57 protein-coding genes (1 of these 57 running past the window's edge) are annotated in these 57,671 nt (G+C 30.8%); 17 read left to right on the top strand and 40 right to left on the bottom strand.

The window, feature by feature from the left end:
• The 4 genes from putP to Q0O83_RS02200 all read right to left on the bottom strand — a co-directional run.
• Nucleotides 1–86: the 5' portion of a sodium/proline symporter PutP gene (gene putP, locus Q0O83_RS02215; protein ID WP_294093751.1), read on the bottom strand. 1,348 nt of this gene lie to the left of the window's left edge; the window shows 86 of its 1,434 coding nt (coding positions 1–86); it begins with the start codon at nucleotides 84–86; its stop codon lies beyond the left edge, outside the window.
• Nucleotides 87–401: 315 nt separating this feature from the next.
• The gene (locus tag Q0O83_RS02210) at nucleotides 402–701 is read right to left on the bottom strand and encodes a rhodanese-like domain-containing protein (protein ID WP_294093749.1); all 300 of its coding nucleotides are present in this window, start codon (nucleotides 699–701) and stop codon (nucleotides 402–404) included.
• Nucleotides 702–710: 9 nt separating this feature from the next.
• Nucleotides 711–1,214, bottom strand: coding sequence for a flavodoxin (locus Q0O83_RS02205; RefSeq protein WP_294093747.1), 504 nt, complete (start codon nucleotides 1,212–1,214; stop codon nucleotides 711–713).
• A 1-nt stretch (nucleotide 1,215) separates the two neighbouring features.
• Nucleotides 1,216–1,941, bottom strand: coding sequence for a tRNA threonylcarbamoyladenosine dehydratase (locus tag Q0O83_RS02200; RefSeq protein WP_294093745.1), 726 nt, complete (start codon nucleotides 1,939–1,941; stop codon nucleotides 1,216–1,218).
• A gap of 165 nt (nucleotides 1,942–2,106) precedes the next feature.
• On the opposite strand from Q0O83_RS02200, the gene htpG reads away from it, so the two are divergent.
• Nucleotides 2,107–3,924: a molecular chaperone HtpG gene (gene htpG, locus Q0O83_RS02195; protein ID WP_294093743.1), complete on the top strand. Its 1,818-nt coding sequence runs from the start codon at nucleotides 2,107–2,109 to the stop codon at nucleotides 3,922–3,924.
• A gap of 47 nt (nucleotides 3,925–3,971) precedes the next feature.
• Here the strand turns inward: htpG and Q0O83_RS02190 are convergent, their stop codons facing one another.
• The 3 genes from Q0O83_RS02190 to Q0O83_RS02180 are packed head-to-tail and all read right to left on the bottom strand — an operon-like array spanning nucleotide 3,972 to nucleotide 9,100.
• A complete protein-coding gene (locus Q0O83_RS02190; protein ID WP_294093741.1) occupies nucleotides 3,972–5,855 on the bottom strand; it encodes a fructose-1,6-bisphosphatase in 1,884 nt (627 codons plus the stop codon).
• 1 nt (nucleotide 5,856) lies between these two features.
• Complete coding sequence (gene ppdK / locus Q0O83_RS02185; protein ID WP_294093739.1) at nucleotides 5,857–8,427, bottom strand: pyruvate, phosphate dikinase; 2,571 nt, start codon at nucleotides 8,425–8,427, stop codon at nucleotides 5,857–5,859.
• Nucleotides 8,428–8,464: 37 nt separating this feature from the next.
• Nucleotides 8,465–9,100, bottom strand: a complete 636-nt coding sequence (locus Q0O83_RS02180; RefSeq protein WP_294093737.1) for a helix-turn-helix transcriptional regulator — start codon at nucleotides 9,098–9,100, stop codon at nucleotides 8,465–8,467.
• A gap of 229 nt (nucleotides 9,101–9,329) precedes the next feature.
• Between Q0O83_RS02180 and Q0O83_RS02175 the strand changes: the two genes are divergently transcribed.
• Nucleotides 9,330–10,439, top strand: coding sequence for an alanine--glyoxylate aminotransferase family protein (locus Q0O83_RS02175; RefSeq protein ID WP_294093735.1), 1,110 nt, complete (start codon nucleotides 9,330–9,332; stop codon nucleotides 10,437–10,439).
• 31 nt (nucleotides 10,440–10,470) lie between these two features.
• On the opposite strand, the gene recR is transcribed toward Q0O83_RS02175, so the two are convergent.
• From recR to accD, 5 genes are read right to left on the bottom strand one after another with little or no spacing between them, the layout of a single operon-like run.
• Nucleotides 10,471–11,064, bottom strand: coding sequence for a recombination mediator RecR (gene recR, locus Q0O83_RS02170; protein WP_294093733.1), 594 nt, complete (start codon nucleotides 11,062–11,064; stop codon nucleotides 10,471–10,473).
• Between the two features lie 12 nt (nucleotides 11,065–11,076).
• Entirely contained in the window at nucleotides 11,077–11,397 is a 321-nt protein-coding gene (locus Q0O83_RS02165) for a DUF496 family protein (protein WP_294093731.1), read from the bottom strand.
• Between the two features lie 16 nt (nucleotides 11,398–11,413).
• Entirely contained in the window at nucleotides 11,414–12,379 is a 966-nt protein-coding gene (gene pfkA, locus Q0O83_RS02160; RefSeq protein ID WP_294093729.1) for a 6-phosphofructokinase, read from the bottom strand.
• A gap of 34 nt (nucleotides 12,380–12,413) precedes the next feature.
• On the bottom strand, nucleotides 12,414–13,364 hold the full coding sequence (locus Q0O83_RS02155; protein ID WP_294093727.1) for an acetyl-CoA carboxylase carboxyltransferase subunit alpha: 951 nt from the start codon (nucleotides 13,362–13,364) through the stop codon (nucleotides 12,414–12,416).
• A gap of 26 nt (nucleotides 13,365–13,390) precedes the next feature.
• Nucleotides 13,391–14,296, bottom strand: a complete 906-nt coding sequence (accD, locus tag Q0O83_RS02150) for an acetyl-CoA carboxylase, carboxyltransferase subunit beta (protein WP_294093725.1) — start codon at nucleotides 14,294–14,296, stop codon at nucleotides 13,391–13,393.
• A gap of 107 nt (nucleotides 14,297–14,403) precedes the next feature.
• On the opposite strand from accD, the gene Q0O83_RS02145 reads away from it, so the two are divergent.
• The 4 genes from Q0O83_RS02145 to citG are packed head-to-tail and all read left to right on the top strand — an operon-like array spanning nucleotide 14,404 to nucleotide 18,015.
• Complete coding sequence (locus Q0O83_RS02145) at nucleotides 14,404–15,078, top strand: chorismate mutase (RefSeq protein ID WP_294093724.1); 675 nt, start codon at nucleotides 14,404–14,406, stop codon at nucleotides 15,076–15,078.
• 31 nt (nucleotides 15,079–15,109) lie between these two features.
• Nucleotides 15,110–15,628: a hypothetical protein gene (locus Q0O83_RS02140; protein ID WP_294093722.1), complete on the top strand. Its 519-nt coding sequence runs from the start codon at nucleotides 15,110–15,112 to the stop codon at nucleotides 15,626–15,628.
• Nucleotides 15,625–16,659 carry a [citrate (pro-3S)-lyase] ligase gene (citC, locus tag Q0O83_RS02135; protein WP_294093720.1) on the top strand — a complete coding sequence of 345 codons (1,035 nt, stop codon included), beginning with the start codon at nucleotides 15,625–15,627 and terminating at the stop codon, nucleotides 16,657–16,659. The genes Q0O83_RS02140 and citC overlap by 4 nt, the downstream gene beginning before the upstream one ends.
• Nucleotides 16,660–16,665: 6 nt before the next feature.
• Nucleotides 16,666–18,015, top strand: coding sequence for a triphosphoribosyl-dephospho-CoA synthase CitG (gene citG, locus Q0O83_RS02130; RefSeq protein WP_294093718.1), 1,350 nt, complete (start codon nucleotides 16,666–16,668; stop codon nucleotides 18,013–18,015).
• 37 nt (nucleotides 18,016–18,052) lie between these two features.
• Here citG and Q0O83_RS02125 read toward each other — a convergent pair whose 3' ends face one another.
• Nucleotides 18,053–18,667 (bottom strand): CoA pyrophosphatase, encoded by a 615-nt coding sequence (locus tag Q0O83_RS02125; RefSeq protein WP_294093716.1) that lies wholly within the window; start codon nucleotides 18,665–18,667, stop codon nucleotides 18,053–18,055.
• Nucleotides 18,668–18,816: 149 nt separating this feature from the next.
• Between Q0O83_RS02125 and Q0O83_RS02120 the strand changes: the two genes are divergently transcribed.
• The 10 genes from Q0O83_RS02120 to Q0O83_RS02075 all read left to right on the top strand — a co-directional run bounded on the left by Q0O83_RS02120 (nucleotide 18,817) and on the right by Q0O83_RS02075 (nucleotide 29,381).
• Nucleotides 18,817–19,560, top strand: a complete 744-nt coding sequence (locus Q0O83_RS02120; protein WP_294093714.1) for a DeoR/GlpR family DNA-binding transcription regulator — start codon at nucleotides 18,817–18,819, stop codon at nucleotides 19,558–19,560.
• Nucleotides 19,557–20,471 carry a 1-phosphofructokinase gene (gene pfkB, locus Q0O83_RS02115; RefSeq protein ID WP_294093712.1) on the top strand — a complete coding sequence of 305 codons (915 nt, stop codon included), beginning with the start codon at nucleotides 19,557–19,559 and terminating at the stop codon, nucleotides 20,469–20,471. The genes Q0O83_RS02120 and pfkB overlap by 4 nt, the downstream gene beginning before the upstream one ends.
• Before the next feature lie 14 nt (nucleotides 20,472–20,485).
• On the top strand, nucleotides 20,486–22,330 hold the full coding sequence (locus Q0O83_RS02110) for a PTS fructose transporter subunit IIABC (protein ID WP_294093711.1): 1,845 nt from the start codon (nucleotides 20,486–20,488) through the stop codon (nucleotides 22,328–22,330).
• Nucleotides 22,331–22,468: 138 nt separating this feature from the next.
• A complete protein-coding gene (locus Q0O83_RS02105; protein ID WP_294093710.1) occupies nucleotides 22,469–23,035 on the top strand; it encodes a glycerol-3-phosphate responsive antiterminator in 567 nt (188 codons plus the stop codon).
• A 104-nt stretch (nucleotides 23,036–23,139) separates the two neighbouring features.
• Complete coding sequence (locus Q0O83_RS02100) at nucleotides 23,140–23,895, top strand: MIP/aquaporin family protein (RefSeq protein ID WP_294093708.1); 756 nt, start codon at nucleotides 23,140–23,142, stop codon at nucleotides 23,893–23,895.
• Between the two features lie 33 nt (nucleotides 23,896–23,928).
• The gene (gene glpK / locus Q0O83_RS02095) at nucleotides 23,929–25,422 is read left to right on the top strand and encodes a glycerol kinase GlpK (protein WP_294093706.1); all 1,494 of its coding nucleotides are present in this window, start codon (nucleotides 23,929–23,931) and stop codon (nucleotides 25,420–25,422) included.
• Nucleotides 25,423–25,560: 138 nt separating this feature from the next.
• Nucleotides 25,561–26,988, top strand: coding sequence for an NAD(P)/FAD-dependent oxidoreductase (locus Q0O83_RS02090; RefSeq protein ID WP_294093704.1), 1,428 nt, complete (start codon nucleotides 25,561–25,563; stop codon nucleotides 26,986–26,988).
• Complete coding sequence (locus tag Q0O83_RS02085; RefSeq protein ID WP_294093702.1) at nucleotides 26,988–28,241, top strand: FAD-dependent oxidoreductase; 1,254 nt, start codon at nucleotides 26,988–26,990, stop codon at nucleotides 28,239–28,241. The genes Q0O83_RS02090 and Q0O83_RS02085 overlap by 1 nt, the downstream gene beginning before the upstream one ends.
• 1 nt (nucleotide 28,242) lies before the next feature.
• The gene (locus tag Q0O83_RS02080; protein ID WP_294093700.1) at nucleotides 28,243–28,587 is read left to right on the top strand and encodes a DUF1667 domain-containing protein; all 345 of its coding nucleotides are present in this window, start codon (nucleotides 28,243–28,245) and stop codon (nucleotides 28,585–28,587) included.
• Between the two features lie 53 nt (nucleotides 28,588–28,640).
• Nucleotides 28,641–29,381, top strand: coding sequence for a tRNA1(Val) (adenine(37)-N6)-methyltransferase (locus Q0O83_RS02075; protein WP_294093864.1), 741 nt, complete (start codon nucleotides 28,641–28,643; stop codon nucleotides 29,379–29,381).
• 20 nt (nucleotides 29,382–29,401) lie between these two features.
• On the opposite strand, the gene Q0O83_RS02070 is transcribed toward Q0O83_RS02075, so the two are convergent.
• From Q0O83_RS02070 to Q0O83_RS02005, 14 genes are all read right to left on the bottom strand, one after another.
• The gene (locus Q0O83_RS02070) at nucleotides 29,402–29,866 is read right to left on the bottom strand and encodes a bifunctional precorrin-2 dehydrogenase/sirohydrochlorin ferrochelatase (RefSeq protein WP_294093698.1); all 465 of its coding nucleotides are present in this window, start codon (nucleotides 29,864–29,866) and stop codon (nucleotides 29,402–29,404) included.
• Complete coding sequence (hemL, locus tag Q0O83_RS02065) at nucleotides 29,856–31,163, bottom strand: glutamate-1-semialdehyde 2,1-aminomutase (protein ID WP_294093696.1); 1,308 nt, start codon at nucleotides 31,161–31,163, stop codon at nucleotides 29,856–29,858. The genes Q0O83_RS02070 and hemL overlap by 11 nt, the downstream gene beginning before the upstream one ends.
• Before the next feature lies 1 nt (nucleotide 31,164).
• Nucleotides 31,165–32,136 (bottom strand): porphobilinogen synthase, encoded by a 972-nt coding sequence (gene hemB, locus Q0O83_RS02060; protein WP_294093694.1) that lies wholly within the window; start codon nucleotides 32,134–32,136, stop codon nucleotides 31,165–31,167.
• Between the two features lies 1 nt (nucleotide 32,137).
• Nucleotides 32,138–33,616, bottom strand: coding sequence for a uroporphyrinogen-III C-methyltransferase (gene cobA, locus Q0O83_RS02055; protein ID WP_294093692.1), 1,479 nt, complete (start codon nucleotides 33,614–33,616; stop codon nucleotides 32,138–32,140).
• Nucleotides 33,609–34,508 carry a hydroxymethylbilane synthase gene (hemC, locus tag Q0O83_RS02050; protein WP_294093689.1) on the bottom strand — a complete coding sequence of 300 codons (900 nt, stop codon included), beginning with the start codon at nucleotides 34,506–34,508 and terminating at the stop codon, nucleotides 33,609–33,611. Before hemC ends, cobA begins: the two co-directional genes overlap by 8 nt.
• Nucleotides 34,508–35,503 carry a glutamyl-tRNA reductase gene (gene hemA / locus Q0O83_RS02045; RefSeq protein WP_294093686.1) on the bottom strand — a complete coding sequence of 332 codons (996 nt, stop codon included), beginning with the start codon at nucleotides 35,501–35,503 and terminating at the stop codon, nucleotides 34,508–34,510. The genes hemC and hemA overlap by 1 nt, the downstream gene beginning before the upstream one ends.
• 193 nt (nucleotides 35,504–35,696) lie before the next feature.
• Nucleotides 35,697–36,614 carry an ATPase gene (locus Q0O83_RS02040; protein ID WP_294093684.1) on the bottom strand — a complete coding sequence of 306 codons (918 nt, stop codon included), beginning with the start codon at nucleotides 36,612–36,614 and terminating at the stop codon, nucleotides 35,697–35,699.
• Entirely contained in the window at nucleotides 36,614–37,636 is a 1,023-nt protein-coding gene (locus Q0O83_RS02035; protein WP_294093860.1) for a rod shape-determining protein, read from the bottom strand. The genes Q0O83_RS02040 and Q0O83_RS02035 overlap by 1 nt, the downstream gene beginning before the upstream one ends.
• A 28-nt stretch (nucleotides 37,637–37,664) precedes the next feature.
• Nucleotides 37,665–38,036, bottom strand: a complete 372-nt coding sequence (locus Q0O83_RS02030) for a ribonuclease III domain-containing protein (RefSeq protein ID WP_294093682.1) — start codon at nucleotides 38,034–38,036, stop codon at nucleotides 37,665–37,667.
• Nucleotides 38,024–39,448, bottom strand: coding sequence for a cysteine--tRNA ligase (gene cysS, locus Q0O83_RS02025; protein ID WP_294093681.1), 1,425 nt, complete (start codon nucleotides 39,446–39,448; stop codon nucleotides 38,024–38,026). The genes Q0O83_RS02030 and cysS overlap by 13 nt, the downstream gene beginning before the upstream one ends.
• Nucleotides 39,449–39,459: 11 nt before the next feature.
• A complete protein-coding gene (locus tag Q0O83_RS02020; protein WP_294093679.1) occupies nucleotides 39,460–40,530 on the bottom strand; it encodes a hypothetical protein in 1,071 nt (356 codons plus the stop codon).
• 23 nt (nucleotides 40,531–40,553) lie between these two features.
• A complete protein-coding gene (locus tag Q0O83_RS02015) occupies nucleotides 40,554–41,378 on the bottom strand; it encodes a nitrilase-related carbon-nitrogen hydrolase (RefSeq protein ID WP_294093677.1) in 825 nt (274 codons plus the stop codon).
• A 17-nt stretch (nucleotides 41,379–41,395) separates the two neighbouring features.
• The gene (gene ispD / locus Q0O83_RS02010) at nucleotides 41,396–42,079 is read right to left on the bottom strand and encodes a 2-C-methyl-D-erythritol 4-phosphate cytidylyltransferase (RefSeq protein ID WP_294093675.1); all 684 of its coding nucleotides are present in this window, start codon (nucleotides 42,077–42,079) and stop codon (nucleotides 41,396–41,398) included.
• Nucleotides 42,055–44,394 carry an endonuclease MutS2 gene (locus Q0O83_RS02005; protein WP_294093673.1) on the bottom strand — a complete coding sequence of 780 codons (2,340 nt, stop codon included), beginning with the start codon at nucleotides 44,392–44,394 and terminating at the stop codon, nucleotides 42,055–42,057. The genes ispD and Q0O83_RS02005 overlap by 25 nt, the downstream gene beginning before the upstream one ends.
• 158 nt (nucleotides 44,395–44,552) lie before the next feature.
• Here Q0O83_RS02005 and rpmB point away from each other — a divergent pair, with 158 nt between their 5' ends.
• Nucleotides 44,553–44,810: a 50S ribosomal protein L28 gene (rpmB, locus tag Q0O83_RS02000; protein WP_294093671.1), complete on the top strand. Its 258-nt coding sequence runs from the start codon at nucleotides 44,553–44,555 to the stop codon at nucleotides 44,808–44,810.
• Nucleotides 44,811–44,948: 138 nt separating this feature from the next.
• On the opposite strand, the gene rpsR is transcribed toward rpmB, so the two are convergent.
• From rpsR to Q0O83_RS01935, 13 genes are all read right to left on the bottom strand, one after another.
• Nucleotides 44,949–45,167 carry a 30S ribosomal protein S18 gene (gene rpsR / locus Q0O83_RS01995; protein ID WP_023051045.1) on the bottom strand — a complete coding sequence of 73 codons (219 nt, stop codon included), beginning with the start codon at nucleotides 45,165–45,167 and terminating at the stop codon, nucleotides 44,949–44,951.
• A gap of 45 nt (nucleotides 45,168–45,212) precedes the next feature.
• Nucleotides 45,213–45,497 (bottom strand): 30S ribosomal protein S6, encoded by a 285-nt coding sequence (gene rpsF / locus Q0O83_RS01990; protein ID WP_294093669.1) that lies wholly within the window; start codon nucleotides 45,495–45,497, stop codon nucleotides 45,213–45,215.
• Nucleotides 45,498–45,612: 115 nt separating this feature from the next.
• On the bottom strand, nucleotides 45,613–46,677 hold the full coding sequence (ftsZ, locus tag Q0O83_RS01985; RefSeq protein ID WP_294093666.1) for a cell division protein FtsZ: 1,065 nt from the start codon (nucleotides 46,675–46,677) through the stop codon (nucleotides 45,613–45,615).
• A gap of 17 nt (nucleotides 46,678–46,694) precedes the next feature.
• Nucleotides 46,695–48,002 carry a cell division protein FtsA gene (gene ftsA / locus Q0O83_RS01980; protein ID WP_294093664.1) on the bottom strand — a complete coding sequence of 436 codons (1,308 nt, stop codon included), beginning with the start codon at nucleotides 48,000–48,002 and terminating at the stop codon, nucleotides 46,695–46,697.
• Nucleotides 47,992–48,690, bottom strand: a complete 699-nt coding sequence (locus Q0O83_RS01975; protein WP_294093662.1) for a cell division protein FtsQ/DivIB — start codon at nucleotides 48,688–48,690, stop codon at nucleotides 47,992–47,994. The genes ftsA and Q0O83_RS01975 overlap by 11 nt, the downstream gene beginning before the upstream one ends.
• A 33-nt stretch (nucleotides 48,691–48,723) precedes the next feature.
• Nucleotides 48,724–49,584 carry a D-alanine--D-alanine ligase gene (locus Q0O83_RS01970; protein WP_294093660.1) on the bottom strand — a complete coding sequence of 287 codons (861 nt, stop codon included), beginning with the start codon at nucleotides 49,582–49,584 and terminating at the stop codon, nucleotides 48,724–48,726.
• 10 nt (nucleotides 49,585–49,594) lie between these two features.
• Nucleotides 49,595–50,437, bottom strand: a complete 843-nt coding sequence (murB, locus tag Q0O83_RS01965) for a UDP-N-acetylmuramate dehydrogenase (RefSeq protein ID WP_294093658.1) — start codon at nucleotides 50,435–50,437, stop codon at nucleotides 49,595–49,597.
• A complete protein-coding gene (murC, locus tag Q0O83_RS01960) occupies nucleotides 50,437–51,774 on the bottom strand; it encodes a UDP-N-acetylmuramate--L-alanine ligase (RefSeq protein WP_294093656.1) in 1,338 nt (445 codons plus the stop codon). The genes murB and murC overlap by 1 nt, the downstream gene beginning before the upstream one ends.
• Nucleotides 51,775–52,851, bottom strand: coding sequence for an undecaprenyldiphospho-muramoylpentapeptide beta-N-acetylglucosaminyltransferase (gene murG, locus Q0O83_RS01955; RefSeq protein ID WP_294093654.1), 1,077 nt, complete (start codon nucleotides 52,849–52,851; stop codon nucleotides 51,775–51,777).
• Nucleotides 52,852–52,860: 9 nt separating this feature from the next.
• Nucleotides 52,861–54,174 (bottom strand): UDP-N-acetylmuramoyl-L-alanine--D-glutamate ligase, encoded by a 1,314-nt coding sequence (gene murD / locus Q0O83_RS01950; RefSeq protein WP_294093652.1) that lies wholly within the window; start codon nucleotides 54,172–54,174, stop codon nucleotides 52,861–52,863.
• A gap of 58 nt (nucleotides 54,175–54,232) precedes the next feature.
• The gene (mraY, locus tag Q0O83_RS01945) at nucleotides 54,233–55,321 is read right to left on the bottom strand and encodes a phospho-N-acetylmuramoyl-pentapeptide-transferase (RefSeq protein WP_294093650.1); all 1,089 of its coding nucleotides are present in this window, start codon (nucleotides 55,319–55,321) and stop codon (nucleotides 54,233–54,235) included.
• A gap of 17 nt (nucleotides 55,322–55,338) precedes the next feature.
• Nucleotides 55,339–56,655, bottom strand: a complete 1,317-nt coding sequence (gene murF, locus Q0O83_RS01940) for a UDP-N-acetylmuramoyl-tripeptide--D-alanyl-D-alanine ligase (RefSeq protein ID WP_294093648.1) — start codon at nucleotides 56,653–56,655, stop codon at nucleotides 55,339–55,341.
• 43 nt (nucleotides 56,656–56,698) lie between these two features.
• A complete protein-coding gene (locus tag Q0O83_RS01935; protein ID WP_294093647.1) occupies nucleotides 56,699–57,589 on the bottom strand; it encodes a YegS/Rv2252/BmrU family lipid kinase in 891 nt (296 codons plus the stop codon).
• Nucleotides 57,590–57,671 lie beyond the last annotated feature (82 nt).

Raw genomic sequence — 57,671 nt, 5'->3', positions numbered from 1 at the left:
GAGGTTTTTCCATAAAAATAAACTCCCACTCCTATTAAAAATATTAAATACGCTCCAAATGTTATAAATGTTTCTACTCCTATCATTTTTTCTCCTCCGAAATTTTTTTAAATAAAAAGAGGGCCACTTAAGTACAACTGTACCTAAGTGACCCTCATTAAAAGAATCCTATTAAAATAATCTTTTTTAAAAGTTATTTCCCCTTAGATACAGACCCAAATTTGTAACACAAAATGGATCTGTATCTAAACATAAACTAATGCTTAAAACACAAATCCCTATCTAGGGGGGATGGGTTTTCTATTTACATTATTAGAAATAACTTGATTTTTTCTCATTAGAACTCTCCTGCAATTTTTATTTTATTTATACTACCATATGAAAATAAATTTGTCAATTTTTTATTTCCAAGTTAAAATACCCTCTTCTGAATTATAAATACTTTGAAATCCCTCTTCTAATAGAATTAAAGCCGCTGTTTTTGAACGAACTCCACTTCTACAAAAAGTGATATATGTTTTATTTTTATCCAATTCAAAAGCTCTATCTTGAAGTTCATGAAGTGGAATATTAATTGTTTCCTCTAAAGAATTTTCCCAATACTCCTCCTCTGTTCTAACATCTAAAAGTATTGAGTTTTCATTTTTTAAAAGCGTTTTAACCTCTTCTTTTGACAATGTTTTATAAGTTTCTCTTTGCATATCTTCCTCTTAATTAAATAACGGTTTGATCTCTTCTATCCAAGCTTTTATTCTATCTGGAGTCTCATTATCTTGATTACTCTCATCTAAAGCTAATCCTATAAACTTATCTCCTATGATAGATTCTGTCTCTTCATAAGAATATCCTACTGTTGAAGTAAATCCTACAACTTTTGCTCCATTTTTTTCTACAGCATCATAAAGTTTTCTCATAGCACCAACGTATGATTCTCCAAATGCAAATTGATTTCCTACTCCTACAATACCTACAACTTTACCTGTAAAATCAAGATTTTTAAAAGTATCATAAACAGCTTCCCAATCTCTTTGTAACTCTCCTACACCATAAGTTGGAGAAACTAAAATAAGGTTATCTAATCCAGCCATTTCATCTATTCCATTAGCTACATCAAATACCTCGTATTCCTCACCTCTTAAATAAAACTCTATCTCATCAACTATTCCAGCTGTTATTCCTGAAGTTGTTCCATAAAAAATTCCTATTTTTTTCATATTAATTTCCTCCACCATTCTTTAAACCAGTTATATCTTTTATTACCTCACTTGCAATAATAAGCCCTGCAACCGAAGGTACAAACGATATACTTCCTACATTATTTTGTTTTGCTCTATCACCTTCTGAACTTTTTGGTTTCATCGGTAACTCTCTTGAGAATAATACCTTAAGTTTCCCTATTCTCCTTTTTTTCAACTCTGCTCTCATAACTTTTGCTAAAGGACAAACTGATGTTTTACTGATATCTGCAACTTCAAACATCGTTGGATTTATTTTATTTCCAGTTCCCATAGAGGAAATTATTGGAATTTTTAATTCTTTAGCTATTGTTATTAAGTCTAATTTTGCTGTAACTAAATCTATAGCATCAACTATATAATCATACTTTTTATCTTCTGAGAAAAATAAATCTCTTTTTTCTTTAAAAAACTTTTCTTTATAGGCATTAACCTTTATATCTGGATTAATTGAAAGAGCTCTTCTTTTTATTACTTCAACCTTATCTTGACCAACAGTATCTATAGTTGCAATAACTTGTCTATTTAAATTTGTTATATCAACAGTGTCAAAATCAACAACTGTAAGTTCTCCTACTCCAGCTCTCACTAAAGACTCAACCACAAATCCACCTACTCCACCTACTCCAAATACAAGTATATGAGAGTGGCTTAGTTTATTTAGATTTTCTGTACCTATTAATAATTCTGTTCTTTGAAAAATCATCTATATACCAACCTTTTTATAATTCTTTACTAATTCCATAAAGATTATATACCAAAGAACTATAAAATACAAGTTTTTCTTTTAGGACTTGACATTTTTTTAGAGTTTATGATATATATTTTATTAGCCACAATAAGTTTAGAGTGCTATTTTAAGGAGGACAAGATGAAAAAAGAAACTAAAGTATTTCAAGCAGAAACTAAAGAACTTCTGAACCTTATGGTTCATTCAATCTATACTCATAAGGAGATATTTTTAAGAGAGTTAATCTCTAATGCAAGCGATGCAATTGATAAGCTAAAATTTAAAGCTCTTACAGATACCCATATTTTAGATTCTTCTAAAGAACTTAGTATATCTATCTTACCAGATACAAATTCTAGAACACTGACTATCAAAGATACTGGTATTGGAATGACTTTTGATGAAGTAGTTGAAAATATCGGTACAATCGCAAAATCTGGATCAAAAGCTTTTTTAAACTCTCTAGAAGAAGCTAAAAAAAATGGTGATTTAAATATAATCGGTCAATTTGGCGTTGGTTTTTACTCTGCATTTATGGTTGCAGATAAAATTATTTTAGAAACAAAATCACCTTATTCTGATAAAGGAGTTAGATGGATTTCAGCTGGTGAGGGAAGCTATGATATTGAAGAGATCGATAAAGCTGAAATAGGAACTTCTATTATTCTACATATAAAAGATAATGACGAAGACAAAGAGTTTTTAAATGAACATAAATTTAGAGCTCTTATTAAAAAATATTCAGATTATGTTAAGTATCCTATTCTTTTTAAAGAGGAAAGACTTAACTCTACTAAACCTATTTGGAAAACACCTAAAAATGAATTAAAAGACGAGGATTACAATGAGTTTTATAAGTCAAATTTCCATGACTGGCAAGACCCATTATTACACTTTAACTTTAATATTCAAGGTAGCTTAGAGTATAATGCTATTTTATTTGTACCTGCTACTCCACCATATGATCTATACACTCGTGAGTACAAAAGAGGGTTACAACTTTATACAAAAAATGTTTTTATTATGGATAAATGTGAAGAACTTATTCCACAATATTTTAACTTTATAAAAGGACTTGTTGATACCGATGACCTTTCTCTAAATATTTCTAGAGAAATTCTACAAAAAACTCAACAATTAAAAAATATATCTAAGAATTTAGAAAAGAAAATAATCTCTGAGTTTGAAAAACTTATGAGCAATGATAGAGATAAATATATAAAATTCTGGGAAACTTTTGGAAAACATATAAAATTCGGGATTCATGAAAACTTTGGATTGAATAAAGAAAAACTACAAAACCTACTTATGTTTAAGAGCTCTAAAAATAAAGAATTTGTATCTCTTAAAGAGTATGTAGAAAGAATGAAGTCTAATCAAAATGAAATCTATTATGCTGTCGGTGAAAATATTGGTATTTTAGAAAAAATGCCTAAAGTTTCTAATGTTTTAAATAAAGATTTTGAAATTTTATATTTAACTGAAGCTGCCGATGAGTTCGCTTTAAAAACTATGCAGAGTTTCTCTGATAAAGAGTTTAAATCTGTTTATGATGTTTCTTTTGAAAGCGAAGAAGAGAAAGAGGAATTAAAAAAACTTTCAGAAATTAATAAATCACTATTAGATAAAATTAAGTCTACTTTAAATGAGAAAATTGTTGAAGTTAAACTTAATCCAGAGCTTGGAGATAGTTCAATCTCTCTTTCTTCTAAAGGTGAGGTATCTTTAGAGATGGAAAAACTTTTATCTCAAATACCTGGAAACGAAGGAGTTAAAGCTCAAAAAGTTTTAGAACTTAATCCAAATCATCCTCTGTTTAACAAACTACAAAATGCCAATGACGATGAACTTGGTGAGCTTTCTAACATACTTTATAATCAAGGGCTCTTACTTGAAGGATTCGCTTTAGAAAATCCTTTAGAATTTGTAACAAATTTAAATAAAATTTTAAGTAAATAAACTAAAAAATGGAAGAGTATTAAACTCTTCCATTTTTCATTTGATAATCAGAGACTTTTTATTATCCCTTTCTTATAACAATACAATAATTTTTTTAACTCTTTAACTTGGCTTTCTAAATCTTTTCCTACATCAGTATCTCTAACCTTCAATCTTTCATAACGGCTATCTAAAATCTCGGTTGTTGATTGAATATCCAAACATTTTTGAATAGATTCTCCTATATTTTCAAATGGCTTATGACATACTAATCTTTTCCCATGTGAGTTAAAAATTAAAGTATACCCAGCTATTCCAGTTGTTGATTGATAGGCTTCTGAAAATCCTCCATCTATTAAAATTACTTTTCCCTCTCCTTTTATAGGAGTTTCACCTTTTCTCACTTTAACTGGAACATGTCCATTTATTATATGAGAATACTCATCGTTGATTCCAAACTCTTTGAGTATTCTTTCAGCAACATCTTTTTTATCGAAAAATTCATAATAAAAATCATAAATCTCTTTATGACTTTCTTTCTCAGAAAAGAAATATCTTTCAAAAGTTCTCATCTTATCTTTTCCAAAAAGTGGAGAATCTTTTCCACACCAAAGATACCAGATGAAATCTTTTCCTTGAACATTTTCATCATAGTAACCCTCTCTACAAAGTTGGTCACATCTTTCAAACAATCTTTTTCCTGAATACTTTTTCCCAAAAATATTTACCTCTCTAAATCCACCTTTTTCATCTAAAGGCATACAACCATGAAATAGTAGATTTGAATTTCTTTTTAAATAAACATTTCCCTTTTCTAAAAGAAATTTTATGTGTTCTTGAAGTTTTTCACTATTTCTAAAACTTCTAACCAATCCGCCTATAACTTTCTTTTCATCTTCAGTTAAAAGATATGGATTTTCTGAATTTATCATCTTACTTTTTCCAATCAAATTATGTAAAAGTAAACGGTCCTCCATATTAAAAGTTGGGTTTCTTTTTATAACTTCACCCTCTAACTTAAATTGAATAATTGAAATCGCTTTATGCATTTTTGATAGCAACTGCGAATCTTTACTTTCATTTTTATCCTTTGGTCTAAACTCAGAACAAGAATCATCAGCATAATGCTCTATAGCTAATGTTGCTAGTGGTAATAAATTTATTCCATATCCATCTTCTAATATTTCACGATTAGAATATCTCAGACATATTCGGATCGCATTAGCTATAGAAGCTTCATGCCCACACGCAGCTCCAACCCATAAAATATCATGATTTCCCCACTGTATATCTACATTGTGATACTTTATTAGCTTATCCATTATCTTATGAGGATATGGTCCTCTATCATATATATCTCCTACGATATGAAGGTTATCCACCACTAGCTTCTGAATCAAAGTACTCACATTTATTATAAACTCTTTTCCTTGATTTATATCGATAATTGTACTTATTATTCCTTCAACGTAATCTTTTTTATTTTTCTCTTCAACACGTTCATAAAGTAGCTCTTGGATTATATATGAAAAATCTTTTGTCATTGCTTTTCCTACTTTTGACCTTGTATATTTCGAGGAAACAATTTTTAAAACTTCTAAAACTCTAGGAATAGTTTTTTTATACCACTCCTTCATATCTATTTCTAAGGATTGAATGAGTTCAATTTTTTCTTTTGGATAATATATTATTGTTGCTAATTGATTTCTCTCTTTCTCTATAACATCAGGAAATAAAGCCTCTATCTTCTCTTTTATCACTCCAGAACAATTTTTCAAAACATGATTAAATGCCTCATACTCTCCGTGTATATCACTTATAAAATGTTCTGTTCCTTTCGGAAGTGATAAAATAGCTTCTAAGTTAATTATCTCTGTTGCTGTTTCAGAAATAGTTGGAAAACTCTTTGATAAAAGTTTTAAATATTTTATATCCTCCTCTTTTAAATTCATACTATCCCATCCTTTTTTGTATAGCACTTTGAGCTGCAGCTACTATAGCTATCGGAACTCTAAACGGCGAGCAACTTACATAACTAAACCCTAACTCATTAAAATATTCAATGCTCTTTGGATCTCCACCATGCTCTCCACAAACTCCTATTTTTATATCAGGTTTCACTGATTGTCCTAACTCTTTTGCCAACTCTATAAGCTTTCCAACTCCACGAGTATCTATCGATTGAAATGGATCTCTTTTCATTATATTTTTAGCCTTATAGTGATCTATAAATTTTATTGAATCATCTCTTGAAATTCCATACGTTGTCTGAGTTAAATCATTTGTTCCAAATGAGAAGAATGCACTCTCTTCAGCTATCTCATTTGCAATCAAACACGCTCTAGGAAGTTCCATCATTGTTCCTAATTTATAAGATATCGTTTTCTGCTTCTCTTTAAATACTTTTTCAATCTCTTTTAAAATACCCTCTTTTATATATTTAAACTCACTAATTCCACCAATAAATGGAATCATAATCTCGATCTCACAACTACTTCCCTCATATCCATACTCAATTGCAGATTCTATTATAGCTCTTGCTTGCATCTCATATATCTCTGGGAAAGTTATTGCCAATCTACATCCTCTGTGTCCTAGCATAGGGTTTTCTTCTTTCAACTCTTTTATTCTAGTACCTATTTCTAAAGATGTTTTCTTTAACTGCTGAGCCAGTTTATTTATATCTTTTTCATTTTTAGGTAAAAACTCATGGAAAGGTGGATCTAAAAGTCTAATATTCATAGGCATTCCATCCATTTTGTGAAGCATATTTTTAAAATCTATCTTCTGAAGTTTCAAAAGTTTTTCTAAAGCTTTTTCTCTCTCCTCTTTTGTATTAGCTATTATCATCTCTCTAACACTCCAAATCTTTTCATCTTCAAAAAACATATGCTCTGTTCTACAAAGTCCTATCCCTTCAGCACCAAACTCTCTTCCTACAAGTACATCACTTGGTGTATCTGCATTCATTCTAATCTCTAATTTTTTAAACTCTTTGCACCATTCAAGAAGCTCTTTTAGCTCTTCACTTATCTCACCTTTTTTCAGTTTAACTTCACCTTTATAAATCTCACCGTTGTACCCATTGATTGATATGATATCCCCTTCATAAATTTTCTCTTCATTTATATGAAAGAATTTTTCGCTACAATCTATTTTTATGCTTTCACATCCAGTTACACAACATTTCCCCATTCCTCTAGCTACTACAGCTCCATGAGATGTCGCTCCACCTTTAACTGTTACTATCCCTTTTGCTAAACTCATGCCTTTGATATCTTCTGGCGATGTTTCCACTCTTACTAAAATTACAGATTCTCCTTCTTTCACCATATCTGTGGAAAGAGCTACTTTTCCTACTGCAACCCCTGCTGAACCCGGTAACCCTTTCCCTAGAAGCTTTTTTCCTGCTAAATCACTTTCCTCAAAAGTTCCATTAAAAACTTGAGGCAAAAGCTCTGTATCTATCATCATAATGGCTTTATCTTTTGTTATGACTCCTTCTTTCACCATATCTACAGCTATTTTTACAGCTGCATTCGGCGATCTTTTTCCACTTCTCGTTTGAAGAATAAAAAGTTTTCCATTTTCTATTGTAAATTCGATATCTTGCATATCTCCATAGTGATTCTCTAAAAGTTTTCCAATCTCTGAAAACTCATCATATATTTTTGGTAGTTGATTTCTCATACTTTGAATAGAGTTTGGAGTTCGTATACCAGCTACGATATCCTCACCTTGAGCTTCTAGTAAATACTCTCCAAATAGCAAATTCTCTCCTGTTGATGGATTTCTAGTAAATGCAACCCCTGTTCCTGAAAGTTCATTATAGTTTCCAAATACCATCTCTTGAATAACAACAGCAGTTCCCATACTCTCATCAATCCCTTGAAGTTGTCTGTATATTTTTGCTCTTTCATTATTCCAAGAGTTAAATATAGATTCTATTGCCATTTTTATCTGTTCTTTTGGATTTTCTGGAAAAAACTCCCCTGTTTCTATCCAATATATATTTTTAAATATCTCAACTATCTCTTTTTCTGATTTTCCATTTGAAAACTTCTTAACTTTTACAAATTTCTCTCTTGGAATCCCTTTTACAATTTCACTAAACATCTCAATAAATCTTAAATAAATTTCATAAACAAATTTTTCATTTTTTGTCTTTTGAATCAATCTTTGAACAGCAATATCATTCAATCCTAAATTTAATATTGTATCCATCATTCCTGGCATTGAAACTGGTGCTCCTGATCTCACCGAAACTAATAAAGAGTTTTCTCCCTCAAAACTCTTTTTAGTTTCCTTTTGAAGCTTTTCTATCGCTACATCAATCTCCTCTATCATCTCTCTTGATAAAGAATTTTTACTTTCGAAATAGTTTTTACAAGCTGTTGTTGTAACTACCATTCCATTTGGAATAGGTAATCCTATTCTTTTCATCTCAACTAAGTTGGCTCCCTTTCCACCTAGTATCAATTTTCCTAAACCGTTTCCCTCACTGAATAAGTAAATATTTTTCATATTCTCTCTCCTGTATTTTCTAATTTATTTTACTGAACTACTCACTTTTCTCTTTATTTTGATTTCCAACTATATCAAGTAGTAATTTACTAACATTAGTTTTAGTAAATCTCCCAACTACTTTATAGCTTTCTTTACTATTTTTTTCAGTTATTCTAACTACAGGTACTGAATCTATCTGATGCTCTATTATTTTTTTTACACAACTTTCAATTGTCTCATCCTCTGTTGCAAAAACTATATTTGGCATTCTTGTCATTATAAGATTTATAGGTATCTGCTCAATATCCCTTTTCCCAATAGCAATTCTAAGCAAATCTTTTCTCGATACAATTCCTGCAAGGTTCCCATCCTTAGTTATGAAAATTGTTCCGATATCTTTTTCAAACATCAGTAGTACTGTTTTATATACCGAATAACTTTCATCAATTGTTATAGGCATACTCATGATATGCTTTACCAAAGTTTTATTATTTGATTCTACAAAAGCTTCATTATAAGTATATCCAACTTTCTGTTTTGATTTTATTATTGATACTTTTCTTAAAATTGAAAAATCTGTTCTTAGAGCCGATCTAGTTATGTATATCATCTTTGCTATTTCGTCTCCTGTTATTGGACCATGTTTTTTAATTATTTCTACAATCTCTTTTTGTCTTTCTGTTAACTGCATATTAACTCCTTTTTTAATTTGTGCACATTTAAAAATAAGTTTTCTTTATAATTACATAGAATTATAGTAGCACCAATGATATAAAATTGCAATATTTATTAATAAGTGCACAACTAAATTAAAGTGTGACTTTACAACTAGTTTTTAGTTTTTTTGATTCTAATAGATTTTTTTCTGCTTTTTCGGTATAATAATATAAAATATAATTAGTTAAAGGAGGATTTTTTAAATGCTATTTTACAGACCTAACTACCTTATGATGACAGCTGGACCTACAACTGTTTCTGGAAACGCTTTACATGCTAGAAGTAAAGTTTTTGGTAACCCCGATCTTGATCCAGATTTTTTAAGCTATTATAAATTCGTTTGTCATAGACTTAGAAACTTTATCGGTTCTGAAGAATCTAAAATTCTTATTATGAGCGGAGAAGGAATGCTTGGACTTGACGCTGCGTGTGCATCTCTAACTGAAAAGGGAGATAGAGTTCTTGTTATATCTAATGGATTTTTCGGCGAAGGTTTTAAAGAATTAATCGAACCTTACGGTGGAGAAGTTACAATTTTTGAATCAAGTTGGAAAAAATCTATAGATTTAGAAAGTCTAAAATCTTTCTTAGAAAAAGACTCTAATTTTAAATATGCTACAGTTATTCACTGTGACACACCTAGTGGCCTTTTAAATGATATTGGACCTGTTTGTCAGCTACTAAAATCAAAAGGAATTTTAACTGTTGTAGACACTGTTGCTGCCCTTGGTGGAGTAGATTTTAGAATGGATGAATGGGGTGTAGATATCGCTCTTTCTGCATCTCAAAAAGTTTTCTCAGCAGCACCAGGATTAACTATTGTTGCTGTTAGTGATGATGCTTGGAAAGCCATGGAAAATAGAAGTACTGTTATCCCATCTTTCTATTGTAACCTTTTACATTGGAAAAATATCGAAGAGAAAAAATCTTTCCCATACACTATGCCTGCAAGTGATATTATAAGTTTAGGAACTGCAATTGATAATCTTTTATCAGAAACTCTTTATAGAACTTTCGATAGACACGAAGAGATGAGAGATCTTTGTATTCAAAGACTAAAAGATATCGGGTGTACTTTATATCTAGAAGACAATTTCTCTCCAACAGTTACAGCTTTCTATCCTCCAGAAGGAATTAGAGCTGAAGACCTTTTAGTTCATTTAAGAACTAAATATAACATCTTACTTTCAGGTTCTTACGGACCTTTAGCTGGTAAAGTTATCAGAATTGGACATATGGGTGAAAATGCTCGTGAAGATAGAGTTCGTTTTACTCTTGATTGCTTAGAAAAAGCTATTATAGATTTAAAATAATTACAAAAAAAGTCGGTATAAACCGACTTTTTTATATCTCTTGTCTTCCATCTAGGGCTCGTGATATCGTTGCTACATCAGCAAACTCTATATTTCCTCCCATAGGAATTCCACTTGCTATTTTAGTTATTTTTACACCAAATGGCTTTAATAGCTTAGTTAAATAAAGTGCAGTTGTCTCTCCCTCTAAATCTGGATTCAGAGCTAGAATAACCTCTTTTATCTCATCTTTTGCTACTCTCTCTAATAAAGATTTTAAATTTAGTTTATCAGGTGTCATCCCATTTAAAGGATCAATTTTTCCATTTAAAACATGGTATGTTCCTTTATATCTCTTTGTTTTTTCTAAAGGAATAATATCTCTACTATCCTCTACAACACAGATAACATCTTTTTCCCTAAACTCATCTCTACAGATATCACACATCTCATTTTCACTAAAATTTCCACATACTGAGCATTTTTTAACAGTTTCCTTTACATCCTTTAAAGCTTTAGAAAATCTTTCAACTTCAACGTCACTCATCTCTAAAACATGAAATGCTAATCTTACAGCACTTTTTCTCCCGATTCCAGGTAATCTATTAAACTCATCAATTAATATCTCTAATGACTTAGTTGCCATCTAAACTCCTTACTACTTTTTTTCTACTGTAGTCTTTTGAGCTAATGATCTTGTAATCTCTTTAATGCTCTTAGAAATTTCTCTTCTTTCTTTTCCTAACTCTGCATTTTTTATGATATAATCATCTACTCTATCCTCGTAGTCACCCTTCATGTTTTCAATTATGTCAAGAATCTCAGCATAACTCATTCCAGGCTTTAAGTATTCTTTTAAGTTTGATAGAAGATCTACTCTTTTTCTGTTATCTCTAACTTTTCTATCGTTATCTTCAATCTCTCTTTTTATTTTATTTTTTCTTCTTTCTTTTCTAACAACATCTAAAACTGTAATCATAACTTTTCACCAGCTCCTATTTACAAAGTGTTAATGCTAATTCATAATCTTTAGTAATATCGTACTTTCTTTTTCCTTCCCAAGCAAATGATATTGGGTGAGTTACTAATTCGTTGCTTTCAATTCCAACCATTACTCCACCCTCTCCATTTTCAAGAAGTTCAACTGCTTTTGCTCCCATCTTAGTTGCTAGTACTCTATCAAATCCTGATGGAGTTCCACCTCTTTGAACGTGAGCTAAAACCACACTTCTAACCTCAGTTGTTACTTTTTCTTTTAATTGCTTTTCAATCTCAAGAACGCTTCCAACACCTTCAGCTATAAGTACTATATCATGAAGTTTTCCTTGTCTTCTTCTCTCTTTAATTTGGTAAGCTAGCATTTCAATTGGCTCGTCGATTTCTGGAATTAAAACTCCATCTCCTCCACCTGCTAATGTTGCATGAAGAGCTAAATCTCCTGCATGTCTTCCCATAACTTCCATTAAGATTGTTCTTTCGTGAGAAGTTGCTGTATCTCTTAATTTTGATATAGCATCTAATATTGTATTTAAACAAGTATCAAATCCTATTGTATAATCTGTTCCTATTATATCGTTATCTATTGTTCCAGGTAATCCTACAACTTTAAATCCGTGCTCTTTAGATAGTAAATCCGCTCCTCTATAAGAACCGTCTCCTCCTACTACTACTAGCCCTTCAATTCCTCTTTTCTTTAAGTTTTCTGCAGCTATAGCTCTAAACTTTGGATCTTTGAACTCTAAACATCTAGCAGTTAAAAGAACCGTACCACCTCTATCAATTATTCCTGACACATGGCTTCCATTCATTTGGAATATCTCATCGTGTAACATACCTAAGTATCCTCTTTTTACCCCGAATACTTCCATTCCTTTTGCTAAAGCTACCTTAGCTACAGCTCTTACTGCAGCATTCATTCCTGGAGCATCTCCTCCACTTGTTAAAACCGCTATTCTTTTCATAAAGACTCGCACCTCCGACACTTTCTATTAAAATTTAGATTGTTTTCTCTATAAAACTTCCCATTTTTCTAAACTTATTATATCTATTTTTTAGTAAAGTATCTACATCTAATTTAGATAACTCTGAAAGTGATGACAAAATAACACTTTTAAGGTCATTTGCTGCACACTTATAATCTCTGTGAGCCCCACCTAATGGTTCTTTTATAATACCGTCAATTATACCTAAACTTTGTAAACTTTTACCTGATATTTTTAGATTATTTGCTGCCTCTGATGTTTTAGATGAATCTTTGTATAAAATTGCTGCACACCCTTCTGGAGATATAACAGAGTAAACCGAATTCTCTAACATATAAACCTTGTCTGCTACTCCTAAAGCTAATGCTCCTCCTGATCCACCCTCTCCTATAACTACTGAGATTATTGGAGTTTTTATTCCTGCCATCTCTAATAAGTTTCTAGCTATGGCTTCACCTTGACCATGCTTTTCAGCCTCTATTCCTGGGTAAGCTCCTGCTGTATCTATCAAGTTTACTACAGGAATTGAAAATCTTTCAGCCATTCTAAATAGTCTTAAAGCTTTTCTATAACCTTCAGGACTAGCCATTCCAAAGTTTCTATGTAGATTTTCCTCTATACCTCTTCCTTTTTGATGACCAATAATCATCACTTTTTTACCATCTATTTTACAAAGACCTCCAACAATTGCTGGATCATCTTTACACAGTCTATCACCGTGGAGTTCAATAAAATCTGTAGTCATATTTTTTATATAGTCTAAAGTATACGGTCTCTCTGGATGACGAGCAATAGATACTCTATCCCAATCTGTTAAACTTTCATATGCTGTTTTTAAATATTCATCTCTTTGTTTTGTTAATTTTTCTATCTCTAAGCTTAAATCAATTTTTTTCTCTCTTGAAAAATTTTTAAGTTCCGATATTTTCGTTTCTAAATCTAAAATTTCGTTATTAAATTTCATGACACTCTCCTATAAACAAGCTATTTCTAGATTATATTATCTATAATTTTATGAAGAGTTCTCTTCATATCCTCTCTTTTTACAATTACATCAACCATTCCACACTCTTGTAAGAACTCACTTCTTTGGAACCCGTTTGGTAATTTTTGCTTTATAGTTTGTTCAATTACTCTTTGACCTGCAAATCCAATCAAAGCATCTGGTTCTGTCATTATAACATCCCCTAACATAGCAAACGAAGCTGTTACTCCACCAGTTGTTGGATTAACTGGTATAGAGATAAATGGTAGCCCTGCAGCTCTCAATCTTTCTAATGCCGCTGACGTCTTTGCCATCTGCATAAGCGACAATATACCTTCATGCATTCTAGCTCCTCCTGATGAAGATACAACTACGACAGGAACTTTAAATTTAATTCCTCTTTCTATAGCTCTAGTTATCTTTTCACCAACAACCGATCCCATACTTCCACCTAAGAAGTCAAAATCCATAACAGCTATACTTACTTTTATTCCAAAAATATCCCCAATTCCTGCTACTACACCCTCAAACATTCCTGTTTTTTCCACTGCGGCCTCATACTTCTCTTTATATCCTGGGAAATCTAAAGGATTTTCTGAAACTAAATTTTTATCCATCTCTTGGAACGTATCCTCATCAATCAATAGTGCAACTCTTTCTTTAGCACTCATTGAGAAATAATAGTCACAGTGTGGACATTTTTGTAAATTTTGTTCAATATCGTTTTTATAAATAATCTCATTACATTCTGGGCATTTCTCCCAAAGACCTGTTATCTTAGTCTTTTTTATTATTTTTTCCTCTTTTTCTTCAACTTTTTTATTTTCTGATTTATTTTCCTTAACAGTTAAAGTCGCATACTTTTTTTTATTCAAAGAAAAAAACTTCATATTTTCCTCCTGAAACTTCATTTATTTTTTAATATTTCAATATCTCATTCTATAAGATTTTTCACTATATTTCAATAATTATTTGATTTTGACACTTTTATATTATAAAATGACTATTGATAATATTCATGAAATGGGTGATTAAAATTACAAATAATATTAATGAATTAAGAAAAAAAATTGATACTATCGATAAAAAAATAATAGAACTAATTGCGAACAGAATGGAAGTTGTGCATCAAGTTGGTGTTACAAAATCTAAAGAAAATAGCCGAATATATGTTCCTGAAAGAGAGAGTGCTATCTATAAAAAATTGAGTTCTCATTCTGAAATCTCATCTCAAGATATCGCTGGTTTTTATACAGAGATTATATCTTTCTGTAGAAAACTAGAGGGGATTTTAGATGTTGCTATCAAGAAAGATAGCTACTCTTTAATTGGTGTCAAAAAACTATTTGGTGAACATGTAAATCCAATTTTCATCGAAACCTTTGAGTCTTTTGATAAAAACTGTATAAAATATATTTTATCTCCTTTCAACAATGAGATTTTAGATTTTATTCAAAAAAACAATTGGTTTGTTATCAATAAAGTTATTGTAGATAACGAATCTTTTTATCTTTTTTCTAGTTTTGAAAACACTTTATTAGATAACGAAGATATCGCTTTTATTTTAAATACTCAAAAAATATCTGATGATTTTATAAAATTAAATGAAGATACTTTTATAAATTTACTACCTTATAATAAGGTTAAATCTTGTTACGATTTTAAAATTTTGGGTGTTATTCCAAAAAATTAGCTACATTATTTAAATAACAGGGGGAGGGAAAATGTTAAAAAAACTAATTGTAATACTTTTTACTCTTTTATTTTTAAGTTGTAATAATCTATCTATATCAAATCCTATTGAAAGCTCTTTATCTGATGAAAGAGTTACAACTTCTGTCGATTCAGAAAACGAAGTTGTTGGAATAGGTTCTGCAAAGATTAGCAGTAGCGGAACTCTTGTTGCTAATGGAAAAGCTTCTCGTGAAGCAAAAGATCGTTTAAAATCTAGAATTTTAGCTGAAGAAGATATTATCTTTAAATCATTTTTAGTTCCCGCAGATCCATACACTAAAAAAATACTATCTCCAGCTTTATCAGATTTAATGGATTACACTGCAACTCAACTAGTTCAAAGAGCTGTTGAAAAAGATTCTTGGTCTGAAAATAATAAAGTTTACATCGTTTATAGTATGTCAAAAAGTGAGATTTTAAGTGAATCTCAAAATATTTTTATTCAATATATTGATGATATCACTAGTAAATTTCAACTTATAAAGGAAGGAGTGAATCAATCACAATGAATATAGAAACATTAAATCTAAAAAGCAATTATCAAAAAAATGAGTTGAAAGATTTTTTGAAAAAATTCCATTTAACTTTTGATGATAGTATCGATTATTCTTTAGTTATTAGAAGAGATGAAGAGATTGTTGCAACAGCATCAAAGAGTAAAAATATCATAAAGTGTTTTGCTATAGATGACTCTTTAAGAGGTGAAGGTGTTACAAATACCTTAGTTACAACACTTTTAAATAAATCTTTTGACGAGGGTATTTTTCACAGTTTTGTTTTTACAAAACCATCGAATGAGGATATTTTTAAAGGAGTCGGATTTAAATCTATCTCAAAAACAGATAAAGTTGCACTTCTTGAAATAGGAATGAACTCTATAGATAAAACTATCAATAAAATCAAAAGTCAACTTAATTGGCAGCAAAATAGTAGTAACGGACTTTTAATAATGAACTGTAACCCTTTTACTTTAGGACATCAGTTTTTAATTGAATATGCCGCTGATAAAATGGATAACATCTTAATTTTAGTTGTTGAAGAGAATAAATCATCATTTCCATTCAATGATAGAATTGATTTAGTAAAAAAAGGAACTGCTCATCTGAAAAATGTTACTGTTTTACCTAGTTCTGAGTATGTTATATCTTCTGCTACTTTCCCTAATTATTTTCTTAGAAAAGAGGACGATTCTCTTATAGAATTTATGAAACTTGATACTCTTATTACAGCAGAGCACTTTTGTTCTAAATTGAATATTAATACAAGATTTGTTGGAGAGGAACCTTACTGTAATATTACACAAAAATATAATGAGACTATGATAGAAACATTCAAAAATTTCAATTTAAATGTTTCTATTATACCTAGAAAAGAGATGAAAGAAAAAGCTATCAGTGCTTCGAGAGTTCGAGAACTTTTAAAAAATGATGAGATTGAAGAATTAAAAACACTCGTTCCTCAATCTACATTTGATTACTTAATCTCAGAAAAAGGAAAGGAGATTGCAGAGAGAATTAAAAATTCTAACTCTGTTCACTAATTGACAATGTTTAATTTAGAAGAATTTTTATTAATGAGAGAAAAAAGAGTTGAAATTCAAAATTCAATAATTGAAAAATATAATCTTCCTATTTTAGTATTAAGAGCTAACTATCCTGGTGAAGATAAAAACAGTTTTGTTCCAAAATATATCCTAGAAATTTTAAAAGATGAGATAATAGATATCTTTAACTCTGATATTATTTTTTCTGAAAAATTAGAATCTATTGAAGGTCCAACATACATATATGCTATAAAAGATTTCGGAAGAGATATAAAAAAGATAGCTATGCTTATCGAAGAAAATCATCCTCTTGGAAGATGTGTCGATATAGATGTCTTTGATTCGAATGGTTATGCTTTTTCTAGAAAAGATTTTAATGGCGAAAAGAGAAAATGTCTTCTTTGTGAAGAGATGGCATTTGTCTGTGCTCGAAAACAAAGCCACACACAATTAGAAGTTCAGGATGCTATTAGAAACAAATTGGAAAAATATCTAGAGATTGAAAAAATAAAAACAGATGTTGTTCAAAGATTTTCAAACTTAGCCTTGAAATCTGTTATTTTAGAAGTTTCTGCTTTTCCTTCCTTTGGATTAGTATCACCTCAAAGTAATGGGTCACATGACGATATGGATTTCTTTACATTTATTCACAGTGGTTTTTCTCTAGACAGCTACTTTAAAGAGGTTATCAAAGCTGGTTATTCAGAGCTTCCAATTCATCTGATTTTTAAAAAAATTAGATATATGGGAAAGATTGCTGAAGATAAGATGTTTTTAGCTACAAACAATGTAAATACTCATAAAGGTTTAATATTTTTAATGGGAATAACAGCTGCTTGTGCTGCTAAAACAAAATCACAAAACCTACCTTTTGAAAATATCTCTACTTTTATTAAAGAGATGTGTAAAGATATTTTGAAAGACTTTGATAACATCCACTTAAAGAAAAAGTTAACTCATGGAGAAAAATTGTTTCTTAATCATGGAATTGTTGGAGTTCGAGGTGTTGCTAAAAGTGGCTTAGAAATGGTTTTTAATGGCGGAATATCTACTTTTAAAGACTCTATAGCTAACGGCGAACATATAAATCACGCTATGATCAGAACCTTGATATATCTAATGAGTATTTTAGAGGACACAACTATCTTACACAGACATGATATTAAGATATTAAATGAAGTTAAAGACACAGCTATCTATTTAAAAGAGAAATTTTCTAATGAATCTTTAAATATACAAACTTTAAATGAAATTGAACAAGATTTCATCAGTAAAAGAATTAGTCCTGGTGGAGCTGCTGATTTACTAGCTATTACCATGTTTCTATCTTTTATACAAAATAGTTTTGAGTAAAAAAAGAGGTTTGACCTCTTTTTTTATTTCCTGTTTTTTAATCCACATACTCTATTGCAGCTTTTATAATCTCAGCAGTTAATCCCCAAATAACTTTATCTTCATAAATATACAAAAATACCTCTCTTGGAGAACTTTTCCATGGTGAATGATACATTTTTGGAAGATTTAACTCTATAGCAGGAAATACATATTTAACTCCGTTTTCTTCATAATAAGGTCGAGTTTCTACTTCTAATTTTTCTACCCTAGGCTCATTATCTTTAAAAAATTGAACTGGAACTAAAAAACACTCCTCTACTTCATCCTCATTGATATTAATATTAATCAGTTCACTTTCATCCATAAATCCAAGAAAAGCTTCAACCATAACTCCTGAAGGTATAACCAATGTCCCAACTTTTCCTTTTATCTCAATTTTATCTATTCCAATCTCCTCAAAGCTTTCTCTTAAAGATGCCTCTAAAGCGGTTTCATTCTCCTCTACTCTTCCTCCTGGAAAAGATATATCTCCTGCTTGTCTAATCCCTTTTGCTCGTTTTTGAAATAAAAAATATTTACCATCACTTTTTTCAACAACCAAAGCTATAACTGCTGAATTAAAATATCTATCTTTTCCAATTATTTTCTCTGTAAAATCAAGTTTTTTCATATTATCTCCTCCTTTTTCTATTCTAACTCTTTTTTTTAAAAAAGTCCTTTATTTTTTATTTTTGATTGATTTTGAAAGTTTTTGAAAGAAAATGATTGATTTTTATTTTATACTATGATAATATACTTCATATAAAAGGAAGTGATTTTATGTTAAATATAGAGAGAGAAAATTCTATTTTAGAACTGTTAAGACAAAAAGAGGTTGTAAAAATCCAAGAAATTGTTGATATTCTAAATGTTTCTGAGGCTACTGCTAGAAGAGACTTAGCTGCTCTAGAAAAAAAAGAACTTGTTAAGAGGGTTCATGGTGGAGCTATCTTAAACAACTCTTTAGATACAACAAAGGATTTTAATATACAATTCAGAAGAAATCTTAATAAAGAGGAGAAAGAAAAAATTGCACAACTTGCTGCATCTTTTGTCAAAAGAGACTCATGCATATTTTTAGATGCTGGTACAACTACTCTTTGTATGATTAAACATCTTAAAAATTTAAATGTAAAAGTTATCACAAATGGTTTAAACCTGATTGATGAACTAGAAAAATATAATATTGAAAGCTTTTTAATTGGAGGAAAAATTAAAAGTAAAACTAGTTGTACTGTTGGTTTTTCTGCTGTTCAATATTTAAAAACATTCAACTTCGATTCAACTTTCATCGGAGTAAATGCTCTTAATATTGATGGGTGTAGTACTCCATCTTTTGAAGAAGCCATGATAAAATCTGAGGCTATCAATAGAGGAGCAGAAACTTTCTTCCTATGTGACCATACAAAAATAGGAAAACATAGTTTCACAATTTTTTCAACTTTAGATAAGGGAACTGTTATTACAGATAAGCCTCTTCCTAAAGAATATCAAAATTTAGTAAAAGTGGAGGTCGTAGAATGATATATACATTAACTTTAAATCCTGCAATAGATTATTTTTTAGCTTTTGACTCTTTTGTTGAAGGAAATCTAAATACTCCTAGAGAGACTTATAAATTACCTGGAGGAAAAGGGATTAACGTTTCAAAAATTTTAAAAAACTTTGATACAGATTCTATCTGTCTTGGATTTATCGGTGGATTCACTGGAGATTTTATCAAATCAGCTTTAGAGAGTGATGGACTACAAACAAAGTTGTTCAATGTTAAAGAGGATACTCGTATCAATATAAAAATAAATAATAACGGACTTGAAAGTGAGATAGCTGGAACTTCACCTACAATAAACAAGGAAAATCTAGACGAGTTATTCCACTTCATAAAAACTAATCTGAAAAGTGGCGATATCTTAGCTCTTTCAGGAAGTGTTCCTGCATCAATCCCCACATCTATATATGCTGATATAATCGATGCTATTCCTAAAGATGTGAAGGTTATTTTAGATACAAGAGGTTTACCTTTTGAGATAGCTTTAAAAAAAGGTGTCTTTTTAATAAAACCAAACAAGGATGAAATAAACGAGTTTTTCAACTCAGATTTTTCTACAAACGAAGAATTAATCGAAGCTGGAAAAAAACTACAGACTATGGGTGCTGAAAACGTTCTTATATCTCTTGGAGCTAAAGGTTCTATCTTCATTACAAAAGATGAAATCTTTATAAGTGGAGTTCCAAAAGGAAAGCTAATAAGTTCAAATGGTTCTGGAGATTCTATGATCGGTGGTTTCATCTATGGACTAAATAAAGAGCTTCAATTAGATAAGTGTTATGAACTTGGAATTGCTTCTGGAAGTGCTACTGCATTCTCTAAAGGCTTAGCAACTTTTGAAACTATGGAAAATTTACTAAAAGAAATAAAAATTAATAAGATATAATCGGGAGGATAATCATGTTAGATAAAATGTTAGTTAAAAACTGTATGAAACTAAACTTAAAAGCTACAACTAAAGCAGAAGTTATAGATGAGCTTGTTGAAGTTTTATATGCAAACGGAAGACTTAATGATAAAGATGAATTTAAGAAAACTATAATAAAAAGAGAAGAGCAAAGTAGTACTGGATTGGAAGAGGGTATTGCAATTCCTCACGGGAAATCAGCTTCTGTTAAAATTCCTACAGTTGCTTTTGGATTATCAAAAGCTGGAATTGATTACGATTCGTTAGATGGAGAGCCTTCAACACTATTCTTCATGATTGCTGCTCCTGCTGATGCTACAGATTCTCATATAGAGACTTTATCACAACTTACTTCTCTTCTTTTAGAAGACGATGTAAGAGAGCAACTTTTAAATGTTACTTCAGAAGAAGAGGTTCTGAATATTCTTTTACAAGATGCACCTGCTAAAGAGGAAACTGTTTCTGTTGGAAATAACTTTGATGTTTTAGCTGTAACTGCTTGCCCTACAGGAATTGCTCATACATATATGGCTGCTGAAGCTTTAAATAAAAAAGCTAAAGAGATGGGTGTAACTATAAAAGTTGAAACTAATGGTTCAACTGGTGTTAAAAATATGATAACTGACGAAGATATCAAAAATGCAAAAGGAATCATTGTTGCTGCAGACAAAAATGTTGATATGGCTAGATTCAATGGAAAGAACGTTGAGATTGTTCCTGTTAAAGATGGAATAAAAAGACCTCAAGAACTTATTCAAAACGCGTTAGATAAAAAAGCCCCTGTGTATTCTTCTAATGAAACTTCAAAGTCTACATCTAATGATAGAAAAGGATTCTACAAACATCTTATGAGTGGAGTTTCTAATATGTTACCATTCGTTGTTGGTGGAGGAATATTAATAGCTTTATCATTTATCTTTGGAATTAACGCATCTAATCCAGCTGATCCTAGTTTCAATCCAATAGCTAAGATTCTTATGGATATCGGTGGAGGAAATGCCTTCTTCTTAATGGTTCCTGTTTTAGCTGGTTTCATTGGTATGAGTATAGCTGATAGACCTGGTTTTGCTCCTGCTATGGTTGGAGGACTTATCTCTGCTAACAATGGTGGAGGGTTCCTTGGTGGTTTAGTTGGAGGATTCCTTGGTGGTTATGTTATTGTACTTTTAAAGAAAGTATTCTCTAAGTTACCTGAAAAATTAGAAGGAATTAAACCTGTTTTACTTTACCCTCTATTTGGTATTTTAATAACTGGTCTTCTTATGTACACTGTTGTTATATCTCCTGTGGCAGCTATAAATAACGGTATCACTAACTTCTTAAATAGTCTTGGAACTGGAAACTTAATCATATTAGGTGCTGTTTTAGGTGGTATGATGGCTATTGATATGGGTGGACCTATCAACAAAGCTGCATTTACATTTGGTATTGCTGCTATCGCTGCTGGAAACTACTATCCTCATGCTGCTGTTATGATTGGTGGAATGACTCCTCCTTTAGGAATAGCTCTTGCTACAACATTATTTAAGCATAAATTTACTAAAGATGAGAGAGAAGCTGGTTTAACTAACTATATTATGGGTGCATCGTTCATTACAGAGGGAGCTATTCCTTTTGCTGCTGCTGATCCGATGAGAATAATACCTAGTTGTGTTATAGGTTCTGCTGTTGCTGGAGGATTAGCTATGGCATTCAAATGTCAACTTCCTGCACCTCATGGTGGACTATTTGTACTACCTATCATTACAAATCCATTAATGTACCTTGTTTCAGCTGTAATAGGTTCATTAATAACTGCTGTTTTAATAGGAATTACTAAACCAGCTAAAAATATATAAACACTTAGCATTTAAAAGAGAGTTTTAAGCTCTCTTTTTTAATTTCTCATCTTTTGAAACATTTTAACTGTTTTTTATCTTGACATTTAAAATTAATATAGTATACTTGTTATTGATAAGACACAAAAGGAGATTAAAATGAACTCAAATTTCGAAAAGATTTTAATCAAAAACAACAAAATACTTGCTGTAAAAGATCAACAAACTTTAGAGAATGCTCTTTCAAGCTCTGCTAAAATCATATTTTTATTAAGTAGTGATATCTGCTCTGTTGAAGAAACAACTCGTTTAATCAAAGCTAGTGGAAAAATATGCTTTGTTCATTTAGATATGATACAAGGGCTGAATACAAAAGACAACTCTGCCATAGATTATCTCAAAGAAAATACTTTTGCAGATGGAATTATTACAACAAAATCAGGAGTAGCTAAGTATGCTCACAAAGTTGGGTTTTTAGTTATTCTAAGATGTTTTTTAATAGATTCAATTTCATTGACTACAACAGCTAAACTTTTTAACGAAACATATATTGATGCAATAGAAATTCTACCTGGAGTTATGCCTAAAATTATCGAAAAAATTTCAAAGCAAAGCTCAATCCCTATTATAGCTGGTGGACTTATATCCGATGAAGAGGATATAAATTTAGCTTTAAATAGTGGAGCTGTCGCAATATCCACAACAAAATTAAATATTATAAGTTAATTTAGCTAGAGATATTAGAGAAGCTATTCAATCAAAAGGAGTTTCAAATCCTTATTTTTTGAATAGCTTTTTTTAATATAAAAAAAATAATATGGGAGGATATCATGAATGTTTTTGTAGCTGAGTTTATAGGTACTGCAATTCTAGTTTTACTTGGTAATGGTGTTGTTGCAAATGTAGTTTTAAACAAAACAAAGGGAAATAATTCAGGGTGGATTGTTATTACTACAGCTTGGGGACTGGCTGTTATGACAGGAGCTTATGCTGTTGGATGGGTTAGTGGTGCCCATTTAAATCCAGCACTTACTATCGGTTTTGCTGTTGCTGGGCTTTTTCCTAAAAATCTTGTTCTAGGGTATGTTATTGCACAAGTTTTAGGGGCTATGTTAGGTCAACTCTTTGTATTTTTAACTTATAAAAGACATTATGATGAAACAACTGATACAGGTTCTATTTTAGCTTCTTTCTCTACTGGTCCTGCTATCAGAGATTTAAAATGGAATTTTGTAACAGAAGCTATTGGTACTTTTATGCTTGTTTTTGGTTTATTAGCTATCGGTCATATTAACAACCAAGCTTTCACTGCTACACTTCCTAACGGAGAGATTATCAAAGGGTTTACTGGAATCGTAGGACCTTTACTTGCTGGATTCTATATTTGGAGTTTAGGTTTAAGCTTAGGTGGACCAACAGGTTATGCTATAAATCCAGCTAGAGATTTAGGTCCTAGAATAATGCACTCTATTTTACCTATCACTAACAAAGGAGATTCTGATTGGGCTTATGCTTGGGTTCCTATAGCTGGACCTATCATCGGTGGTATTATTGGAGCATTAGCTTTTGCGGCAGCTTTTAACTAAAAAAATTAATTTCTAAACAATAGGAGGATTTTTATGAAATATATAATTGCATTAGATCAAGGAACAACTAGTTCAAGAGCTATAATTTTTGATGAACAACAAAATATAATTGCAAGTGCACAAAAAGAGTTTAAACAAATCTATCCTAAAGAGGGATGGGTAGAACATGATCCTATGGAGATATGGGCTAGTCAAAGTGGAGTCTTAGCTGAAGCTATGGGACAATCTGGAATTTCTCAACATGACATCATTGGTATTGGAATCACAAACCAAAGAGAGACTACAATAGTTTGGAATAAAGTTACTGGTAAACCTGTTTATAATGCTATTGTATGGCAATGTAGAAGAACTGCTCACATTTGTGATGATTTAAAAGCTAAAGGATTAGCTGATTATATAAGAGACAATACTGGATTAGTTGTGGATGCTTACTTCTCTGGAACTAAAATAAAATGGATTTTAGATAATGTTGAAGGAGCTAGAGAAGCTGCTGAAAGAGGAGAACTTCTTTTCGGTACTGTTGATACTTGGTTAATTTGGAAACTTACTAATGGAAGATCACATGCAACAGATTACACTAATGCTTCAAGAACTATGATATACAATATAAAAGATCTTTGCTGGGATGAAAAACTTTTAACTGAATTAAACATTCCTAAATCTATGTTACCTGAAGTTAAAGATTCTAGTGGAACATTTGGATACGCTAACTTAGGTGGTAAAGGGGGACACAGAGTTCCTATTTGTGGAGTTGCAGGAGATCAGCAAGCTGCTCTATTTGGACAGGCTTGCTTTGAAAAAGGAGAAGCAAAAAATACATATGGAACTGGATGTTTCATGCTTATGAATACCGGTGATAAGATGTATCAAAGTCAAAATGGACTTTTAACTACTATCGCTATTGGTTTAGATGGTAAAGTAGAATACGCTCTTGAAGGAAGTATATTTGTTGCTGGAGCTGCAGTTCAATGGCTAAGAGATGAAATGAAGTTAATAACTGATTCAAAAGATACAGAGTATTTTGCAAACCAAGTTAAAGATAACGGCGGAGTATATTTTGTTCCAGCTTTTGTTGGATTAGGAACTCCTCACTGGGATATGTACGCTAGAGGAGCAATCTTAGGTCTTACTAGAGGAGCTAATAAAAATCATATTATCAGAGCGACTTTAGAATCTATCGCTTACCAAACTAGAGATGTTTTAGAAACTATGCAAGCTGACTCTGGAATTGAATTAAAAGCACTTAAAGTTGATGGCGGAGCATCTGCTAACAACTTCCTAATGCAATTCCAAGCTGACATAATCGGTAAAGAGGTTCACAGACCATCTACAGTTGAAACTACAGCTTTAGGAGCTGCTTACCTTGCTGGTCTTGCTGTTGGATTCTGGGATAATAAAAATGAGATTAAGAAAAATTGGTGTCTAGAAAAGACATTCACTCCTAATATGAGCGAAGAGGAGAGAAATCTAAAACATAAAAAATGGAAAAAAGCTGTAGAAAGATGTTTAAATTGGGAGCTTGACTAATCCCTAAAAAAGTAGTATAGTTAGATTAGAAAAATTGAATATTAGCAATAGAGATGAAGAGAGCTAAAAAAGTGTTGGTAACAAGTTACCACCTTTTTGTGCTCTCTTTTTTGCTATTAAAAACTAGGAGGGAATTTTATGTATGATATTTTAATCATTGGTGCTGGTATTATTGGAACTGGTATCGCAAGAGAGCTTTCTAAATACAAATTAAAAGTTGCAATTTTAGAAAAAGATACCGATGTATCTAATGAAACAACAAAAGCTAACAGTGCTATAGTACACGGAGGATACGACGCTAAAGAAGAATCACTTATGGCTAAATTAAATGTTTTAGGTAACTCTTTGTATGAGGATTTATGTAATGAGCTTTCTGTTCCATTCAAACGTAACGGTTCACTTGTTTTAGCATTCAATGAAGATGAGTTAGAACATCTAAACGTTCTTTACAATAGAGGTATCATAAATAAAGTTCCTGGCCTAAGTATTATCAACCAAGAAAAATTAAGAGAGCTAGAACCTAATGTAGATGAGAAAGCTATCGCTGCACTTCACTGCTCTTCAGCTGGAATTGTTTCTCCTTGGGAGTTTGCAGAAGCTCTTATAGATAACGCTGTGGAAAACGGAGTGGACCTTTTCCTAAATACAACAGTTAAAAACATTGTAAAAACTGACGAAAATTTTGATGTTCATACTGACAGTGGAATCTTCCATACAAAATATGTTTTCAACTGTGCTGGTGTCCATGCAGATTTAATTCATAACTTAATTGCACCTGAATCATTTAAAATTTTACCAAGAAAAGGTGAATACTTTGTTCTTGATAAAACCCAGGGAAAAAGAGTAAATCAAACTGTTTTCCAATGCCCATCAAAATTAGGAAAAGGTATTTTAGTTACTCCAACTGTTCACGGAAACCTTTTAGTTGGTCCTGATGCACAAGATATAGATAATAGATTTGATGTTTCAACTGCAACTGATAGACTTGAATATATTAAATTTAAAGGTAGTCACTCTATTAAAGATATAAACTTCAGAGAAAATATCAGAACTTTCGCTGGAATTAGAGCTGAGTCAGATAGAGGTGATTTCATAGTTGAAGAATCTTCTGTGAAAGGATTCTTCGATATTGCTGGTATAAAATCTCCAGGGCTTTCTGCTGCTCCTGCTATAACTCTAGCTGCAATAGATTTATTAAAAACTTCTGGAGCTAATCTTAGTTTAAAAGATAACTTTATAACTCCTAGAAAGCACACTCTTTTCATGCATCTTTCTGCAGAGGACAAAGCTAAAAAAATAGCTGAGGATGATAGATTTGGAAGAATGATTTGTAGATGTGAAATGATTACTGAGGGAGAGATTGTCGAAGCTATCCATAGACCTGTTAAAGCTACTACTATGGATGCTGTAAAAAGAAGATGTCGACCTGGTTCTGGTAGATGTCAAGGTGGATTCTGTGGGCCTAGGGTTCAAGAGATTATCGCTAGAGAGTTAAATAAAGATATTAAAGATGTTATCTTAGATAAAGCTAATTCATATATTTTAACAGAGGAGTTGAAGAAATAATGAGATATGATGTTGTTGTTATAGGTGGAGGACCTGCTGGTCTTGCTGCTGCTAAATCAGCTTACGAAAATGGTGCTAAAAATATTGTAATTCTAGAAAGAGATAAAGAGTTAGGTGGTATTTTACAACAATGTATTCATAATGGATTTGGTCTTCACAGATTCAAAGAGGAATTAACTGGTCCTGAATACGCTCAAAAATATATTGAATTTGTTAAACAATACCCGATTGAAATAAAATTAGAAACTATGGTATTAAATATATCTAAAGAGAGAGTTATCTCTATGATTAATCCGATAGATGGGTACCAAGAGATTGAAGCTAGTTCTGTTATCCTAGCTATGGGATGTCGAGAAAGAACTAGAGGAGCTATAGCTATCCCTGGAGAAAGACCCTCTGGAATATTTACAGCTGGAGCTGCTCAAAGATACATAAATATGGAAGGATATATGGTTGGAAAAAAAGCTGTTATTCTCGGAAGTGGAGATATTGGACTTATTATGGCAAGACGTTTAACTTTAGAAGGAGCTAAAGTTGAAGCTGTTGTTGAGCTTATGCCATTTTCTGGTGGACTAAACAGAAACATTGTTCAATGTCTTGATGATTTTGATATTCCTTTACTTCTATCTCATACAGTTATTGATGTTAAAGGAAAGGATAGATTAGAAAAAGTTGTTGTTGCAAAAGTAGATGAAAATAGAAAACCAATTCCTGGAACAGAGATTCATTACGATTGCGATACTTTACTTCTTTCTGTTGGATTGATTCCAGAAAACGACCTTTCAAAAGAAGCTGGAGTTATTTTAGACAACAGAACTAGCGGTCCTATTGTTAGTAACTCAATGGAAACAAGTATTCCTGGTGTATTTGCCTGTGGAAATGTTGTTCATGTCCATGACTTAGTTGACTTTGTAAGTGAAGAGGGTGAAAGAGCTGGAAAATTTGCTGCTTGTTATATTGCAGAAGAGAATTGTAAAATAGAGAATGTTTCAAATGTTAAAAATGGAGATGGAATTGTTTATACAGTTCCACAAGTTATTAATTTAGATAATCTACAAAATAAACTTGAAATTTTTATGAGAGTTAATAATGTCTATAAAAACAAAAAAATTGTAATTCGAGAGGGTGACAATGTAATTGCAAGTTTTAAAAGAACTCATCTAGCCCCTGGAGAGATGGAGAAAGTTCTATTGCCAGAAGTTTTATTAAAGAGAATTTCTAAAGATATTATTATAGAGCTACAGGAGGCTTAAGATGAAAGAGATGATTTGTATTCTATGCCCTATGGGGTGTCATTTAAATATTGATATTGAAAACGATTATAAGGTTACTGGAAACTCTTGTCCTAAAGGAGAAACATATGGAAAAGAGGAGTTAATCGCTCCGAAAAGAGTGGTCACATCTATTGTAAGAGTTTATGGTGGAATACACCATATGGTTCCTGTAAAAACAGATAAACCTATACCTAAAGAGTTGGTTTTTGATTGTATGGAACTCTTAAAAGATATAAAAATTGAATCTCCTAAAAAGGTTGGAACTGTTGTTTTGGAAAATATCTTAGGAACTGGATCAAATATTGTTTTAACAAGAGATATATAGATTTTATTTTCCTACCTTTTTTGTTATAATAACTTTGGAGGTAGGAAATGACTATTAATGAAAATGAAGTTATAAATAACTTATTAAATAAAAATTTAAAAATTATTCAAAGACCTGATTTTTTCAATTTCTCTCTAGATTCTTTACTGGTATCAAACTTTATATCTTTAACTAGAGGAACTAAGAAAATTTTGGATTTAGGAACAGGAAATGGAGCTATCCCTCTATTTCTTTCACAGAGAACAGACGCTAAAATTACTGGAATTGAAATCCAAGATGTTTCTGCTGATTTAGCTTTAAGAAATATTGAATTAAACAATTTAAGTGGGCAAATCTCTATTATCCATGACAATATGAAAAATTGGAACAAATATTTACAACATGGTTCTCAAGATGTTGTAGTTACAAATCCACCTTTTTTCAAATTTCATGGCAATGAAAATCAGTTGAATGATCTCGATCAACTTACTCTTGCTAGACATGAGATCACTATAGATTTAGATGGATTGATTGAGGTTTCATCAAAACTTTTAAAAGATAAGGGATACTTTGCTATGGTTCATAGACCTGACCGTTTCTTAGAGATTGTTGATACAATGAGAAAATATGGAATTGCTCCTAAAAGAGTTCAATTCTGTCATTCTAAAATTGATAAACCAGCTAAAATACTTTTAATTGAAGGAATTAGAAACGGGAAAGATGCACTTACTATACTGCCCCCATTTATCTCTCACGATAATGATGGCAAATATTCAAAAGAGGTTCTTCAGCTATTTGAGGACTTCAAAAGTTAATCAAAAAAAAGACTAGTCACCTAGTCTTTTTCTTTTACTCTATTTTTCAAATACTCTATTAACTCTTTTTTCAATTTTACAGATTCTTTCGGATTTCCTTTTGCTGAAACTGCAATCTGATACTCATTTGTATCTATGTGTGCTGTAAATCTAGCTGACATATAAACCTTTGATGTTATGTTATTTACTAAAATATTATTATCTTCACAAAGGTCTACTATCATCTCATTTAGATTTTCATCATCTGTTGCTGCTACAACTAAAAACTTATCTTTTATATCTTCAACTTTAAAAACTCTTTTTTCAGCTTCAATATCTAAATCAATAATTTCAGGTAGAATATATGGAGCTATCACAATAACTCTAGCACCATACTCCACTAAACTCTTAACTTTTCTTAAAGCTATCTTTCCTCCACCCACAACTAAACAATCTTTATTTGTCAAATCTATGAATAAAGGAAAAAAAGACTTTCTACTTTCCATTAAGTTCACCAATTTTTTTAAACGCTAACTCCATCACTTCTAAAGTTTTATCTAAATCCTCTTTAGAATGCTCTGTTGAAACAAAATGCGCTTCATATTTTGAAGGCGGTGCTACAACACCGTTATCTAATAAAGTATTAAAGTATATTGAGTAGTGCTCTGTATTTGAATCGATAACATGATCTAAGGCTGTTACCTCTTTTAAATCTGTAAAGAAAATTGTGAATAAAGAACCCAATCTATTTATCTTGATAGGCACTTCATATTTTTTTCCTAACTCTTCGATTTTATCAGTTATATAGATAACTTTCTTTTCTAGCTCTTTATAAAGAGTCTCTTTATTTTTCATTAAGTAACTTACCATTTCAAAACCAGCTCTTACAGCCACTGGATTTCCTGATAAAGTTCCTGCATGATAAACTCTTCCAACAGGAGCAATCATATCCATAATCTCTTTTTTTCCACCAAAAGCTCCAACAGGATATCCCCCTCCTATTATCTTTCCTAAAGTTGTAATATCTGGAGTTATACCATAATACTCTTGAGCTCCTCCAAGAGCTACTCTGAATCCTGATATTACCTCATCAAATATAAGAAGTGTTCCTGTCTCTGTACAGATATCTCTCATAGCTGTTAAAAACTCTTTTGAACTATCTATCAGTCCCATATTAGCTGGAACTGGCTCCATGATTAAAGCTGCAACCTCTTTACTTTCTAAAATTGCTTTCACTCCAGCAACATCTCCAAATTTTGCAACTAAGGTATCTTTTAAAACACCCTCTGTTATTCCGTTACTATCTTGGTATCCATCTGTTAAAAGTCCTGAGCCTGAGCTAACTAAAAGTGAATCTGAATGACCATGATAACATCCTTCAAATTTCAGTATTTTATTTCTATTCGTGAAAGCTCTAGCTACTCTTATAGCAGCCATAGTAGCTTCTGTTCCTGAAGTTGTAAATCTTATCATATCCATCGATGGGTAACACTTACAAACTAACTCTGCTAACTCTACCTCCATCTTTGTTGGTAATCCAAATGAACTTCCAAGCTCAATAGCCTCTCTAACACCATTTAAAACTATCTCATTGTTATGCCCTAAAATTAACGGACCCCATGAACAAATATAATCTATATACTCATTGTTATCCTCATCATATATCTTAGAACCTTTTCCTCTATTTACAAAAATAGGGTATGTTTTATCCACTGATTTAAAAGCTCTAACAGGACTATTCACTCCACCAGGAATAATCTTAACAGCTTTCTCATATATTTTTTCTGAATTACTGTATCTCATATTAAACTCCTCTTTTCAACCATTTCGCTACATCTTTTGCATGGTAAGTAATTATTATATCCGCACCAGCCCTTCTCATAGCATACATATTTTCCATTACAACTTTCTCTTCATCTATCCAACCATTTTCTGCGGCAGCTTTAACCATTGAATACTCTCCACTTACATTATAAATAGCTACTGGATTATTTATCGCATCCGCTACACCTTTAACTATATCTAAATAAGGCATCCCTGGTTTTACCATTATTATATCTGCACCTTCATCTAAATCGTTTTGAACCTCAATCATATAATCTTTTGAATTTCTAAAATCCATTTGATAAGTTTTTCTATCGCCAAAAGCTGGTGCTGAATCTGCAGCTTCTCTGAACGGTCCATAATATGCCGAAGAGTACTTAACACTGTAAGACATAATTGGTAAATTTATAAAACCATTTTCATCTAACACTTCTCTTATCGCTGCAATTCTTCCATCCATCATATCTGAAGGAGCCACTATATCTGCCCCTGCTTTAGCGTGTGATAGCGCCACCTTTTGAAGAAGCTTTAATGTTTCGTCATTTAACAACTCTTCTCCTCTTAAAATTCCACAATGCCCATGAGATGTATACTCACAAAGACAAACATCTGTCACTATTAAAAACTCTGGATATTTAGATTTAATAAATCTTATAGCTTCTTGAACAATACCTGTTTCACTATATCCTTCACTACCTACTAAATCTTTTTTCTTAGGTATTCCAAAAAGAAGTAGTGATTTTATTCCTAACTCCTTTAACTCTTTTAACTCCTCTTCTAATCTATCGATAGAGATTCTAAACTGTCCTTTCATCGATGAAATTTCAACTTTTATATTCTCTCCCTCCTCTATAAACAGAGGATAAATTAAATTATCCAAAGAGAAATCTATATTTTTAACTAAATCTCTCATAGTTTGAGAAACTCTTAATCTTCTCGTTCTATTAAACATACTACTTTTCATCTCCTATTACAGATATAACACCATCTACATCAAAAACTTTTGCTTCTAAAGATACATTGTAGCCTAACTCTAACATAGTCTTTGTTGTTACAGGACCTATCGATACAAGTTTTTTGCTATCTAAAAGTGATAAATCTCCCTCTATACTTTCATGGAAAGCCTCAACTGTCGATGAACTTAAAAATGTAATATACTCCACTTCATTTAGTATAGACTCTACTTTATCTTTAGGATGAATATTTTTTCCAGTTTTATAAACTACTAACTTATGAAACTCTCTATTATAATCTTCACTCCACTTCTCACACTTTGCTGGAGAGATATCCGAAGTTACAAATAAAACTTTATCTCCATCCTTCGTAAAATTAACAACCTCTTTTGCTAACTCTGTACCCATATATTTTTCTGGAATAAAGTCAGGTATTATTTTATACTCTCTTAACAGTTCATCTGTTTTAGCTCCAACCACACCAATTTTTAAATGCCCTAATGATCTAATATCTTTTATATTTTCCATAAAGTATTTAACTCCATTTGGTGAGTTAAACAAAATTGCACTATACTCTTTCAACTCTCTTTCGTCAAAAGATTCTGCACTCTCTATATTTATAAAAGGCAACTCTCTTACTGTAGCTCCCTTTACTCTTAATTTCTCAGAAAATTCAGCAGCTTGTTTCTCATCCCTTGTCACTAAAACTTTTTTTCCTGAAAGAGGTTGATTTTCAAACCACTTAAATGTTTCTCTCATATTAACAACATCACCAATTATAGTTATTGCAGGTGGAACAATCTTTTCCTCTTTAGCTTTTTCTACTATATCTTTTAAAGTTCCAACTGTAACTCTTTGGTTCTCACTCGTTCCTTTTTCTATAACTGCCACTGGTGTATCTGGATTTTTACCATTACTTATTAAATCTCCAGTTATTAAATCTAAATTTTTAATCCCCATTAAAAATACAAGAGTTCCATCTAATTTTGCTATTGTCGAGAAGTCATGCCACTCGCCATTTTCCATTGTATGACCTGTGAATACATGAAATGATCTTGCTAGTCCTCTATGTGTCACAGGGATTCCTGCATATTCAGGTACAGCTATTGATGAACTTATTCCTGGAACAATTTCAAATGGAATAGAGTGTTTTACTATCTCCTCTATCTCCTCTCCACCTCTACCAAAAACAAAAGGATCTCCACCTTTAACTCTTGCCACCACTTTACCCTCTAAAGCTTTTGAAGCTAATGTCTTATTTATCTCATCTTGGATTACTCCACCTTCAGTATTTCCTTTTCCAAGATATATCATCTCTGCTGATGGCTTAGCTAGTTTTAAAACCTTTGGATCTATCAATCTATCATAAACTACACAGTCTGCTTCCTCTATACATCTTTTCCCTTTTAATGTCAATAGATCTATGTTTCCACAACCTGCACCTATTATATATACTTTCCCCATCTTTTGATTAACCATTTATTTTCTCCCTTATCTTCGCAGCTAATTTATGAGCAATCTCTTTTCCTAAAACTCTATTCTCTAAAACCTCAGCTTTATACATAATATCCTCGTGACAGTAAACACCCTTTAAAGATATTTGATCTCCAACTCTTTCTCCTGAACATCCCATCGGAGTGTGACACCCTCCGTCAAAAATTTTAGAGAACTCTCTTTCTATATCTACAATCTCCTCTATCTCAGGATTGTGAATACTATTTAAAATTGATTTTATATACTCATCATTTCCTCTACATTGAATGTGTAAAGCTCCTTGAGCTGGTGCTGGCATCATTAGTTCACAATCTAACTCTTCTGTTATTCTATCTTTTAATCCAACTCTTTTAAGTCCTGCCGCTGCTAAAAGAATAGCATCGTATTGTCCCTCATCAAGTTTTTTTAATCTTGTGTGTATATTTCCTCTAAGTTGTTTTATCTCTAAATCTGGTCTTAAAGTTTTTAATCCCATAGTTCTTCTTAAAGAACTTGTTCCTACAACTGCCCCACTAGGTAATTCCAATAATTTTTTGCCATCTCTAGATACAATTACATCTCTGTTATCCTCTCTATCTGGAGTAGCTCCACAAATAAGTCCAGGCGGAGACACTATTGGCATATCTTTCATAGAGTGTACTGCTATATCAACTGTTCCTTCTAACAACTCATGTTCAATCTCTTTTGTAAAGAAACTTTTAAGTGATTTATCACTGTTGTTCCAATTACTCACTAAATCTTTATCCCCACTTGTTACAATCACTTTTATTTCAAACTTCAGTTCTGGATAATTTTTTTCCAGTCTTCCTTTTATCATCTCACTTTGAGCTAATGCTAATATACTTCCTCTACTTCCAATTACGATTTTCTCTTTCATTATGCAATCCCTTCTTTGTATTCAAACCATTTTTTTAAGTTTATCATCTGTTCACTTAGCATATACTCATATTTATTCAATAGATTCTCTCTATTTTCTAAATTTTCGTAATAAACTCCCCAAACATCATCTATATTGTATAAATTTATATTTTTAAAATCATTTAGCTCCTCTTCAATATCTCTTGGAACAGCTAAATCTAAAAATATGTAATCTTTATTTTCATCTAAAAGTGGAAGTATCTCCTCTTTTTTTATAATAGCATGAGGTGCAGAAGTCGCTGATATTATTATATCACTTTTTGCTACCTCTTCTAATTTATTTTCAAAACTAATTACATCAGTATTATATACATTACTTACTTCAACAGCTTTATGATAACTTCTATTTGTTATAGTCAAACTTTCATATTCCTCTTTTGTTATAAGTTCCATTATATCTCTTGCTAAATCTCCGACACCAAGTATCAGAATTTTTTTATCCTTTAAATTCACAACTTTATTTTTTATAAATTTTAACGAAATAGCTTCTAACGATAAAGCGTTATGGCATATCTTACTTTTATTTCTAAATTTTTTGCCTAACTCAATCGCTTTGTTAAAAATTACATTCATATTCGAACTAGAAATTTTATTTTCCATGCTTGTTAGCTGAGCTTTTTTTATTTGAGCTAAGATTTGATCTTCACCTTTTATCACAGATTCAAATCCACAAGTAACTCTAAATAAATAGTTTACAGCTTCATGCCCTTGTTTTATAAAAATATCATCTAATCCAATATCCTTTTGAAAATCTTCTAAAGAATAGTTTTTATCCAAATGTAGATAATATTCAACCCTTAAGCAAGTAGATAAATTTACATATCCAATAATCTTTCCATCTTGGAATAATCGTTTAATTAAAGATGTCGGATCATTTTGTATAAACTTTTCCCTTTGGCACAAATCCAACTCTTTATGCGTTATTCCAAAAACAATAAAATTTTTAAAATACATCTAGATTCCTTCCCTCTATGATTTATTAATTACATATATATTATAATACTTTTTCTAAATAATTTTAAGCCTATTTTCGAAAAAATCATATTATTTTTGAATGAAAAATATACAAATCATCAATAAATATTATAAATAGTACTTTTAATATATAAATAATATAAATGAAAGAGAGTGATTGCACATCACTCTCTTAAATGTTTGTATAAAATATTGTCAGTAAATTTTTTAAGTTTATAGAGCTCTTCGCCATATTTTTTAGTTCTAATAACTTTTCTAAGTTTTTATTTCTACTTCCAATTAAACTTAAAGTATAACTTAGAATCTCTTTTATTAACTCTCTATCATTTGTATTTAATAGAATCTCATCTACAAAATATAACTTATCCCCTAAAGTTAAGTACTCTTTTGTATTTATAAAATCTCTTATAGATTTATACATCTCAACTTTATGATAAAAATCCTCGGTATCTATATAACTTTTTATATTACTTCCAACTCTTTCAAATGAGCATCCCTCTTTTAAATCAATCAAAGATGATTTTTTATATAAATCAATTTCCTTTGTCTTTCCTAAAAAGAAGTTATACTCCTCTTCTGCTATTCCAATCTCTTCATGAGTTTCAGAAATAAAATTCAATAAAATTGCTCTAGATTTTATAGTTGGCAAGATATTTAAACTAGATGACATCAAAATAAAGAAACTGCCTGAATTTGGTTCCTCTATTAATTTTAATAAAGCGTTTGCAGATTCTTTTCTCAATCTTTCAACATCTCTAATCAAGTATATCTTTCTTTTTCCTTCATATGAATTTGTAGAATCTCTGTAAGCTAACTCTCTAATTTTTTCAATTTTAATTCCTGTTATATCATCTAAAACCTCTAAATCTCCGTGAGTTTCACTTTCTATTCTAATACAATTCTCACATACACCACAGAAATCATCTATATTATTACTGCAATTTAAACTCTTTGCAAAAGCTTTTGCAAACTTTTTTAAAAGCTCTCTATCAGCACCATAAAATAGATATGTTCCTGCTTCTCTACCAAATCTAAGCTCTTTTTGAAGAAAATCAATAGCTTTTTTATTTGAGTTAAAATCTTTAAACATTATCTTTCGGCCTTTTCTATCTTTCTTAATACAGAGATTTGATCTAAAGCCATTCCTGCACCTTTTACAACACTCTCTAAAGGTGAATCTGCTAATCTTACATTTAGTGATGTATGTTTAGATATTAATTCTGGGAAGTTTCTAATTAAAGATCCTCCTCCAGCCATAACTATACCTCTATCAATTATATCTGCTGCTAACTCTGGTGGAGTTTTTTCTAGTACATCTTTTACACAAGTTACAATCTCCATTAAAGAGTCCATTATAGCTTCTCTAATCTCTTCTGAACCTACAGTAACCGACTTAGGAAGACCTGTTATCAAGTCTCTTCCTTTGATTGTCATAGTTTCCTCTTCTGCCATTGGAATCGCTGTTCCAATTTGCATTTTTATACTTTCAGCTGTTTTGTCTCCGATTAATAGCGTGTGAGTTTTCTTAATATATTTTATTATATCCATATCAAAGTTGTTTCCAGCTGTTCTAATTGTTTTACTAACAACTGTTCCACCTAGAGATATTACCGCTACATCTGTTGATCCTCCACCGATATCTACAATCATATTTCCTTCTGGAGCTGATATATCAATTCCTGATCCTAAAGCTGCTGCTCTCGCTTCCTCTATTAAGTAAGCTTTCTTAGCTCCAGCTGATAAAGTAGCTTCTAGTACAGCTCTTTTCTCTACTCCTGTAACATCAATTGGTACACAAATCATAACTTCTGGCATGAACATAGAGTATTTTCCAAACACTTTTTTTATAAAGTACTTTATCATTGCCTCTGTTATATCATAATCTGCTATAACTCCTTCACTTAAAGGTTTCACTGCAACTATTGAATCAGGTGTTTTTCCTAGCATATCTTTAGCTTCATTTCCAACAGCTAAAACTTTTCTACTTTCTCTTTCTACTGCAACAACAGATGGTTCATTTAATATTATTTTTCCATGTTTTTTACTGTATACCAATGTATTTGCTGTTCCTAAATCTATTCCTATACTTCTGCTAAATCCAGGTAGTTTCAATTTGAATCCCACTTAATATCACTTCTCCTTAACCTAAGTTTTTTTCAACTATTTTTTTTATATCTTCAAATTTCCCTTCTGCATACAAAGCTCCAATTAGAGCTTCAAATGCAGTTGCTTCTTTATACTCCATAACAGTACATGACTTAGGGAATGTCTTTATATTACTATTTTTAGCTCTATTTACAAGACCTAACTTCTCCTCATCCAAATCATCAATTATATTTTTTAAATACTTACTTTGAACTTGAGCATTTACATGTTCCTTGACAAGTCTATTTAGATTTTTTATATTGTAACCTTTATTTATAAAATATGTTCTTATAGAAAGTTCCCATACAGAGTCACCTAAATATGCTAAAACTAATCCATTTGCTTCACGCACATTTAAATCGACCATGTTGTTTTATCCTTCCCATCTTTTATTTTTATTCCCATCTCTAAAAGTCTATCTCTTACTTTATCTGAGAAAGTCCAATCTTTATTATCTCTAGCTTCTCTTCTTAATTCTAATAGAAACTCTATCAACTCAGTTGTCATATTTCCTACTTGAACTTCTACTTTTAATAATACTCCAAATACATCTTCCATTACATTTCTGATATATTCTACTGCTGCTTCTATAACTTCAAATCCAACTTTTGATACTTTGTCCTCTTCAGCAGCTTTATTTAACTCTTTTACAAGTTCAAATATAGCTCCAATTCCTCCAGCTGTATTGAAATCCTCATCCATACATTTAACAAATTTATCTTTTGATACCTCTAACATTGTATTTAACTCTACTAAATCAGAACCACCTTCAACTGGTTTAGATGTTAACTTCTCTTTTCCTCTTGCAACAGCATTCTCAATTCTTTCTAATCCAGCTTTACTTTGGATTAATTCATTATCTGAGAAATCAATTGGCTTTCTATAGTGAGAACTTAAAATAAAGAATCTTACAACTCTTCCTTCAAACTGCTCTAAAACCTCTCTCAATAGGAAGAAGTTTCCTAGAGATTTTGACATTTTTTCACCTTTTACATTTATATATCCATTATGTATCCAATACTTTGCAAACTCTCCACCTGTTCCACACTTAGATTGAGCTATCTCATTTTCATGATGAGGGAATATTAAATCTTGTCCTCCACCGTGAATATCAAATGTTGGTCCTAAGTATTTGTTAGACATTGCTGAACACTCTATATGCCAACCTGGTCTACCTTTACCCCAAGGTGAGTTCCAGAATGGTTCTCCCTCTTTCGCAGCTTTCCAAAGAGCAAAGTCCAACGGATTTCTCTTTATTTCTGATACATCTATTCTTGCACCACTTTGTAGATCATCTATACTTTGTCCAGATAACTCTCCGTATTCACTTTTATAGCTGTTTACATCAAAGTATACATCTCCGCTAGATTCATATGCATATCCTTTTTGAATCAAAGTTTTTATAATTTTTATCATATCACCAATATGTTCTGTAGCTTTAGGTCTTATCATACCCTCTTCTTTTAAATTAACTTTTGCTGTATCCTCAAAATAAGCATCAATATATTTTTTAGCTACATCCTCTAAAGTAATTCCCTCTTCATTGGCTCTTTTTATCATTTTATCATCAACATCTGTAAAGTTTTGAACATATTTTACTTTATATCCTCTAAACTCAAAATATCTTCTAACCGTATCGAAGAAAATTGCTGGTCTTGCATTACCTATATGTATATAGTTATAAACTGTAGGACCACAAACATACATCGATACCTCTCCCTCTTTTAGAGGTTTAAATACTTCTAATTCGCCTTTAAGTGTATTATATATTTTTATCATGTTTTTACCTCCTATTTAATCGCCTTTAATAGATTTAATGTTATCTCTTCATCTAAGGTTGTTGTAATCTCTAATCTATTATCTGTTGCTACTCCTTTTAACTCAATGTGACCAATATTTTTATTCTTTATCTCTATATCTAAATGACTATAAATAAATTGTTTTTGAGCTACATCTACAGTTACAAGATTTTCCTTTGGTAATTTTTCTAATCTTTCATCATCTTTAGGAGTATTTATATTTACTCTTGAAGCTATGCCATCTATAAAGCTATTTCTAAAGAAATAGTTTAAAAAGAATAAAAACGACCTTAACTCAGCATCTCTAGAACTTCTTAGATATAATCTATTTTTTTCAAGAACTCTACTTCCAGATAAATTATCCTTTTCAATACCATTAAAACTTTTTATTATATCGTTTTTACCACCGATATTTGCTGTTAATATAGCTTGATTTTTTAAATTTACATCTCCAGTTAAAACAAGTTCATCAAATCCTCCCAGTGGATTTTTTCCAAGATTTAAAATTAACATACCTAAGTTATTACTATTTTCTCTATCTAAAATTTTAATTAAATTTTGATTAAAATATCTCTCACTTTTGACTGCTTTTTCTATATCTTTTTCTCTTGTTGCAACTAAGAAATTTCCTTTTTCTATTTTTAAATAAAGTCTCTCTCCATTAAAATATTTTTTCTTATACTCCTCTTTCAAGAGATACATATCATTCACTTTATCAAAATATGTTTCCACTCTAAATTTCATTAGTGGATATAAATATCCAAAATCAACTATTCCAACAGCTGTTTTTTTATCTGATATAAAACTACTATCTGACAATATATAAAGACCCTTTACATATTTTAATCCCTGTTTCATGTTGGTATCAACATTAAAATCAGCTTTATTTAAAAGCTCTATAACATTCTCGAAATTTTTATGGTTTATGTCTTCGTTAACATAAGCTAAATTTATTCTATCGCTTAGATAAACTCTTGGATTTTCTTTTGTAGCATAAAAAACTCCAGCTAAAATAGATAGTCCACAAAAAACACTTAACACTACCTTTAAAGTTTTATTCATCGGTACTCCTTTTTTCAATAAATTTATCTACTTTTTTTTATTCTTCTTAACTCATTTAGTACTAAATCTATCTTTTCATTTTTACTCGATCCCGATGCAAATCTAACTTTTGCTACTTCTCTTTTATTTATTGATATATTAGCTCCATCCTCATTAAAATATTCCAATCTTTTTATTGTGTCACCTGATGGACTTACAGCTAAACTTCCTCCCCAGAAGCTAACTCCATCCTCTACTCCCACTCTATTTACCATAACTGTAAAACACGTATTGCTTACAGATGTAGTTTTACAAATCGATTCCCATAGCTCTCCAATTTCTAAGCCTTTATTTGTAAATCTTGTTGGACTGTTAGTTATAACAAAGATTGTATGTGCTCCATCTTGTCCTAACACATATGAGCTACTTTGATGGAATACATCTTCACAAATCAACATTCCTACTCTTCCAAACTTCGTATCGAAAGCTCTTATAGTATCTCCATCTTTAAAATATCTTCCCTCATCAAAAAGACCGTAAGTTGGTAGATAAACCTTTCTATGCTTATGCTTTACCTCTCCATCTTCTAAGTAAAATGCTGTATTATAGTGATATAAATCTTCACCTAATTCAACGGCTCCAAATATTATAGATATTTTTTTAGAAAGTTCCATTAATATTTCTGGTACTTTTTCAATGGCTACATCGTACACCATCTCTTCTAGTAAATATCCCGTTAAAGATAACTCTGGAAATACAACTATCTCTGTTCCTTTATCTATCTCCTTTTGAATTACCTCTACCATTTTACCTAAATTTTTCTCTGTGTTTCCCAACATTGGCTTTGTTTGAGCTAAAAATATGTTCATCTATCTCTCCTTATCATTTAAAGAAATTTTAAATCTTCTATAGTTGTAATTTTTATATTGTCATAATCTCCCACAACAACTTTTATCTCTACGCCTATTCTCTCTACTAAAGAGGAATCATCCGTTCCTAAGAACTCATCCTCTCTAGCTTTTCTATAAGCCTCTTTCAATATTGTAGCTCTGAAAACTTGCGGTGTATGAACAGCTATATACTCCTCTCTCCTAGGAGTTTCTATAACTGTACCACTTTTATCAACTCTTTTTATAGTATCTTTTAGTGGTACTCCCACAACTACTCCTGCTAAATTGCTGTTTTCATTTAACATTTGAAGGCTCTCAGAAAAATATCTTTCTTTCAGAAACGGTCTCACACCATCCTGTACAGCTATTATACTATTATCTTCACAATATTCCAACGCATTTTCTATAGAATATTGTCTTTCTTCTCCGCCTGAAATAACTTTTTTAATTTTTGAAACTTTGTATCTTTCACAAACTTCAGTTACAAACTTTACTGATTCCTCAGCTGTAACAACTACTATATCTTTTATAAGATCGCTTTTTTGAGCAACCTCTAAAGCTAAAACGAAAAGTGGTTTACCATCTACCTCTAAAAATTGTTTTGGATAACCCAGATTCATCCTTTTTCCAACTCCTGCAGCTGCAAGAATTAAAGTTATTTTAGAGTCACCACTGTACATCCTATTCCTCCCTCGTTATGTCCTCCAGCTCTGAAGTTTTTAACGTATCTCGATGTTTTTAAGAACTCCATAATTCCATTTCTTAAAGCTCCTGTTCCTTTTCCATGAATTACATATATCTCTGTATATCCATTCATTAAAGCTCTATCCATATAAGTTTCTAACTCATAAATTCCCTCATCAACAAGTTTACCTCTTAAATCCACTTCATTTTTAACCTTAGTTTTTGTATGAGCGTTTATTGGTCTATACTCTTTCTTTTTCGGTTCAACAACAGTTTTTACATCATCCATAGATACTTCTAATTTTAAAATACCTGCTTGGATATTTAAAGTTTCCTTATTTAAATTGATTTTGTTTACAACTGCATATTGGTTTAAACTATTTACGAAGACTCTCTCTCCAACTTTATAATCTATTTTTCTTGCAACTTTTGGTTTAACTTCAACATTTTCAGTTTTTTCCTCTTGTAAAGATGTTCTAAGCATATTTAATTTCTTTTGAACCTCTTTCATATCCTCTTTTGTTTTATCTTCCTTTTGAATCTTACTTACTAAAGCAGCAGCTTTATTCTGCATATCTCTCATCATCGCTTCCGCTTTTTCATAAGCTTCTTTTAGAATTTGATTTTTTTCTTTTTCTAAGACTCTTAATTTTTCCTCATATTCCTCTTTATCTTTTTGAGCTTGAGCTTTTAAAGCCTCTACCTCTATCTGCTTCGATTCTAACTCTAATGATTTATCTTTAATATTCGAAATCATCTTTTCTACTTTTTTATCCTCATCACTGATATAACTCTTTGCCTTCTCAATTATAACTTCAGATACTCCTAGTCTTCTTGCAATAGTAAGTGCATTACTTTCTCCAGGAACACCTATTAATAATTTATAAGTTGGTGATAAAGTTTCAACATTGAACTCCATTGAAGCTGTTTCTATATCAATCTCATTGTATCCATAAGCTTTAACCTCACTATAGTGAGTTGTTATCATAGATTTACATTTTTTATCTTTTAAATAGTCTATTACAGCCATTGCAAAAGCTGATCCTTCCATCGGATCTGTTCCTGATCCTAACTCATCTAGTAAAACTAATGAAGCTTTTGTCACAGAGTTTAATATCTCTTGAATATTTTTTAAATGAGCTGAGAATGATGACAACGATTGCTCAATACTTTGCTCATCCCCTATATCTGCATAAACTCCTCCAAAGAAACCTATACTTGTCTTTTCATCTGCAGGAATTGGAACTCCTGCTAAAGTCATTAAAGTCAGTAGTCCTGCTGTTTTTAAAGCAACAGTTTTTCCACCTGTATTTGGTCCTGTTATTAAAAGAGTGTTGTACTCTCTTCCAATTTCAAATGTTAAAGGTACAACTACATTTGAGTTGATAAATGGATGTCTTGCATTCACTAAAGAAACCATCTCTTTATTGTTTATATCTGGAATATTACATTTTTTTTCTACTCCATATTGAGATTTTGCATTTAATATATCTAAATACATCATTGCATTTCCTATTTCATTTATAACTGAACTATTTAATCTCACTTGATCTGTCAGTCTTAAAAGAATTTTTCTAATCTCTTCTCTCTCTCTAACTTCTAACTCTCTCATTTTATTATTTAACGATACAATCGATATAGGCTCTATAAAGACAGTTGATCCACTAGATGATCTATCGTGCTCAATACCTTTAACAAGCCCTTTAAAATCAGTTTTAACAGGTATTACGCTTCTTCCATCTCTTGTTGTTATAATCTTCTCTTGAATAGCTTTTGCAAAACTTGGATTTGTAAATAACTCTTCAAATTTTCTTTTGATATTAGTTACCGTATTCTTCTTCTGGAATCTTAATTCTCTTAAATCAAGTGAAGCATCATCTTTTATATTTCTTTCTGGATCGATAGCTTTATTGATAAGATCTTCAAAATTCTTTAAAGTTGGAACCGATATAAATTTCCCTCTAAGACTTTTGTATTTCTCTAAGGTTTCTAATCTACCCTTAAATATTCTAAAAATTCTTAAATTTATGTTTAAAGACCAAAGATCATCTGGTTCTAAGTACATTCCTACTAATTGAGATTTTCTAGTTATATTGCTAACATCTTTCATACCAGCTGGTTCAAATCCACCATCAAACTTTAAAAAATCCATAAAATCGTTAACTATTTCTAGTTCTTTTTTTAAAGAGTTCATATCTTTAAATGGTTCTAACTCTAAAATTCTTTCTTGATTTTCTTCAACAGTTACATATTGAGACAGTTCTTCTCTTAGTTTATTAAATTCTAATACTTTATAGCTATGATTATTCATCTTCATATCACCTTTTCTATATATATTTTACCTAGTTATTATAGCATATTTACTACTTTTTATAAACTATTCCAAATAATTTAAAAAATACCTTGATATTTTGTTTCGATAATGGTATAATTATTTGCATGTTTATAACGAAAGAGAGGTGTAATAGAATGCAAAGATGTGAAATTACTGGAAAAGGAATTACTTTCGGAAATCAAATTTCTCACTCGCACAGAGTAACAGGAAGAATTTGGAGACCTAACTTACAAACAACTAAAGTTGTTATCAACGGTGTTGCTGTTAAAGTTAAAGTTTGTACTAAAACTTTAAAATCTTTAAAGGCTGCTAACGAAGTTGAAGTTATGCAAATCCTTAAAGCAAATGCTAATACTCTAAGTGCTAGACTTAGAAAAATATTAAGCAAATAATGCTTATAAAAAAAGACAGCTTTAAACAAAAAAGCCTGTCTTTTTTTTATTTTTTGACTAACAAAACAATTATGACTACTCAGTAAATGAGTTACAAAAAAGAAAAAGAGACTGAAGATAACTTCAGTCTCATTATTTTTACTTCTCTACTCTTGTGTATGGAATAAGAGCGATGTTTCTAGCTCTCTTAACAGCCTTAGCTATCTTTCTTTGTAACTTAGCGTTAGCTCCAGTTACTCTAGAAGGATTGATTCTACCTTTATCAGATACGAATCTCTTTAATAAATCAACATTTTTGTAATCGATTTCTTCAGCTTTAACTCTTAATTTAGCTCTTCTTCTTCTGAATTCTGCCATTCTAATAACCTCCTTATTTGAGAATAAACGTTTTCTTTAGTTTGATTAGTCGTTCTTAACTACCATGTATCTCATAACTTCTTCAGTTATGTTAAGCTTTGACTCAACCTCAGTTAACTTAGTACCGTCCATCTCTAAAGTAGTTAGTACGTAGAATCCTGTTTTCTTCTTATCGATTGGATAAGCAAGCTTTCTCTCTCCCCACTTATCAGACTTAAGAACAGTTGCTCCAGCAGCAGTTAAGATGTTGTTAACTTTAGCTATTACAGTTTCTCTTCCTTCCTCTAATATAGTTGGATTGATGATGAACATTAATTCATACTTTTTCATGTTATTACCTCCTCCCTATGGTTTTAGCCCAAAATACGTATTGATTCTGAGCAGGGTATTATTAATAGTATCATAACTTTTAAAGTTTTACAAGCTTTTTTTATGACTATTAATATTATCTACTAGCTCTTATCCAAGGTGGAAGATCTAGCTCATCTCTAACCTCGGCAGTTTCTTCTACCTTTGGTGTTTCTGCTTTTTTTTCTACATTTATAAATGATTCTGTTTTTTCTTGCTCATCACCAAAACTATTAGCAATGATTGTAACTTGAATTTTATCTCCATAAGTTTCATCTGCAGTAATACCAAACATAATATCTTCCGCTGTTTTTCCTGCTGCTTCTTTCACTATGTTAGCAATAGCTTGGGCTTCCATAAGTCCTAAGTTTGATGATCCTGCAATGTTGATTAAAACTTTGCTTGCTCCCATAATTGACTTTTCTAAAAGAGGTGATGATAAAGCTTTTTCAGTAGCTTTAGCAACTCTATTTTCTCCCTCTCCCTCTCCAAATCCTAATACTGCTACCCCTGAATTTTGCATAGTAGCTTTAATATCTGCAAAGTCTAAGTTTATAAGACCTCTACCTATCATTAAATCAGCAATACCTTTTATTCCTATCTTTAAGATATTATTTGCTTCTTTAAAAGCGTTTTGTAAAGTTATTGTTTTTTCTGGTAATTCAAATAGTTTATCATTAGGAATAATAACTAATGAATCTACATGTTTCTCTAAGTTTGATAAACCTAAATCAGCATTAGTTTTTCTTTTTCTTCCTTCGAAAGAGAACGGTCTTGTAACTATACCTATAGTTAAAACACCCATCTCTTTTGCTATTTTAGCAATAACTGGTGCTGAACCTGTTCCTGTTCCTCCACCCATTCCTGCTGTTATAAATAACATATCTGTTTCTTCTAATAAGTTTCTTAACTTTTCTACATCCTCTTCTGCTGCTTGCTTTCCTACTTCAGGATCTGCTCCAGCTCCTAGACCTCTTGTTAATTTTTCTCCCAATTGAACTCTTATATCTGCTAAAGAGTTATTTAAATCTTGAGCATCTGTATTTGCCGCGATATATTCTACACCAGTTACTCCAGCTGCAATCATATCATTTAAGGCATTTCCTCCAGCTCCTCCAGCTCCAATTACTTTTATCTTTACTTCACATTCGTTATTAAACATATTCATACAACTCCTTATTATATAAAGTTAGAAATCCATTTTTTAATTTTATTTAAAGCACCATCTGTTGCTACTTCCTCTTCGAAATCTTCCTCAAAATCCTCTTGTCTAAAGACTGTTTCATTTATTGGAAGCTCTGCTGAAGTCTCTTCTATCTTTTCCTCTACCACAATCTCTTTTTCTAAGGTTTCAATTATTGTTTCATTCCTCTTTTTAAATTCTGCCTCTAATTTTGTTAACAAAATTCCTATAGCTGTTGACATAGATGGATTTACTTTCTCCAGTCCTCTAAGTGGGAATGGATTTACTTTTCTAACAGCACACTCCATTTTATTTCCAACTTTACTAAATATCTCATCTATTGAAACTGCCCCACCTGTAAACGCTAATCCTTTTCCTAAATACCCATTAAATCCAGACTCCTCAATTGTCTTTGAAATAAAGTTTATTAAATCTCCAGTTCTAGCATCTATTATCTCTTTTACTTCAGCTAATTTATATTCACCATTATACGTTCTTATTACATCATCAAACGATTGCTTTTCTCTTAGCCTTTCGAGAATCTCCTTAGCTTCTTTTTTAGGAATTTTAAGAAGATAACTTAAATCATTTACAAAATGCATTCCACCTATTGATAATGATTTCGTATAAATAATTTTATCATTCTTATAGATTGCTATATCCGTTACTCCCTCTCCTATATCAATTAAAGCAACTCCCATTTGTCTATCCTCTTGCTCTAATGTTGATTTTGCTGAAGCTGATGCGTTTAAAAATATATCTTCTATTTCTAATCCCGCTTTATTGACAGCTTCTACTAAAGGGTCTAAAGCCTCTTCTTTTATCGTTATTAAGTGAACATCTCCTTGAATACTTTTCCCAACTTGTCCTATTGGACTTTTTAATATACCTGAGCTGTTTACTCTAACATTGTATGCCTCTTGCTCTATAACAATATCATCATCTTTCAGTATATTGTTTTTTACTAACTCCACCAAGTTGTTCATATCTTGAGCTGTAATCTCTTTCTCATCAAACTCAATACATCCATGATCTGTTCTTGATATAATTCTATCACTGCTAATTCCTAAAGAAACTGTTTCAAACTCTCTTCCATTTCTGTCCTTTAGCTCTTTTAATCCTTTAACTATACTAGCAGTTAATAGTTCTGAATCTTCTACAACAGATCTCTTTATTCCCTCGCTAGGCACCTCTAAATAATCTAATACTCTTAACTTTAATCCTTCTGTACTTAACTCTCCTAAAATAAACTTTATTTTTCCATTTCCTACATCTAAAGCTAACTTTGTAATATTATCTTGCACCTTTCCCCTCCTTCTCTTTTACTACTATATCGTTAAATCTTATATCTATATAATCTATCTCTTTCTCTCTTGTTTCTACGATATTTTTATATAGATTCATCATTATTTCATATTTTTTTTTAGATACATCTACTCCAGTTTTTATTCTAGCTCCATCTCTTAAAACTACATACATCAGATTTTTATCTTCAACATAAATCTGGGAAACCTCATCTTTTAAATCTAGTTGTTTTAATTTTTGCATTATTTGCAAAAGGTTTTCTTTTTCAGAACTTTCTTTAATCATAAGAATTGGCATACTTTTTTTAGGATATTCATCTAGTCTTCCAAAAATTGTTCCATCTTCATCCATCGTATATATCTTAGATTTGTGCTGAACATAATAACTGCTCTCTTTTTCAACAACATCTATCATTATTTCATTCAGATTCTGTTTAGATATACTTACTTTTTTAACTCGTACATCTTTTAGCAGTTTTGTTTGTAATCCATCTAAATTTAAATCATTAATGTTTTTTCCTAAAATTTCATTTTTTATTTTCTCTAAATCTGACTCTAAGTTTTCTGAAACTTCACTAATTTGAACTTTTGAAATATTAAAAAATTCTCTATTTTTAAAATCTTTTTCTATTTGAATTATAATGAAAGTTAGTGCCAATATTATAGCAATTTTAAGTATTTTTTTCAAGAATCTCTCCCTGTTATTTCTTATATTTTATAGTTAACAGCTTTCAACAATAATCCTTGTCAAATCATCAAAAGTATAACCCTTTAATGATGCTAACTTTGGAGCTAAACTTGTTTCTGTCATTCCAGGACATGTATTAACTTCTAAGAAGTATGTTTTCCCATCTTTTAGTATAAAATCACTTCTTGTAATTCCTTTTAACCCTAACTTTTCATGAATTATTCTTGCTGCTTCAACTGCCTCCTCATAAGCTTTATCATCTATTTGAGCAGGACACTCATACTCTGTTTTACCAACTGTGTATTTTGATTCATAATCATATAACCCTGATTTTGGTTTTATTCTTACAACTCCCAATTTTTCACCGTTTAAAACTCCAGCTGTTAACTCATCACCTTTTATAAACTCCTCTATTAGAGGTTCTTTATCTTTTAAAAGTTCAAAAGCTTCTATCGCCTCTTCTTTTGTGTTACAGATATATAATCCAACACTCGACCCCTCTTTAGCTGGTTTTATTACTACCGGATAACTATCTACTTCGTCTACTGTATAATAAGTTTTTGCCATTCTGATTCCTAAATCTTTAGCAATTATTTTTGTTAAAATTTTATTCATTGCTACAGCACTCCCTGTAACTCCAGAACCCGTGTATTTTTTTCCTAACATATCTAAAATAGCCTGAACTCTTCCGTCTTCTCCATATTCTCCATGAAGTGCTAAGTAAACTAAATCATACTCATTATCTGTAAATGCAGACACAAGATTTTCTTCAGTTAAATCTATTTTATATGCGTCATATCCCTGTCTTAATAAGCTATTTAATACTGCAGCTCCACTTCTTAAAGAAACCTCTCTCTCAGATGTAATTCCGCCCATAACAACTGCTATTTTCATGCTACTCCTCCTAGTCTCTTACAATTATTATCTCTTCTTCTAATTGTATTCCTGTCTTTTCTTTTACTCCACACTTCACTTTTTCGATTATATCTAAAATATCTGAAAACTTAGCTTCCCCTTTATTTACTATAAAATTAGGATGAACCATTGAAACTTGAGCTCCGCCTATAATCTCTCCTTGAAGTCCTGATTCTATTATTAATCTTGCAGAAAAATGCCCCTCTGGATTTTTGAATGTACTTCCTAAATTTGGTTCGTTTAGTGGATGATTTTCACTTCTTTTTATTTTATATCTATCCACAACTTCTGATAAATATCCAATATCAAATTTAAATGTAGCACTAATTACAACCCATTTCTTCTCTTTTATTTCAGTAATTCTATAAGAGAACTTTAAATTTTCTTTAGATATTTTTCTTATCTCATTATTTTCATCTACAATCTCTACAGATATTATCTTATCAAATATCTCTGTTCCGTGAGCTCCACCATTCATAAATACCAATCCACCAACAGTTCCTGGTATTCCAGCTAAATTTTCTAAACCAGAATAGTTTTTCTCTCCCATATAATCTATTAAGTCAGAAAAATCTAATCCAGCACCAACTTCAACAACTCCATCTCCTTTATCATCGATATAATCTATATCTTTAAGAGAGATAAATGTTGTCTCTAATACACCATCATTTATCAAAGTATTTGTTCCATTTCCTAAAATGAATACTTTCTCCTTTGTTTTTAAAATATCTACTAATTCATCTTTATTTTCAATCTCTATATATTCTTTAGCAACTCCACCTATTTTCATATTAGAGTGCTCTTTCATCACATGATTTTTATGTAATCTCATTATCTAATTCTCCCTATATTTTCTGCAATAGTATGAGCTAAACTCGATATATTTCCAGCTCCCATAAATAAAAACGTCGCTGATTCACTTTCACTTTCAACAATCTTTTCAATCTCTTCATTCTTTTCTACTATTGTACAATGTTTATGACCTATTTTTTCTTTTAGTTTCTCTAAAGTTACTCCAAACTCATTTTTCTCTCCAGCACTAAATACAGGCATAAGTATCACTTCATCAACACCTTCAAAACTTCCCTTGAATTCATTTAAAAGGAAATTCACACGGCTGTATCTATGTGGTTGGAATATTGCTACTGTTTTATTTTTCTCTATAGTCTTAGCTCCTTGAATCGTAGCTTTTATCTCTGTTGGATGATGTGCATAGTCATCAATTATTCTTATCTTATCACTATGAAGTATATCATATCTTCTTTTAGCACCTTTAAAGTTTAATAACTTTTGAGCTATTCTCTCTTTTGAAATTCCATATTTTTTAGCTAAATATATAACTGGTAAAGCATTTTGAATATTATGATTTCCTGGAATTGATAACTCAAACTCCCCAAACTCATCTCCTTCAATTGACACTTTAAATTTCGTTTTGAAATTTTCAACTCTTATATCTGTTGCTATTATATCCGACTCTTTCTTATATATACTATATGTTTTTATATTTTTTCTATCTTTTGCTAGCTCTAAAGCTTCTGGACAGTCATCGCAAACTAAAATCTCTCCACTTGTCTGATCCATAAACTGTCTAAATGATTTTTTTATATTTTCTAAACATCCATGATTTTCTAAGTGATCTGCTTCTATGTTTGTTATTATCGAAATTTCTGGTGTTAAATATAAAAATGAGTTATCACTCTCATCTGCTTCAGCTATAAAAACATCTGTCTTTCCAAATCTAGAATTTGATCCAATCTCTGGCAGAATCCCTCCCACAACAATTGTTGGATCTATATCTAAAAGTAAAGAACCTAACATAGAACTTGTAGTTGTTTTTCCGTGAGTTCCTGCTACTGCTATTCCTTTTTCTTTATTCATTAAAATAGATAAAAGTTCTCCTCTTTTTATTATCTTTATTCCTAATTCAAGAGCTTTCTTTATCTCTGAGTTTTCAGATTTTATTGCACTTGAAGCTACAACTAAATCTGCTCCTATTACATTTTCTGCTAAATGCTCTCCAAATACCTTTATCCCCAAACTTTCTAGCTCTTCTGTTACATAGTTTCTAGAAAGATCTGCTCCTACAACATCATAACCTTTTAATTTCATTATCTTAGCTAAACCACTCATACCAATTCCATTTATTCCAATAAAGTATATTCTCTCCATCTAACTCCTCCATATATCTAAGCATTCAACGATTTTTTCTGCTGCATTACTTTTCTTTAAATTTTTTGCTTTTCTACTCATTTTATTTAACTCTTCATCGTTTTTTATAAGCTCTAAAGCTTTCTCAATAGCTTCATCAGCTTTGCTATCACTATATAAAAGAGCCGCTTCGTTTTCATCTAAAATCTTAGCATTTTGATATTGCCCAACTTTTATTGAGTTATAAGGTATCAATATCGAAGGTTTTTCCAATTGAATTATTTCAGAAACAGTCAGTGCTCCTGCTCTACAAACTACTAAATCTGCTGCTGCCATAATATTTATCATATTATTAAAATATGGCTTTATTATGTCACTAACTTTTATTTGTTGATCTTCTAGCTTTTCGTTTATCTCATTAAAGTTTTTATCTCCTGTTGCCCAGTAAATTCTGATACTCTTATCTTTATATATATCTTTTAAGTTTTTTATAACTGCTTCGTTTAACGATTTTGCACCTAAACTTCCACCAGTTATAAGTAATACTTTCTCATCTTTTCCTATTTTTAGTCTTTCTCTTTCACACTCTTTATCCATTGCATATATATCTTCTCTCAATGGATTTCCCGTAACTAAAAACTTATGTTGATCTTTTACCGATATATCTTCATACGTTGTATCAAAAGCTAAAAAACATGTTTTAGCAATTTTATAAAATATTTTATTTGCCAATCCTAAATCCACATTTTGCTCTTGTAAATATATTTTTTTTCCTAAAATTAGCCCTGCTAATAAAACTGGAATTGAGATATAATTTCCAAACCCTATTATAATCTCTGGATTTTCTTTTTTTACAATTTTAAAAGCTTGTAAAAAAGCTTTTAAATTTAAATGAATTTTTTTGAAATTTTGAAATGGATATATGTCTATCCCTAAAAATTTAAATCCCTCTTCTGGAACTAAATCTTTTTCCATTCTTGTTGAACTTCCTACAAATAGAACATCCATTCCTTTATCTAAAAGTTTTTTTCCAACAGCTAAAGCTGGATAGATATGTCCGCCAGTTCCACCTGTAGTTATAATTATCTTTTTTGCCATAAATTTCTCCTAACTAAAATAACTTTTTGTTAACTCTTTGAAAATCTTTCCTCTCTCTTCAAAGTTTTTAAACTGATCAAAACTTGAAGTTGCAGGTGAGAACAATACAACACTCTCTTTATCTTTATCCAATCTAGATTTCAATTTTTTTAAAACATCTTCTAAATTTTTTAAATTAAATATTTTTTCTTCAGGATACTCTAATTTTTTTAATCCCTCTTGAAGCTTATCTGAAATATCTCCGATCAAATACACCTCTTTTACTCTACTATTAATTAAGTTTTCTAAAGGACTTAAATCTAATTTTTTATCATATCCACCACATATTAGAATTGGATTTTGAAATGCTTCAACTGCAAATTTTGTTGAATCAATATTTGTTCCTTTCGAATCATTTATAAATTCAACTTTTCCATACTTAAAAAAGTTTTCCATTCTATGTTCTAATGTTTTTGTTGAATATAAAAAATCTCTTATAGTTTCTGTTGAAATCCCTAACTTTTTCCCTACACAAACTATAAACAACATATTTTCTAAATTATGTTTTCCTTTTAATGAAGCTAATTCAACTTCTAGAATCTCTTCATTTTCATAGAATATATATCCATTTTTAACATAGGCACTCTCTTTAAATTCTGTTTCATTCAAACCTACAAACTTTTTATGCCCAGAAATTTTATCTAATCTTTTTAAACTTTCCAGACATAAAGTATTTACTATAAAACAGTCGTTTTCCTTTTGATTTTTTCCTATATTAAACTTTGTGTCATAATAGTGATCTAAATCTCTATATCTAGCTAGATGATCTGGAGCTAGATTTACAATTAAAGCTATATCAGCTTTAAACTCTTTAATATTTTCCAATTGATAAGAGCTCGCTTCTAAAACATAGAAATCTAAGTCTGGATTTTCACTTATCGTCTCACTAAAAGAGTATCCTATATTTCCACAAACCTTACTTTTAAATCCAGATTTTTCTAAAAGCTCTGAAATTTTAGACGTAACTGTTGTTTTTCCATTTGTTCCTGTTATTGCTATTATTTTTCCAGAGATTTTATTTTTCATTTTATATCTATAACCTAGTTCAATATCATCTATCACTTCTATATTTAACTCAAGAGCTTTTTTTATTAAATCTGTATAGGGAACTCCTGGACTTTTTATAAAAAGACTTATCTTTTCATTCTCTAAGATTTCAATCCCTTTTTCTGAAGTTATTGATATTTTATCATCTACTAAATACACTTCATATCCCATTTTTTCTAAAGTACTTTTTGAGCCTTTTCCACTTACACCAGCTCCAAAAACTATAGCTTTCTCCATCCTAAAGCCTCCTTATTTTTAAACGACAAAAACCACAGTGATTTTCACTGTGGCCTTATTATAGTATTCCTCTTAATCTAACTATTCCTAAAGCAAGCATTCCTAAAAATAAAGCAGCAATCCAAAATCTCATTGTTACCTTTGTTTCTGGTAATCCAGCTAACTCAAAATGATGATGTATTGGAGCCATTCTGAAGACTCTTTTCCCTCTCATTTTAAAAGATCCAACTTGAAGGATAACCGATACCGCTTCTAAAACAAACACTCCACCTATTACAGGTAATAATAGTTCTTGTTTTAAAAGAATTGCAACTACTCCTAGTATTCCTCCTAAAGTAAGAGAACCTGTATCTCCCATAAATATCTGAGCTGGATAGAAATTATACCATAAAAATCCTAATCCGGCACCTATCAAAGCTGATAGAAATACTGAGAGCTCACCTATTCCTGCTATATAGTGTAAATTAAGGTGACTACTTAATTCTATATGACCTGTGAAATATGCTATTATTCCAAGTATTGTTGCTCCTATAACTACTGGCATTGTTGCCAATCCATCTAATCCATCGGTTATATTTACAGCATTTGATGTTCCCATTAAAACTAAAGCTATAAATATCAACATCAATCCTCCACCTAAATAAAGATTACTATTAGATATCATCGGATTTATTATTGATAAATCCAAAATTTTATTTCCTGTCAAACCAAACTCTTTTATAAAAATCCATGTTACAATAGCTATAAAGCATTGTCCCATTAATTTTTTCTTTCCAGATAACCCTTTTTTATTTACTGTAAATTTTTTATAATCATCTATAAATCCTATACTACTAAATAAAATTGTTACAATAAACATTAAAATCAAAAATTTATTAAACAAATCTCCTATTAAAAGTGATGTTAATAAAGTTCCGAATATTATTAAAATTCCACCCATTGTTGGAGTTCCTTTTTTAGAGAAATGACTTACCGGCCCCTCTTCTCTTATTGATTCTCCAAATTTTTTAACTTTTAAATACTGTATAAACGGTTTTCCTGTTATTAAAACAACTAAAAATGCTAATATAAATCCTAAAAAACTTCTTAAATATATTGATTTAAGCCCCTCTAAAACTGGAAAATACCCTGCCAACAAATATAGCATCCCTCTTACTCCTTTAATTACATAATTATTTCTTCTAACTTCATTCCTCTAGATCCTTTTAATAAAACCCCTATATTCTCCATATTTTGAATAAAATCTTTTATCTTCATTTTGTCATCAAAATATATTATTTTCGGATCATTTAATATTTTAGAAGCTTTTTTCATTCTTTCACCATACACTAAGATTTTATAGAATTTATATTTCAAAGCTTCAGTTAAAATCTCTTTATGGTACTCTATCTCTTTATCTCCTAGCTCAAGTGCATCTGCTAGTACGACAACTTTATCTCTTTCTAATGGTAAGGATGCAAAAGCTTTCAATGCCATCTTCATTGATACTGGACTCGCATTATATGCATCGTTTATATATAAAGTTTTATCCTTTACAATCTTTTGGAATCTCATTCCAGTTATCTCTATATCTTTTAACGACTCTTTTATCTCTAGATAGTCTATATTAAGAATCTTTCCTAAAACAATTCCGAAAGAGGCATTAATTGCATTATAAGCTCCATTTAAAGGAATGAAATAACTATCTTCATTCAAATTAAAACTAAGTCCTTCATAAGAATCTTTTTCATTATTGATAACATAGTCATTTTGATTTTCAAAACCTATTTTAATACCATCTACTGCTTTAAAATAAGGATCATCACCATACAACAATGTTCTTTCAGGTGAAACATATTTTAAAAGCTCTGTTTTGGCTTTAAAAACATTATCTCTATTTATTAAAAACTCTAAGTGGGAATCCCCTATATTCGTTATTACAGCATAGTCTGGTGCTGCTATTTGAGATAGTAACTCTATCTCTCCTAAACCACTCATTCCCATCTCTAAAACCGCTATCTCATCCTCTTCTTTAAGCTGAAGAATTGTATATGGAAGACCTATATGATTATTGTGATTACCTAGTGTTTTTTTCACTTTATAAGTTTTCGATAAAACTCCAAAAATCAAATCTTTTGTTGTTGTTTTACCTTCACTTCCTGTTATAGCAATAACTTTTAATTTTAATTTCTTTCTATATAATTTAGCTAAATGTTGCAAACTTTCAATACTGTTTTCAACTTTTATTACATTCGAAAAATTTAGTTCTTTTATATCTCTATCACAAATAACTATCTTTGCTCCTCTTTCTAAAGCTTCACCCACATAGTTATTACCATTATTTATAGCTATAAACAATGATCCTTTTGTTACTTTTTTACTATCCATTTGAACATCTGTTATAAATATATCTTTTGATAAGTTAAATTTGTGTTCTTGAAAATATGATATTAGAATTTCTGTAAATGCTTTCAATTTCACATCCCCTTTTTTAATTTTCATTCTAATATTTTACCATTTTTTTAGTACTCTTTTCAATTTTTTTTTAGCTTATTCCTAAAACTTTTAAGCCTTTATGAATACACTCTATCTCTACAGGCAGTTTCGGTCCTGTTTCTCCATCTATATCTGTTAAATAATTTTCAACACCTACAATTTTTAATGATTTTGTTTTAAAATATTTTACAGAATGAATCTCTTTTTCAAGATGTGTTTTAGTTGCTAAAGCAGCACTTATTTCTGGTACGTGACCTAAAAAATCTGGCTTTAAAACTAATACATCAAAATATCCATCATCTAGTTTAGCATTATATGCAAGTTCAAAATTACCTGCACTTTTTCCATTAAAAATTAAAATTGATATTATATCTGTTATAGCTGTATATTCATCACTTTCTAATATAACTTTCAACTTTTTAATTTTTGTCATCTCTTTTATGCCATTTAAAACATATGCTAATTTTCCTATTGTTTTTATCATACCTCTATCTGTTGTTTGAGAAATTGTTGAAAAAACTCCAACACTGACAATATTTATAAAATATTTTTCATTGATTCTTCCTAAATCTATACTTTTAGGTTCACTCGATAAAATTTTTCTACAAGCTTTCTCTATATCTCTTGGCATTCCAATTACATTAGCAAAATCATTTGCTGTTCCTGTAGGTAATACAGCAATTGGAATATCTACATTATTTCTTTTTAAAATATTTACAAAACTATTTATTGTTCCATCTCCACCTGAAATTAAAAAATGATCATAACTTTCTACATCTTCTAAAATACTCTCTCTTTTACAAGCTTTTGAAATTCTAAATATATCTACCACATATCCAAACTCTTGATAAACTGCAAAAATTTTATCTAACTCTTTTAAAATTTTCCCACCACCAGATATAGGATTATATATCAATTTAACTTTTTTTTGCTTCGACATATCACTTGTCCTCCAATATTTTTGGGTATAAAAAAAAGATTGGCAACTTCCTATCCTCCCAGGGGGCTGCCCCCCAAGTACT

Origin of the sequence: uncultured Cetobacterium sp. (assembly GCF_945952365.1) — a bacterium.
Taxonomy (GTDB): Bacteria; Fusobacteriota; Fusobacteriia; order Fusobacteriales; family Fusobacteriaceae; genus Cetobacterium_A.
This window is presented reverse-complemented; position numbering and strand designations above follow the sequence as displayed.

Excerpts from the sequence above, each read along its gene's own strand:
- Q0O83_RS02175 (WP_294093735.1), top strand. The coding sequence starts at position 9,330 with ATGCTATTTTACAGACCTAACTACCTTATGATGACAGCTGGACCTACA.
- Q0O83_RS02040 (WP_294093684.1), bottom strand. The coding sequence starts at position 36,614 with ATGTTTAAAGATTTTAACTCAAATAAAAAAGCTATTGATTTTCTTCAA.
- Q0O83_RS02165 (WP_294093731.1), bottom strand. The coding sequence starts at position 11,397 with ATGATTACAGTTTTAGATGTTGTTAGAAAAGAAAGAAGAAAAAATAAA.
- Q0O83_RS02120 (WP_294093714.1), top strand. The coding sequence starts at position 18,817 with ATGTTAAATATAGAGAGAGAAAATTCTATTTTAGAACTGTTAAGACAA.
- pfkA (WP_294093729.1), bottom strand. The coding sequence starts at position 12,379 with ATGAAAAGAATAGCGGTTTTAACAAGTGGAGGAGATGCTCCAGGAATG.
- Q0O83_RS02015 (WP_294093677.1), bottom strand. The coding sequence starts at position 41,378 with ATGAACATATTTTTAGCTCAAACAAAGCCAATGTTGGGAAACACAGAG.
- murB (WP_294093658.1), bottom strand. The coding sequence starts at position 50,437 with ATGAGATTACATAAAAATCATGTGATGAAAGAGCACTCTAATATGAAA.
- mraY (WP_294093650.1), bottom strand. The coding sequence starts at position 55,321 with ATGCTATATTTGTTGGCAGGGTATTTTCCAGTTTTAGAGGGGCTTAAA.
- hemC (WP_294093689.1), bottom strand. The coding sequence starts at position 34,508 with ATGAAAGAGAAAATCGTAATTGGAAGTAGAGGAAGTATATTAGCATTA.
- ppdK (WP_294093739.1), bottom strand. The coding sequence starts at position 8,427 with ATGAAAAATATTTACTTATTCAGTGAGGGAAACGGTTTAGGAAAATTG.
- cobA (WP_294093692.1), bottom strand. The coding sequence starts at position 33,616 with ATGGTTAATCAAAAGATGGGGAAAGTATATATAATAGGTGCAGGTTGT.
- rpsR (WP_023051045.1), bottom strand. The coding sequence starts at position 45,167 with ATGGCAGAATTCAGAAGAAGAAGAGCTAAATTAAGAGTTAAAGCTGAA.
- Q0O83_RS01970 (WP_294093660.1), bottom strand. The coding sequence starts at position 49,584 with ATGAAAATAGCAGTTGTTATGGGCGGAATTACATCTGAGAGAGAGGTT.
- Q0O83_RS02125 (WP_294093716.1), bottom strand. The coding sequence starts at position 18,667 with ATGAAAAAACTTGATTTTACAGAGAAAATAATTGGAAAAGATAGATAT.
- cysS (WP_294093681.1), bottom strand. The coding sequence starts at position 39,448 with ATGATAAAAATATATAATACACTTAAAGGCGAATTAGAAGTATTTAAA.
- Q0O83_RS02085 (WP_294093702.1), top strand. The coding sequence starts at position 26,988 with ATGAGATATGATGTTGTTGTTATAGGTGGAGGACCTGCTGGTCTTGCT.
- hemA (WP_294093686.1), bottom strand. The coding sequence starts at position 35,503 with ATGTATTTTAAAAATTTTATTGTTTTTGGAATAACGCATAAAGAGTTG.
- rpsF (WP_294093669.1), bottom strand. The coding sequence starts at position 45,497 with ATGAAAAAGTATGAATTAATGTTCATCATCAATCCAACTATATTAGAG.
- Q0O83_RS02005 (WP_294093673.1), bottom strand. The coding sequence starts at position 44,394 with ATGAATAATCATAGCTATAAAGTATTAGAATTTAATAAACTAAGAGAA.
- glpK (WP_294093706.1), top strand. The coding sequence starts at position 23,929 with ATGAAATATATAATTGCATTAGATCAAGGAACAACTAGTTCAAGAGCT.
- Q0O83_RS02205 (WP_294093747.1), bottom strand. The coding sequence starts at position 1,214 with ATGAAAAAAATAGGAATTTTTTATGGAACAACTTCAGGAATAACAGCT.
- Q0O83_RS02080 (WP_294093700.1), top strand. The coding sequence starts at position 28,243 with ATGAAAGAGATGATTTGTATTCTATGCCCTATGGGGTGTCATTTAAAT.
- Q0O83_RS02070 (WP_294093698.1), bottom strand. The coding sequence starts at position 29,866 with ATGGAAAGTAGAAAGTCTTTTTTTCCTTTATTCATAGATTTGACAAAT.
- Q0O83_RS02020 (WP_294093679.1), bottom strand. The coding sequence starts at position 40,530 with ATGAATAAAACTTTAAAGGTAGTGTTAAGTGTTTTTTGTGGACTATCT.
- htpG (WP_294093743.1), top strand. The coding sequence starts at position 2,107 with ATGAAAAAAGAAACTAAAGTATTTCAAGCAGAAACTAAAGAACTTCTG.
- accD (WP_294093725.1), bottom strand. The coding sequence starts at position 14,296 with ATGAAGTTTCAGGAGGAAAATATGAAGTTTTTTTCTTTGAATAAAAAA.
- Q0O83_RS02210 (WP_294093749.1), bottom strand. The coding sequence starts at position 701 with ATGCAAAGAGAAACTTATAAAACATTGTCAAAAGAAGAGGTTAAAACG.
- murC (WP_294093656.1), bottom strand. The coding sequence starts at position 51,774 with ATGGAGAGAATATACTTTATTGGAATAAATGGAATTGGTATGAGTGGT.
- murF (WP_294093648.1), bottom strand. The coding sequence starts at position 56,655 with ATGAAAATTAAAAAAGGGGATGTGAAATTGAAAGCATTTACAGAAATT.
- Q0O83_RS02140 (WP_294093722.1), top strand. The coding sequence starts at position 15,110 with ATGTTAAAAAAACTAATTGTAATACTTTTTACTCTTTTATTTTTAAGT.
- hemL (WP_294093696.1), bottom strand. The coding sequence starts at position 31,163 with ATGAGATACAGTAATTCAGAAAAAATATATGAGAAAGCTGTTAAGATT.
- Q0O83_RS02110 (WP_294093711.1), top strand. The coding sequence starts at position 20,486 with ATGTTAGATAAAATGTTAGTTAAAAACTGTATGAAACTAAACTTAAAA.
- rpmB (WP_294093671.1), top strand. The coding sequence starts at position 44,553 with ATGCAAAGATGTGAAATTACTGGAAAAGGAATTACTTTCGGAAATCAA.
- Q0O83_RS02155 (WP_294093727.1), bottom strand. The coding sequence starts at position 13,364 with ATGAAATTTAATAACGAAATTTTAGATTTAGAAACGAAAATATCGGAA.
- murD (WP_294093652.1), bottom strand. The coding sequence starts at position 54,174 with ATGGAGAAAGCTATAGTTTTTGGAGCTGGTGTAAGTGGAAAAGGCTCA.
- Q0O83_RS01935 (WP_294093647.1), bottom strand. The coding sequence starts at position 57,589 with ATGTCGAAGCAAAAAAAAGTTAAATTGATATATAATCCTATATCTGGT.
- hemB (WP_294093694.1), bottom strand. The coding sequence starts at position 32,136 with ATGTTTAATAGAACGAGAAGATTAAGAGTTTCTCAAACTATGAGAGAT.
- ftsZ (WP_294093666.1), bottom strand. The coding sequence starts at position 46,677 with ATGTTTAATAACGAATGTGAAGTAAAGATAAAAGTAATTGGAGCTGGA.
- Q0O83_RS02105 (WP_294093710.1), top strand. The coding sequence starts at position 22,469 with ATGAACTCAAATTTCGAAAAGATTTTAATCAAAAACAACAAAATACTT.
- citG (WP_294093718.1), top strand. The coding sequence starts at position 16,666 with ATGTTTAATTTAGAAGAATTTTTATTAATGAGAGAAAAAAGAGTTGAA.
- recR (WP_294093733.1), bottom strand. The coding sequence starts at position 11,064 with ATGGCAACTAAGTCATTAGAGATATTAATTGATGAGTTTAATAGATTA.
- Q0O83_RS02190 (WP_294093741.1), bottom strand. The coding sequence starts at position 5,855 with ATGAATTTAAAAGAGGAGGATATAAAATATTTAAAACTTTTATCAAAG.
- Q0O83_RS02180 (WP_294093737.1), bottom strand. The coding sequence starts at position 9,100 with ATGCAGTTAACAGAAAGACAAAAAGAGATTGTAGAAATAATTAAAAAA.
- ispD (WP_294093675.1), bottom strand. The coding sequence starts at position 42,079 with ATGTACAGTGGTGACTCTAAAATAACTTTAATTCTTGCAGCTGCAGGA.
- pfkB (WP_294093712.1), top strand. The coding sequence starts at position 19,557 with ATGATATATACATTAACTTTAAATCCTGCAATAGATTATTTTTTAGCT.
- citC (WP_294093720.1), top strand. The coding sequence starts at position 15,625 with ATGAATATAGAAACATTAAATCTAAAAAGCAATTATCAAAAAAATGAG.
- Q0O83_RS02200 (WP_294093745.1), bottom strand. The coding sequence starts at position 1,941 with ATGATTTTTCAAAGAACAGAATTATTAATAGGTACAGAAAATCTAAAT.
- Q0O83_RS02090 (WP_294093704.1), top strand. The coding sequence starts at position 25,561 with ATGTATGATATTTTAATCATTGGTGCTGGTATTATTGGAACTGGTATC.
- Q0O83_RS02100 (WP_294093708.1), top strand. The coding sequence starts at position 23,140 with ATGAATGTTTTTGTAGCTGAGTTTATAGGTACTGCAATTCTAGTTTTA.
- Q0O83_RS02030 (WP_294093682.1), bottom strand. The coding sequence starts at position 38,036 with ATGGTCGATTTAAATGTGCGTGAAGCAAATGGATTAGTTTTAGCATAT.
- Q0O83_RS02145 (WP_294093724.1), top strand. The coding sequence starts at position 14,404 with ATGAAATGGGTGATTAAAATTACAAATAATATTAATGAATTAAGAAAA.
- murG (WP_294093654.1), bottom strand. The coding sequence starts at position 52,851 with ATGGCAAAAAAGATAATTATAACTACAGGTGGAACTGGCGGACATATC.